Source organism: Siminovitchia terrae (genome assembly GCF_003605405.2).
GTDB lineage: Bacteria > Bacillota > Bacilli > Bacillales > Bacillaceae_C > Siminovitchia > Siminovitchia terrae.
This window is the reverse complement of record NZ_QYTW02000006.1, coordinates 115724-171802: the sequence shown is the minus strand read 5'-3', so window position 1 is coordinate 171802 and position 56079 is coordinate 115724. Positions and strand designations below refer to the sequence as shown.

The following is a 56079-nucleotide window of genomic DNA, read 5'->3' as shown; positions in this document are numbered from 1 at the left end:
ATTGTTTATTTTCGTCTTTATAAGAAATCAGAAAGGGAAGGTGTGTTTATTATGAGTGAAAGGCTAATTGTGCTCTACCTGATTGCATTTGCATTTATGGTGTTTGCTGGATTTCTAATTTATGACGGAATAAAGGCGAAACATGAAGAACAAATAGCTTTAGAAACAGGAGTTGAAACAGAAGCCTTTGTCATTGATAAAAAGAAAATATCTCAATCGTTCGGTCAAATTTCTTATTTTGTTCAGTTGTATGCACTAAAAAACGAGTACGAAATATTGGTCAGTAAAGAACTGTATGACCAAGTGGAGCAGGGGGATTACTTAGCCTCGAAGGTGTATAAGGATCGGATTGTATTATTGAATGTTGAAGCTGTAGAGAGAGGAAAGGAGTTATAAGATATGACTCCTTTGGAACAATACAATTCAGAAAATAAAAAATTGAAGAGGATGATATATTTATTTTCTGTTTGCTTTTTGGTTCTCCTGTTAATAGTCATCTTGAAATTGAACGGAGTTATAGGTGAATTAATGTTTTGGATTCTTGTGAACACAACTGTGGGCATATATATTTGGTTCTTATCTAAACGGGTGACTCTATTAAATCATGTTTATGAAAATCTAAAGTCTTTTCAAATGATTTTAGTACAAACGGAAATGGAGAAATATACCAACAGTCAAAGCACCTTCCTCCTACGAACCACAGAAATGAAGAATTTTAGAAAGTATAAATTCTTTGATAATGAAGCAGAAATGTTTTACGAAGTTTGGTTGGATTTGCGAGATAATTCCTTTGCACAGATCATTCGATATAAAGGGCAAATTCTTGAATTAAGCAAGGAGGAACAAGTCTCGTGAATATAAGAAAGTTGTTAGGATTCCAAGAATATCAAGTGGAAATCCGTTGGGAGAAATCCGGTGAGAAACAAGTCGTATTTATCAAGGCAAGAAATGATGTTCACGCTATTATAAAAATAAGTAAAAAATACGATGTTGTTGGTAAAGCCAGGATGGTTGTAAAGGAAATGAAAACTAAAAGGAGCAAAAATATATGAACCTGAAAAACAACTTTGATTTGTATGAAATCAAATGGAGAGGGAATTTGATTAGATATTTAGGGATGCAATTTCTTTGTCTTTTAGTCATAGCGTTTATAGTAGTCGTATGGGCGTTCGAGGGGGTAGTAACCTCTAAATCTTTTAATATCTATGTTGTGCTTGCTTCTGTTTTTATCTTTGGCGGTTTGTTCATCTACCTCGAACACCAAAAAGAAAAAAGGAATAAAGCTCTAAAGGAAACTTTTCTCGAAGAGATACAGGATGCTGTAAAAATGGAGATTGTAAGTTTGTATGAAGAAGATAGAGAGTTCTTGGAAAATGTTTTGTCGTTGGATTCGCTGCCGGAAACTCTTCATATGGTAAGTCATAAAACAAATTCAATGTACATCTGCTTTATTAAAAGGGATTCAGGTGACGTCACAATAAGGAAGGTAGCTACTTTCATATCCCCTGCATAACATGAAGACATCGGAGGGTAAACAATAACAACCAGCCCCTTCCTAAAACTCTTGTAATTTCTATGCCCATTTGTTACACTCTATGTATATAATTATTTGAAAGCTACACAATTAGTAGAAGTCGTCATACCTTGGTATTTCTTTTCTAAGGAGATTCGGCATAAATTCCGTACCCTGACATTTTCGTTTGAGAAAAGCAGGATTGACGTTCATCGTCAAAGTTTGCATGTTTGCACAATACCTAAGTTGTTATTTGCGCCTTTGTGCTCAAATAGATAAAAAGTCGATTGTTCTTTCACTCGCCAGAACAGTCGGCTTTTTTGTGTTTAAAAATTAACAGGAAAGGTTGTGATGAAATGACTAGAATGGAAGATTTCTTCTATTCAACAACAGGAAGATTCGCAGTATCGTTAGCACTTATCGCGTTTGTGTTCGTCGTTATCTTCGCGTGGTGGGGTATGTTCGGCGAAAGAGCTTCTGTAACGTTCGATATGCTTTTACGGCGTAGCTTCGGCAACGATCCGATCATAATGAAAATCGAAAGAATGATGTCCGATTTCAAATAAAAATAAAAAGGAGTGGTTCATTATGCCAACTATAAAAAGAAATGCGTTTCAAACGCTAACAGAGGATCGTTCCTATCTTTGTCTAAAAACGCCTGTCACCAACAAGCGTTTTTTTGTTGCTATCGAAAGCGGTACGTTTTACCGTATTGACGGTAATTCGTTGGTCATGACCGCAATTTCCCATCAGCAGTTCTTGCATCTATGCGTAGGAATTGCGAATGGCATGTACAAAGTCGAAGGCACGGGGCAATACGGAGAGTCCATTTTTAATAATAAAAAACAGAAAGAGGTTATTTAACATGGAAGCAGTAAACATCACAAACCAACAGACAATGACATTAGAGGAAGCTGTAAAACTTGCAAATGAAATTGAGCGCATCGAAGCAGCAGCAAAGCAAATGAAAGCTGATCTGCGCAAATACGTTGAGCAAAATGGTCCAGTTGAAACAGCAGACACAATCTGGAATGTTAACGAAGCGGTGTCATACAAGTTTGATGCGAGACAACTAAAAGAGGTCGCACAACACATCGCCCTTGGTGGGGACAATCCCTGGGACTATCTTGGGATCGCTGCTTCCAATCTAAAAAAACTCGAATGGGATGAAGCGTTTCTTGCCAAACTCGGCCAGAAGACCGTTACGAAACGGTTCGTTTCTCGGAAAAAATGATGGGAGTGATTCCAATGTTTGTGAATCAAAAAATCCAAAAAACGCCTATCTATTTAGTGGATAAGGAAAAGAAGGAGAGTAACGGGCATTTTGTCCAACCTCTCCTTTTGATTGAAATGAGCGGCATTGCCGGCTTATACAATCCGGTATCCAAATATATTGGAGTTGTCTGTACTACAAGGAAAGAGTTGGAGCAACGCCTTTTGAGCAAAAATCTGCACATCAAAGCCATTCCTGAAGAACAATATCGGTTCTGTAACTCGTGTAGTGAGTTCATGCAGGAAGGATACTATTTCGAAACAGATGACAGTACCTATTGCTCACGCGATTGCGTAGATAAGAAAGTCGGTTGGAAGAAATACTTGCACTTGTACAATTCGGGTTTAGCTTTTTGGACGACTTGGTACAATGCGTGATTTCTATATAAAAATCAAAAGGGAGAGAATGAAATGAGCATTATCGAAATGAAACAAAAACAATTGAAAGAAGTAAGAGAGCTTTATCACGATTGGCAATATGCGTTGCTTGATCCGTCCTATCAAGAGGAATTTAATGAAAATCCAAGCGAAACGCCTTGCCTTCATGCATTGGAAGCTGCCTATGCGGTGAAAGTAGCAACGTTGCTTGATTTGCAGTTTGTCACTAAGGAAGAAATTGCAAATATTGAAATGAAGGTTGACGAGGGATTTAAAAAGAATATTGAAACTTATCGCCTGCAACAATTCTTGATCGAAGTAAAAGGTGAAGATGAAGAAGCAGAACAATACAAAATCATCCGGTTTGACGAACCATATGTTAATGATCATGAAGCTGTTAATGAAGCAGTTCAAAACTTTATCGAAAAGAAATACATTCATAACGGCAAATTTATTCAAGGCATGATCGCGTCTGGAAGAAGACAAGCCGTTGAGGAAGTATCTGTTCGCGTAGTGGAGGTTCAGCGTATTAAGCCGATGGAAACAAAATAAAAAATGAACGGAGAGCGTCGTGCGTTTAGCAGGCGTTCTTTTTCTATCTATATGAAATCCAAATAAAAATAAGAAAGAGGTTTCGTTATGTCTACTTATGCATGTTCCGATATTCACGGGCAATTCGATGCGTGGTTGGATGCACTTGTGAAAAGTAATATTGATTTATCGTCAGGTGATGAATTGATAATCCTCGGTGATTTGATTGATAGGGGAGAAGATAGTTTAGCTTGTGTCGAAATGGCTTTTGAACTGATGGATCGCTATCCACGTCAAGTTACTTACCTTATGGGGAATCATGAGAAGATGTTTTTGGACTTCGTAACAACTAATCCTGAATCTCCCAATGGTTATATCGACATGATGATAACCGGTTCGCATTGGTTTCAAAACGGAGGCTTTGCAACGGCATCTTCTTTTCTAAATGAAGTAGGATTGGAACGCGATAATTTTTACGCTGTTCGTTCTTCATTAATAGAAAAACAACCTGATTTAATCAAACGTTTGATCAAGCTCCCTTATTACAAAGTAGACGAAGAACTTAACTGTGTCTATGTTCATGCAGGTTTTCGTTCTAATAGACGATTAGAAGATCAATATAAAGAAGATATGCTATGGATTCGGGAAGCCTTTTTTAAATCGTTTATACCTGTAAAAGGTGATGTTTTGGAAGGAAAACTTATTGTACACGGCCACACGCCTGTTCAGTACATGCCTGATTATCAAGGTGAAGGTTTCTATCAAGGAAAACACCATATCGGTATAGACGGCGGTGCTGCGGCCGGAAACAGCGTCTTGGTTGTCAAAATGGATGATCTTTCTTATGTGGAAGAGAAAATAGAAATGAAAGAGGTTTTGTAAATGCGGACAGTTGCTAGTTATGAGTCTATAAATAAAGAAAAAGTCAAAAATAAAGAGAACCGATTATTTGAAGGCTTATATCCGCAACTTGCGGTCTTGTTCGTTTCAATCGCCCTTGTTGCATTCGTCGTACTTCGTTTGTTTCGTTGGGGATTGTACAACTTCCTTCATTTGATCGGTGTTGTTCAATAAGCCTAAAAGAGTGAACGCCTTCCTTTCTCATTGAGAATAGGAGGGCTTTTCTTGTGCATAGAACTTTTTTAGAAAATGATAGAAAGCAGGGGAACCTATTCTATTGACCGGCGTTCCTATTAGTGAATCAAGCAATCTAAAAAAAGTTTGCTAAGATTGGGAACCTCTTTCTGTATCAGGCGTTCCTATTATCGATTCTAATTAATTAGGGGGTAAGGTTCTTGGAAACTATGAATTAGATTTTGTTCGGATTGCTGCTTTTGCCACGGACAGAACAAAAAACATATCACAAGGGAGAATGAAAACATGACAAAGAAAAAAATGATCCTTTCCAAACAAATGATGACAGCAATTACGGCGACAGCTGCTATTCCGGCTATCGCGATCGGAGCGACAGTTGCAAATGCAGATGAACTTGAGGATGTGGTGGATGATACGCCAGTAGTGGATGAAACAGGTGACGTAGAACAAACGCCTGAAATCGGAGAAACAGGCGAAAGTGAAACTGAACAAACGCCGGGGGCGGAAGAGGTTAATGACGGTGGAGAAAATGATGAAACAGATCACAGTGATAACGACAAGGAAAATGTCGAATCTGGCGATGATGACCTTGAATTGCCTTCCTTTCCCGAAAAACCTGAAGACTATGACAAACTTCTAAATGAAGCTGTTAACGCTTTTAACGATGCTGTGAACAATCCAACACCAGAAAACATTCAAGCAGCGCGGGATGCTCATAACAAATTAAAGGAAATCGGCGTTACATTGCCGGAATTTGACAATATGCTCGATGATTTAGAGAAAGATCCGGGTCAACTTGAACCATCCGAACCCGACGAAGAAATGCAATTTCTGATTGACGATGTAGTGGATAAAATGAATGCAACTCATCAAAATCCAACAAAAGAAAATATCCGTTCTGCACGGGAAGCGATTGAAGAATTACGAGCAGCCGGATTCCCTGAAGGCAATCTTCAAGATTTGATTGATCAACTTGATCAATACGAAAGGAATTTGGAGCCGGAACAACCATCTGAACCGGAACAACCTACAATGCCTGGCGACGGGGAAGGCGACGGCGATGATGCGGATGAAAAGGAAAATCCAACTACACCGGAGCAACCGAATGAGCCTGAACAGCCGACAAACCCACCTTCTAATGGTGATGGGGATGACGATGACGGTAAAGGTGAAGAAGGAGACAATGACAATACCGATGGTGAAACTCCATCCGAAGGTGAAGAACCAACAGAACCGGAAGAACCGGAAAAACCAACAGAACCAGAAGAGCCAACAGAGCCAGATCAACCAACGACTCCACCTTCAAATGGTAATGAAGATGGCAATGGAAACGAAGATGACGACAATGTGAACGATGGCGAAGACACTTGGATTCCAACGCCTGACAAGCCTTCTACAGAAGAGAAACCATCCGAGCCGGAAAAGGAACCGTCCACGGATAACGAACCAACTGACGAAACAGAATTGGACAAGGACGATACAACAGATGAAAGTAACATTTTCCTAACGGAAGACAAAATCGAAATCACAAGTTCTTCTGCTGTTAGTGTCAAGCCAACCAAGAATGGAACGATTGTTGTAACATTCGATGAAGTGACGAACGACAATATGGCGACAATTGCACTGCCACTTGATGTTCTTGGTGACGGAAAGGTCATCAAACTCAAAACAGAAAAAGGTATTGAAGCCGTGCCATATACCATCTTAGACGGAAGGATCATCTTGACGCTTCACAAGAGCGGGGAATTGATTTTCGTCGATCCGATTGTCAATATCAAGGACATTGAAGGCAACCAATACAAGGACTACATCCAGAAACTTGCAGAACGCGGCATTGTTGATGGGGAACAAGATTCCTTTAAGCCGAATGCCAAGTTAAATCGCTTGGAGTTTGCAACGATGGTCGGGAAATCTCTCGGCATTAACGAATCGACAAACAATCAATTCTCTGACGTTGCAGACGGATACGTGAACGCCCTTACGGAACTTGGTGTACTACAAGGAAAGGGTGACGGCTCGTTCGATGCAGACGGCTCCCTGACACGCCAACAGGCATTCACAATGATGGGTCGCTTGCTTGAATCGAAAGGATTCGAAGTAGATGCTAACCAAACCAACCTATCGAAATTTAAAGATGCTAATGGTGTTTCCGATTACGCGAAACCATACATCGATTTGCTAATCTCATTAGACATCATTGGCGGTGACAATGGCAACATTAAAGGAAATGAAGCCATCACAAAAGGTCAAATGGCAAAAATCCTTAGCCGCACGCTTGAACGTTTAAGCCTGCTATAAGAATTACAAAAACCCGGTAAGCGAAAAAAACTGCTTGCCGGTTTTTTGTTGGTTGAATGATTAAAAAATGTGTTAAACATTCTCTTAACAAAAGTATTAATTGTTTGTACTAATTGATTTCTTTGTCCTTCTTATCTCTTTTTATAGATGAAAGGCGACATCGCGAAATAAAGTTGTTGCCTTCAAATCATATTAAAAAGGAGAGACTACAATGGGTGTATTTGAACGTGCTTTAGAAGGAAAGGACTTAGATTTATTGGTCCAAGAATTTATGGAACGTCCTGATTTTAACAAAGCGATCAATCAGGTGAAAGAGGACAGGAGAATTAACCCGAGTAAATTTGTTGAGTCAAAGGGTTTTGAAGTAATCACGAAGGTTGATTCGGAGCAGGAAGAAGTAACAATTCAGGAACTCACTCTTTATTTAAAGTATGAGGAAGATGTGCTAATCCGAATGACACAACTCAAAGTATCAAATGAAGTTGACGATCAAAAGGAAGGTAACTTTTTCTCGGTTAACGTTGAAGTCAAAAAGGATACAGGTAATAAAGAATTAATTGAAAAGTTTTCAATTGATAATGGGGAATTCACTTTTGCTGATACAATCGAAGCAGGAAACGTGGACAATTTCGTAATCCCGATGTACCTTGAAATCCCGCACGATTCTGACGAAGTTTCACCTATGGCTTCACCTGTTCCTTGTTTCAATTGGGATGGTTCGGGAACGTGTTGTAAGTTCCGATACAAGGCATTGCCGACGAATCCGCTTGTAACATATAAATGGTGCGGTGCGAACTGCGGGAATGGTTGCGGTAGCACACCTACCCCTGTAAATGCATTGGACCGTTGCTGTAAGTCGCACGACTGCTGCTATGTGAATAACAAATCATATCCTGCACGTTGTTCATGCGATAGAACCCTTATCAATTGTGCTCGTGGGACCGATAACGCCGGAAGCGACCGGGTAGTCGTAGCATTCCAAGCGAAAATGTTAGCTTTCAGATGTTAAAAAAGTAGGGCATGACAATTCATGCCCTACTTTTCTTTTCTGGTTGTGAATTGATTCAATTAAGGGTTGTCATTCAACATGAAACCTATCCCCATTAGAATAGGAACTAATACAGCAAACAAAATAATAATCACTGGCAATAATATACCGATGTATTTTTTTATGCCTTCCTCTTTTTTTCTTATAGCCAAAGTGCTTGTTACAACCCCCAAACCCAAAAGGACGATTGCTGATAGTAACATGATTTGTAAGCCAATCACGATCATTCCTTGAGGTTCATTTGGAGAAATCAGGTATGAAGCAACAAGAAGTAAAGAACCTGCAACACTGAACAATATAGACCAATATCCGTATGATTTATTTGAAGTCATCTTTTTCCCTCCATTATCCTACATAAAAGAATAGCGTTCCAACAACAATAATAATTGATAGTACGTTGAGTAAGATTCCGATAATCGGTGTACTATCCGTTCCCTTCTTCATGTACAACACAACGCTGCATAACAACATCGCAAGCAATCCCAAAGAAATATTCACTAAAAAATATGCAGGTTTTCCGATTAATACATTTAGATTCATGTAAAACAAATTGATGATAAGTAATCCGTAAGCGATCCAATGGATAAGACTACTTGTTTTTATTTTTCTTCCGTTTGCCAATTCCATAGTTTCTCACCTCCTATATATACATTTGAGATATTTCCATCTTGCTCTTTTATAAATGAGAGGATTTCTTGACTTGGGCCTGTGACAGATAATCCAACGATTGAAATTCCGTTTTTCTTTATATAATTCAATTTTTCCTTTGCCGAATGTATCTTATTGTTTGAAATGGATCTTGCCAATTTTTCGTGTTTGCTCAAAAAGGCTAAAGAACTTTTAAATTCTTCTTCTGCCGAAGTTGCTCCTTTTTCACGCAAAAGGTGAAAGTTTTCTGGATAACCGATAAAACGTTCATCTTCATGTTCATTGTCATCGGTTTTAACAGCCCGCCATAGAATGTCCATATCATATTTATTTGCTAAAGTATCAACCTGATTAGACTCTTGGGGTTCATTAAAGACGATAAAGAGTTCCACGACAATCTCTTCATTTAACTTGCTTAACCTAGTTATTGTTGCTTTTTGATCTAATGGAGGATTAGCACTCATCATGGTAGGTACATTCCTCCGTTCCCTTGTTGCATGGTTTAACACAAGTGTAATGTTATCTGACGCGATGAATGTTCTTTCTTTTCCAATCCTTTTATAAAGATCAATTGAGTATTTTGCTTTTAGAAAACTTCTTGTTTTTTGAGGGTTTTCAAGTTCTACATTCGGATTTGTTATTGGGATGACTGTTTCTGTTATTTCTTGAAGCACATTCATCTTGCTGGACTCACCCCCTGCATTATAATAAACACTTGTAAATAGGTTTAGAGTCGGAAGAATGAGTAAAACACTAATTAAGGTGGATAACCCAATCCGAAGATAAGCAAATAATTGGCTGCGTTTCAAAATCCTTTTTTCAAGGTTAGGATCATATTCATTTTTAGTGACTTCTATCTTCATCTCTGTTTCGAGAAAGTTTTGATATTCGTCGAGTTTTTCTAATTCGTTTTCAAACTGTTCTTCCTCTTCTGGTGTCAAGCTTCCTTGTTGATATTGTTCGAGTTTTCTTTTGAATTCATCACTCTTCAAGCGGCTCACCCTTTCTTTCTAAAGAACGTTTCAGGCTTTTCTTAGCACGGAATAATATACTTTTGAAATTTGATTCAGTAACATTCATTTCTGTAGCTGCTTCTTTGTAATTTAACTCTTTCAGGTAAAAACAGATAATTGCATCCCTATAATTTTCTTTCAGATTCATAATTTCTTCATAAAGTTGTTGAAGCTTTTCTTTCTGAAATAAAGCATCTTCTGGGGATATATTTGTATCGGGTATTGTCGAATAATCATAATCTATATCTGCGATATTTTTGTTTTTCCTTATATGGTCGTAATAGATGTTGCGCGATACTGTAAAAAGCCATGCTTTGTTCGGTTGGTTACGAAAACTGTCTAAATTTAAATAAGCACGGGTAAATGTTTCTTGAACAATATCTTCGGTTAATGCGCTGTTTTTCGTTAAGGATAGAACGAAATGGTAAACATCTTTAAAATATTGGGCATATAAATCTTCAATATTCATTCAAGAAACATCCTTTCACTTAACTAACGTATTAACAGATGATTTGTTGCACTTAATAAACAAATATTAAAAAAAAACCAAATATTGTTCGCTGTAAGAACGTTAAATATCAGAGGATTGTTTGTATTTATTAATTTGCATCTGTAATTTATGCTTACGAACTGACTTCCTACCAAAGTCAAATACTAGCACAATACATATGGACCAACAATGAATCGTAAGGCAATTTAAAAAAGTAAAATTAATATTCACCTATTTTTAATGTTGTAATTTTTAAGGAGAAATGTTACACTTTACGTATAATATTTATTTTAAAGCTACACATTATGTAGAGGTCGTCAAACCTTTTTTCTAAAGGAGATTCGACGCAAATTCATTGCCTTTGAATTCTTCTATGAAGAAAAGTTAGGCAGGCTGCAATTAGTCAGAATTGCTTTTTAGCATGTATTTAAGATTGATATTTTCACAACTTAGTTGTGTCAATATATATAAAGTCGATGGTTACGCTATTGCGTGCTGTCGGCTTTTTTGTGTTTAAAAACATTATTAAAGGAGAGGTTTTGATGAAGAAAGGCATTGCTAATTATGGAGTAGGAGAGAATTTTCAAGGGTTTCTATTGGTGAAAAAAGTTCAAAAGGGGATTGCTCGGAATAACAACGAATTCCTAACACTCACTCTTGGCGACAAATCCGGTGACATTGAATCCAAAGTTTGGGATAACGTAGAACAGGCATTAGCCTATTATCCAGTTGAGAGCATAGTTGAGGTGCAAGGGGTTATTACAGAGTTTCAAGGTAAAAAGCAACTTAACTCTAACTTCATGAGAGGTGTGACGGAAAATGAACATGTAACGGTTGCAGACCTTTTACAGTCAGCCCCCGTTTCAGGTAATGATTTATTGAAGAAAGTCTATGAAGTTATTAATCATGACATTCATAATGACAAAATTAAAGCCATTACAAAAGCAGTTATTCAAAAATTCGAAGAGGATTTTAAAGTTTATCCTGCTGCCTCCAAAAATCATCACGCTTATGTATCTGGACTTGCTTATCATACTGTAGGAATGTTGCGGATTGCGGAAAACTTTTGCGCTCTATACCCGGAACTAAACAAAGACCTTTTGTTTGCAGGTGTGATTCTTCATGATGTTGGAAAGATCAGAGAGTATGAAGGGATTGTTAATACCGAATATTCCTTTGAAGGCAAGCTGCTTGGTCATATTTCAATGATAAGTGAAGAAATCGGAATGGCAGCACAATCACTCGGTATTGAAGGTGAAGAAGTTACTTTGCTAAAACACCTTGTATTAAGTCATCATGGCAAATTAGAGTGGGGAAGTCCTGTACAACCTATCATCATGGAAGCAGAAATACTTCATTTGATTGATATGGTGGATGCAAAGATGGATACGTTGCGAACGGTATTGGGTGATGTACAGCCGGGAGCATTTACTGAACGTTTGTATTCTATGGGCAATCGTTCGTTTTATAAACCCTTGATTTAATCTTTGTTTTGGATTTGACAGATAAAACGCATTAAGAGAGGAGAATGAAAATGCCAAATTGGGCAGAGGGTGTTCTAAAAGTTAGAGGAACAAAACAAGACATTAGAAAGTTTTTGATTGAAGGATTAGAAGCACTACCAAGTATGAGTGGAGAAATGGCACGAATGATGGGAAAGGAAGTTGAAATTCCAAACGTAAAAATTGAAGAGGATGAATGGGAATTCAATATGTATTCTCCTTATGGTCTTTACGTTAAGGGAACAAGACGGGCTTTTATTGACGGTCATATCCAGTGGTACTTTAACGATAGTCATTTAGAGGTACTTACGATTGATTCATTTAAACAAGCTTGGGGCGTGGATGCTACTGAATTTGCTGAAATATCTAAGCGGTACAAACTTGATATAAAAATTTATGCATTCGAACGAGGTATGGAATTTAATCAAGACATTGAAATCCACAAGGGTGAAATCATCAAAGATAATGAAATTCAATTTGATGACTACGAATGGGAATGCTTAATGCCACAATTAGGCGGTTGATGCACATTCCGAATAAAATGGGACGTCGATTTTGACAGAAAAAGTGACGTAAAAAGGAGACGAAGAAAAGTGAAACGATACAGAATACACTACAAGCAAAAATTCAACGGAGAGATTTTGGAAGATTCCTATATAAGAACTGTTAGAGATGAAAGAGATTTAATAAAAATCGAAGAAGATCTATACAGTGATCCTCATGTTTTCTCAGTGTTTGCAGAAGAAATTGATAGTGAGAAATAGTACGCATTCCGAATCTAATGTGCAAATTAATTAGTGTTTTTTAAAAAAAGAACGTTCAGTGTTAATTCACTGCGTTCTTTTTTGCTTATTGTGAACCATTTTTTGTTCAAATCGTCCTTTTAGTAAAGCGGAAGTCCCCGCTGATTCCCTAGTTAAGCGGGATCTGCCTTTTTGAAAACTATTTGAATTGCCTGACTGATTTTCGAAGAGTAGAAAAGTGAAGGAGTGAAATGGAATGGATTTAATTATTTATGTGGTTAGAGAAGGTTATGAAATTAAAACGTGGCTATATAATGTGCCAAAAAATGCATCAGATGAAGAAATTAAAAAATTAGCAAGAGCTGAATATAAACGTGTAGGCGTAGAGCTAAGCGAAAATGAAACTTTCAGTTGGGAACGGTTTTAATCGAACCAAACTTAACAAGCAATAAAATATAATATGATAGGTTGCGATGAAAATGAAGTTTGATTTAAAAACTCCTTGCAAGGATTGTCCTTTTATAAAAGGTAGTTCAACCAATACAACATTGGCAGAGGGGAGATTGGAAGAGATTGTAGAGGGTATCAGAGCGGATATGTCTTTCACATGTCATAAGACTTTGCATATGCCTTCTTCTGATCAACAACATTGTGCAGGTGCGATGATATTTCTTGAAAAGGAAGATCGGCCAAATCAGATGATGCGGATTGCTGAAAGAATTGGTATGTATGATCGACGTAAGCTAAATATGAATGTCGATATAGTAGATGAGTATTAATAAATGAAAGGCGTTTTGCTTATATGCAGAACGCTTTTTTTAATAGCGAGAAATCCTGGTAATGGTAAGGAACTATTATTTTGCATTAGCGTCCTTATACAAAGAATAGATTATTGGGAGGGATACAGTTGACCAGTCGAAACGAGTCAATTATCCAGAAAATCAAGGGTTTATTAGCCATTGCAAACGATCATAAAAACGATGAAGAATGTCAAACAGCTTTCGTTATGGCTCAAAAACTTATGATAAAGTATGAAATCTCTTCATCCGAAATACTGGATCAAAAAAGCAATGAAACTGTCTCAAAAGGCCAAGTGACAGCCCATAAAACTCTATTCTGGTGGGAACGTCAATTGGCAAATGTTATAGCGGATAATTTTCGAGTTACATGGTACTACAATAGCAAAACGGTTGAAGGTGAGAGCAAGAAAAAGAGGGCTATCATTTTTTTGGGATATGAAAATGATATTGCGTTAGCGAAAGAAATGTATATATTGGCGTATGAGGTTTTAAGTTTTTATGTATCTCAATTCGTAGATGAATATTACAAAGTGAATTTTTTGCAAAGGGAGCGGAGCTTAACTACGGAATTAAAAAACTCTTATATTAGAGGTTTTTTAAGTGGTTTAAATGAAAAGTTTGAAAAACAAGTTAAAGAGATGGAACAAGAATATGGGTTAATGGTATTGCTGCCTACAGAAGTAAAACAAGCATACCATGAAATGTTTGAAGGGAAAAAGGGATTGTCTTTTAAACTCCCGCCTATTGAAGAAGTAGAAGCTTATCAGAAAGGCTTCCATGATGGCAATAGAGTTGATTATACTAAATCTACTTTAGATGAATAAATAAATACAAAGCGTTGCTGCTATTACCAATAACGCTTTTTTATTGTTTTAATACGCAGGGAACCCAAACCGAATAGATACGTCCTATTTTTAAAAAGCAGGGAGGAAATGCCGTGAAAACTAAATACACAGACGTTAAATTGAAGAAAGATGTAGTTGAAATTGCTTTGAGCTTCTTTTTATTAGTGTCATTAATTTATTTTTTGTATTTTATAGCTTGTAGGTTGTTCTTTGGAATTTCAGAGATTAAATTTTTCTGTTATCTAATTATAGGAATCTCAGTCATTGCTATTGTGGCATTCTTTATCTATTTAACAATGTTATCAGAACAAGAACATTCACGAAATGGATTATACTTTTGTACTTGTTGTAACCATTATGTAAGGGAATACCAATTCGACTTTTTTAAAAAAGGGGTATGTCCTAATTGTGGTTCTGATTTTAAAAAGATGCAGAAGATACCCCCGGAAGAAGAAATGGATTGGATGAAAAAATATCCTGATTTCAATAAAAGGAATTTCAAAGATTGCGTGTACCGTGTTTTTAAATACGAATTTCAAATAAAAAAGAACGTTAAGAAGATCAAGAAACAAGCACAAGCAGTAGCCGGGACAAAGTCATTCATGGAATATACTAAAATGGATGAAAAGATGTCAGACATACAAAAACAAGTATTAGAAGATACCAAACAATTGGAAGCTGAATTGATTAAAAAGGTAGAGAAGTTGATTGAAATAGTACCATTGTATGCTGTGGAAAGATTGGTGAAAATATTAGAAATATTGGAACCGTCTCGTGGATAATAGGATGAAAAATAAAAGAGGGGAAACGCCCCTCTTTATTCGTGATTACTCATATGGTTTTTTATCTTCTTTATCATTCGAGCAGCATCCTCTGATAATTCTCCGTACAATGTTTTCTCTTCTTCATTACAACATTCATAGCATTTTGAGCAAATTGATAGTGTTTGGTGAACTTGGACTAAGCAATTAAGCATTTGTTTATAGTTATCCTCCATGAATTTCACTCCTTATCCAAATGGGGCTATATATTGGAAAGTGATGCGCTCGCTAAAATTATCAATCAAATATTTTATTGAATGATTGATTTCCTTGTTTGATCTCTCTCTTTAATATATGAAAAGGGCAACATAGCCAAAAAGGAAAGGCAAAGGTCTGCAAAACCTTGATTCCCGGTTCGAATCCGGGTGTTGCCTCCAAACTAATAAATTATTGATATTTTGAGGGGGATTAAGATGGAAAAGGAAATCACTCTATACGGTAGTAATAGCTGTATTTATTGTTCTAGAGCAAAAGAATGGTTAGAAAAACACAAATTAAAATTTATTTATAAAGATATTGCTGATGAAACGAACAGAAAAGAATTTGAAGGCTACAATGTATTTGGAGTGCCATTAGCAGTGGTTGTGAATAAAGAAACAAACGACAAAACAACGGTGAACGGTTTCTCACCAGATATATACGAAAAAGAATTTCTTTAATAGGTAAACGCCCTCAACTATTTATGAGGGCGTTTTTTTAAGTTAATTGGATCAGTCCATTACCGACTTGGCTTATTGGGTAATCCAGCTTTTTGACACGATCCACCAAATATTGATAAATAAGGTATGGGATCATAGCTGGTTGAGAACGATCAATTAGATTCAAAACTAATGCAACTCCACCTGAAACGTATGGTGCTGCCATCGAAGTTCCGGTTAGTTCTACAAATTTGTTGTTTAGATGGGTTGAAATTACATTTTCCCCTGGAGCCACAAAATCAAGATTTACATTCGTATTTGAAAATACGGATGGCTTTAAATTTTGTGTTACTGAACCAATTTGAATAACTTCCTTGTAATATCCTGGGTATGAGCGTTCAAAAGATTGATGGTTTCCATCACCATGATTCCCTGCGGCTGAAACCAGAACGATGCCTTTTTCCCTTGCTTGTTTGATTGCTTTGTATAAGTCTTCGTTATGGGCCGATCCTCCAAGAGACATATTTATTACATCTACCTTTTCCCCGTTTGGCCCTGTCCAATTAATCGCGTAACGCAAAGCATTGACTAAGTTTTCATAACTTCCAACCCCGTTTCGATCTATCGCCTTTAAAATTAATAGCTTGCTTTTTGGTGCAACACCAACGATTCCCTCGTTATTCTCACATTCACATGCAGCCACTATTCCAGCCACATGGGTCCCATGTCCACGGTAATCCCGAAATATCTCCGGGTTGCCACCATCATCATCTGTGAAATTATAACCACCAATAATATTGCTTACTAAGTTAGGGTGTTCTTTTTCCACGCCAGTATCTATAATAGCAACAGTGTTACCCTTACCACGATCCGACTTCTCCCATATTTCTTTAGCTTTGATAACATCGAGATTTTTAGGGATAGTGGATAATGCTTCAAAAACAGAAATGATTTGTGTTGGTCTTAATATCAGTTTTTCTTTCATTTTTGTTTCCCCCTTTTATTATTAAAGTGAACAGGGGGAGCAAAATAGCAATATAATAATACGATTCGTTCCTTAATAGTTTGTGTTTTAGAAACATATTATTGTTTAATAGCGACCATTTTCACTTATTAAGAATTTTTAATTATTTTAAGTTGATAATTCATACACCTGTTACACTATCTAATAAGGGGGGGTAGAATGAGAGAAAAAGACAAAGTGGAAAAGTTTTATGAAACGTATGAAAAAACTCTTAATAATAGTTTGGTTAAAAGTTTTCTCCAAATAAAAGAGAACCAACAATTGTTAGAGAAAGCCATATGGGAGCCAACAGAGGAAAATACTAAAGCTTTAGATAATAAGTTTCGTGAGTTTTATTTAAAAATTAGGTTAATCAAATACGTAAGTAACTTGATATACTTTTATACTATTGACTTTGACAAGCGGATCAACAAACGCAACCAACGTTATAATTTAATATTAGATGGTAATGCAAACGATTCCAACGAAAATTCAACGATATTAATTAATAACTATGCTTCATCTAACTCTACGGAACAAGACTATTTCAATAAAGACACTCAACCCTTTAATGAATTAATAGAAAACGAAAAACTCTATGAGATTTACAACCAATTAACAGACAAACAAAAACAGATTTTAGAAATGATTTATGTAAGGGGTTTCACTAATAAGGAGGTTGCTGATTATTTTGAGGAATCACCGCAAAATATATCTAATCTGCATAAACGAGCATTGCAACGGATTAAAGAATACTTACTTGAAAAAGGTAGGTGATTTGGTTGTGTAGAATTTATTCTACTGAAAAATTAGATAGTATCTATGATGATAAGAATTGGGAAGAACTTTTGATGGATTTTCAACCTAAGATTAATTACAACTTACTAAAAGTGCCTGTTCATGAGCGGGATGATTTAGAGCAAGAAATAAAACTAAAGATAATTGAAAAAGTTAATATGTTGATCGAAGATGAAAATACACCGGGTTTTTGGGAATTTCTTGCAAAGCAACAAAATTTAAAAACAAATGAAATAGACGGTACGTATTCCATTTAAGAATGATCTGATGGAATTTTATTAGGTGTATTGTTACACGATTCGTTAACTTTTTGTAATATTATTCCCTTTTAGAGTATAAAAGAAATATTACCGTTTATAATCTACCTATTTTTTTCTCCTTATACAATAGGAACTACAGTGTTCCCTAATAAAACAAGGAGGATTAAATATGGAAAATGAAGTTTGGGATGTTGGTGTAACAACGTTTCGGGAGTCGTCTGTTCACGATTTAACATGGTTGAAAAAAGATGAGCTTGATGTTGTCAATCGTTTATTTGAATATCAAGAAATATCCCATCTACTAAAAGAACCAATCGAGGAACAAAGTGCTGCTGAATTGACTATGGGGATTGGAACAGAGTCAGAAAGTGTAGTTACAATGCAGGCGTTAAAATTTAACAAATATACAAAACTTGAAATCGTTACTGGATTAGAATTTCCGGTTTTCGCCAGATTGTATCAATTGAAAAAGCAACAAAATGGAGATTTTATAGTTCACCTTACTGTACACCATGACGGAGATATTATTTTGGATGACCAAGAACTTACAGAAGCAGATCAATTAGATATAGAGAACATTGTTGAATTTATGGAAGCTTCAAGCTCCACGGTAGAAAATGATGAAGTATCAACGCAGGCTTGGTATGATAAAGTTCCCTGCATGGGAAATGGTTGCTGTGTATTTAATGAACGCATTTTCCCTGGAGGTCCATATTTACCAAGGAAATATAATTGGTGCGGAGCAAAATGTGGTGGTGGATGCAAAAATACACCTTCAACAATTAATGCTTTGGATGCTTGCTGTAAATCACATGACTGCTGTTACGTCCGTAACAAATCCTATCCTGGTCGTTGTAGTTGTGATCGAAATCTAATAAAATGTGCAGCCGGAAAGTCTGGCTATGGTGCTGCTGCAATAGTTACGGCGTTTACAATTAAAATGAGGAATAAGAAATGCTAATATCAATCTAACGGAATATTGTAGAGATACTCAATTTACATTTGATGTATAATTAACCTGAACTGCTTAAAATGGCGTTCAGGTTTTTATTTACATAGTGCTTTGTTTGCAACTTATTTTGTTTTAGGGGGAGACAAATGTGAAGAAGGTTATTTTTACAGTTCTATCAACTTTATTTTCCTTAATGACGATCGGGCTTTTTATGATAAATATTCCATTTAAAGTTTGGAATGATTTCATTGAGTACCTGTGGAACATGAGTTTATATATTCCTTTTGTGTTTAGTGGATTAGGAATCATTACAGCATGTTTTGGTGTTAAAGGCATTTACAGAACAATCCTCATATTATTAAACAGTATAATCATTATTTTTCTGATTATCTCCTTTATAATGGGGTTGTATGGCTTTAACGAGCCTTAAAAAGCTGGACTATTTAAGGAAATGTCAACTGCTTTAAAAGTAATGTTACACAATATGAATAAAGTATAATATTATTACCCGATACGTTGATATTCTTCTTTTTTTTTGATATACTAAATACATAATATTTATTTTAAAGTCACTGTTCCAGTGAAAGCCGTCAAACCTTTCTTCTTATAAAGACAAAGGAGATTCGGCATAAAATTATTCAACCTTCGTATTCCTGTTTTATAGGAACGGTTGGGACGACGTATTCCGTCTGAAATTGCAGTAAGCATACTAAATCAGTTTAATATTTCACGCCTTAATGCGTTGAATATATAAAGAGTCGATTGCTTCTTTGGAGCTAATCGGCTTTTTTGTGTTTAAAAATAAAAAATGGAAGGAGTTTTGAAGTTGGCAAGAAAACAGATCGCGATTGCTTATTATGAAAAAACGGATGAACAGAAAAGGCGGCACATTAACTACGTGCGAAACAAAATTCGTAAAGGGAACGATCCAATACTTCAATCCATGATGGAAGTGGTAGAAAGGCATCTAAAAAAACACCATGCAGATTTTTATGTGCATGATGTTTCCTTGTATCGGAATACAGAAGGCGCACCATTCCTTTGGATAGTCCGGGAATACGGAACACACTTTGTTGATTTGTATTCAGAAAAGTTTTTGGACAACGAAGTATGGGATGCAAAGGCACACTTTGAAGCGATTCTGTTCAATTCGAGGAAAGAAATTAAAGGTATTTACCTGATTGAAAATGGCAAGATGCAAAGGCTGTCCGAACAGTCAGCCCTTGCGACATTAGCCATTAAGGAAAGCATTGTTCGCAAAAATTTGGAATGCGATATAAAAAAACAGTGTGAAAGAGGTTGATGAATAATGGAAATGACAGAGTGGCACGAAGATCGCAATATGTTTGAGGATAACCCGATTGTCTATATTACAGGCGGGCGAGTACCGAAGGAGAAACGCAACCCGAACCTTTGTTGGTATTCCGTTCGACATTCCGATTGCGGTTTCGATCCTGCACAAATTGAAAAAGCGGTCTGGGTCAATCATATGTTTGACTTGGCTACTGAAAAACCGCTTCAATTCACTCCTGAAACGAATTTCTTCACGGAACACGAAGAAGAAGCAATTTGGATGGCAGAGCAAACAAGCACCCGATTGAAGCATTCAGATGATGCAGTCATAGCATGACAGCCATAAAGGGATTATTGCATTAATAAAAAGGGAGTTGGAGAAAGTGGAAACAATTAAAAACAAGTATGTAGAAAGTTATCGTCTTTATCAAGAAGAAAGGAATGCTTTGGACGAGAAAATCGCAAAACGTCATGAGGACATTGCGAGGGCAGAACGTTCCATCGAACGCTTGAACAAAAAGAAGTTAGAATTGGAACATCCATCTTGGGTGGAAATGTTGGTAAAACCGATTGCGGAAAAGTTTTCCGAGGCATTCGGTTTGTCATATGACATCTATGGTCCTTTCGGAATTCGGGCGTATGTGACAATCTACTGGATGGAAAATAAGGAAATTTCCATAGTGGAACAGCCTACAAAATCGCTAACTCTTGAACCCTTTGATTTGGAAAAAGGGCAATTGTATTATGAAACAGGAAAGAAACGTGAGGGTGTCTGTTACCATCCTAATTCGATTGGTGCGATGAATGGAATGGATAGAGAGGTTCTTCCACTTCCTGATTCATTCGATGAAATCAAAGCGCTGATTCGTTAGTCGAGCGAGTAATTCATGATAGTTTTTGTTATAAAAAAGTCGTTTAGTTTACCCATTATGGGTACGTGGCGGCTTTTTTTATTTTTAAAAAATAAATGTGAAAGAGGTTGTTCCATATGAAAACCAACAATGTTGAACGTAACATTTTTAAAGAAAGACCGATTTTGTTAGTATCATCTTCCCGTATTCCTGAAAAGGAAAAACAAGAGGGTTTGTACTATTATTCTGTTCGTCATTCTGATGACTGTGCTTTTACTCCCGCTACTGTAGAAAAGCGTGTTCGAGTGCACCACATGTTCGACATAGCAACAGAACAACCCCTTGATCTGCCAGGTGGAGATTTGGAACTAACAAAAGGAGAGCAGAAGGAAATATTCCTTGCTATGGTCTACGGTCCATTCATTTGCCGTTAAAAATCAAACTTGGAATTTCACAGTTTTCAGAGATCGTCTTTTTAAAAATATTTTAAGAGAGAGGTAGTCTGCAATGACAAACTATAAAATCAATATCTGGGTTGGTAATCTTGGAAAATACAATGAAGGTAAACTTGTTGGAGATTGGTTTACTCTTCCTCATGACGTTTCGGACATCATGCAAACAATTGGTGTCGCTGACGGTACAGAGTACGAGGAATGGGAGATTTTCGATTATGAGAAACATCCATTCGTTAATATTGGCCGTTATTCCAGCATAGGAACGTTGAACGAACTGGCCGAACTCATTCAAGACTTAAGCGAAGAACAGTTGGAAATCGTGAGGGTCTTGATGGAGCAGAATGTCCTTGGCAGCGATACGGCTGAACATGTTAAAGAAGCCATTGAGGTTGTCAAAAGCGGTGAGGGTACAGTTTACAGCGTTATCCGCGGATACAACTCCTACAAGGAACTTGCCGAGATGATCGCTGTAGAAAGCGGTTTGATCACGGAAGACAATCCACTGTACGGATATATTGATTTCGAATTGTATGCGAATAAACATTTGTTTTTGCATACTACTCACTATCCTGTAAAGGATGGCGTATATGTCGAATGGCTGCACGGTTGATCTGACTTTCACTGAATGAATAAAAACTAAAATAAGCCTTCCACAAAGGCAAGTGACATTGTGGCACATGAAACAGGGTGCTGCAATGCACCGTTTCTTGTGGAAAGGAGAACATAATGAAAAACAGGAAATATATCGAAGTAGCACGTGAATCCGTGTCTATGTATCCAATGACGGGGAGCGATCTTTCAACAGTCGAGTTACAGGAATTACTTGCAGTCTTACTTGGAAGGCAGGCAACTCCTGAACTCACTGGAAATCTTGCTTCAATGGGGATTCGCACTTTGATTGAAATGAGTGTTCAAGAATTAAAGAACGAAGGACTAACCGAATTGAAAGCTCTTGAATTACACTCGGCATTTCTGCTTGCTAAGAAATTCCGGTCTATAGGCAAAGCGGATTCTCGTTATACGATCCGTAGTCCTGAAGATGCGGCGAATTTCTTAATGGATGAAATGAAGGACTTAATGCAGGAGCACTTCGTTGCTTTATTACTCAATACAAGGAATGAAGTTATTGCTAAGAAAACGATCTTCATTGGAAGTCTAAATGCAAGTATCGTTCATCCACGGGAAGTCTACAAAGAAGCTATCAAACATTCTGCTGCTTCAATAATTGTAAGTCACAACCATCCGAGTGGAAACCCGAGTCCGAGCCCGGAAGACATCGATGTGACAGAACGACTTTCCGAAGCCGGAAAAGTTATGGGTGTAGAACTCCTCGATCACATCATTATTGGGGACCACCAGTTTATTTCTTTAAAAGAAAAAGGGTACATCTAATTCTTAGATTGCTATAAGCAAAAGACATTCTGATTAGATTAGGAATGTCTTTTGTTCTATTCGAAATAAAAAAAGGAGATGGTTTATATGGTCCTTTTCAATATTGAAAATGATGATAGGTTAGTTGAATGCAAGGGATGCGGCGGGCAGACTTTTTTGAACCTCGCGCTATACGATAGTCGGCATAAGAATCATTTTTGTGATGAAGTTTGCTTTAAGGAATGGGCGTTCGAAAATGTGGAATTGATTGTTGAGTTTTATCAAAGAATGAATGTTTCGTAAGGAGGACTTTTCCAATGGCTAAACGGAAACATCCTCGCAACCGAAAAATCCAAAAAGAGTTGCAAGAAACGGCTGACTATATTATTGCCCGATTGAAGAAAAAAGGGATTGTCATTCAACGCTATGATAGCTACAGTACGAACAGTATTTACTTAAAACTGGATTATGGCGTTTCAAATAGCATTCGGATAAGCGACCATAAGGGCAAAAAACACCTGTCTTATCGCTACAATATCCTGACGTGCTGCCCGTATCCGGTATCATCAAAAGATCATAAAGGATTCATTCGCTTTTATGTACCAATAGATGAACGAGATATATTAATTAAAAAGATTCTTTTTGACCGCGCTGCCAAGATGGATATGTACGGATGGAATAACTACTGTATGTATATGCGAAGAAATAGGCGTGTAGGCAAAACTAAGAAAGGCTTTTGGGAGCAAGCGGTACTTGTTTAAGAATAATAATGAAAGAGGTTTTGATTATGAAAAATATGATGAGTTGGGAGCCTTCCGGTTCAATCAATTACGGGGGATTGACTGATAAGGAGCAGATGGGAATAGGGTTTCTTGTTTCGAAAGGTTATACAAACGGTTCGATTGATGGGCTTCACTGGAAATTAGATTGCCAGTCTGCATTGGATGACAGCGGCTTGGAAATGGTTGCGGAGTTGCTCGATCAGGGGTATACGAGCGGCCATTATCCAACGTGGCAGTTGACGTTCAACCGCCAAAGCGGATTGGATCATGAAATCGAAAAAGTGATGCGAAATCATGTTGCGAAAGCAAATCTTGATTTAAGTGAAGAGCAATTTAAGAGTGCACTGACCGGTGTTTTGTTCCAGCTGAACATAACACTAAATGAAGCGATTGCCGATGCACTATCGGCTTCAAAGTAAAATGAGACAAAATCGGATGGTTAATATAGACCGTCCGATTTGTTTTTGGAAGGAGAAATTTTAATGGATGAATTTGCACAATCGTTCAAAGGAAAATCAGAAAGAGCAAAACAATACAAACAGTATGTAGAACTGTATCGTTTCGTTACAACCTTTTATCATCACATGTTGATTAATACACAAGAAGGGGAACGAGCTTTTAAATACTTGTTGGGCCGCGGGTTCACAAAAGAAACGATCATTCGATTCAATCTTGGTTGGTCGCACCAAAGCGACATGCTGCGAAAGTTGTTGCTCGCGCACGGCCATGATAAGGATCAATGTGAAGCATTTGGTTTGTTGAAGCCGGACAAGCGTCGGAATGGAATGCGTACTGGACTTCTCCATAATCGTATTGTATTCCCTATAACAAACGGAATAGGTGAGGTCGTCGCCTTTTCAGGACGGGTCCTGCCGGGAGATACGCACCCTGCAAAATACCTTAATACGCCGGACACGCCGTTTTTCCAAAAAGGAGAAATCCTGTTCAATATGAATGCGGCATTAGCTTCAATTAAAAGCCACGGCTATGCTATCCTGTTCGAGGGCTATCTTGATACAATGGCGGCAGTGCAGGGAAAATTGGAAAACACCACATCCGTCATGGGTACATCCCTAACGATCGATCAAATTGAAAAATTAAGCGAATGCACGGATCGAGTTGTTGTCTGTTATGACGGCGATGAAGCAGGGATGGAATCTGCAAGAAGGATCGGAGAAACCTTGATAGAGCATGGAATCGACGTTCGGTTATCACTGCTGCCGAAAGGTATTGATCCTCATGAGTACATTACAGAAAAAGGGATAGAATCTTTCCGTAAGGACATTATCGCGAAATCCGTTTCTTTCCTTGCCTTTTGTAAGGAATACGCAAAACGTTCGACCGATTTTGCTTCGGAACCGGGCAAACTTCGCTATGCAAATAACGTGCTCGATGAATTTACTGTGGGAAAGTTGGCAGGGAATGACAAACGTCTTCTTTACGAACTTGCTTCGGAAGTAGGCGTGTCAATGGATGTCGTTCGGGAACTATACAGGAAGTCATAAAATAAAAATTGGAAGGAAGATGGATTTGACACTTTTAAAAGAAGAAATGACAACTGGTGAAATGACGGATGCTTTGGTTCAAAAAGGACTACTGGATTTGAATGTCGATGAGTTGGAGGATGTTTTTGATTTCGAACGCCAATTCGCGGCTGTTGATCAGTACGCCGGAACGTTAGGATACCATTACGATGAGCAAAATAACATATATGTCCGTAATGATGAGGAATGAAATAAAACGATCTATCCTTTTTGGGGTAGGTCGTTTTTTATTCGTTGAAATTAAAATGAAACACATTTTGAATATAGTTATCTATATGTTACACATTATGTTGATAAAGGAGGGGGTCTTTGCTATACTACAGGTATACTATTTTGTTTTTGAGTCGCCTTTCTATCCTCATTATTTTTTATGAGTTTATGGCGGAAGCTGTCAGATCCGTGCGTTGCATGGAAGATTCGGCACAAATTGAAACGCCTTTGGATTCTTTATTTAGAAACGCTAGGCAGACTATTTAAGTCAAAAATTGCAATTGCATATTAATTACGTTTGGTATTTACGCCTATGTGCGTTAAATATATTTAAAAGCTGATTGGTTCCTTTGGGATAATCGGCTTTTTTGTTGTTTAAAAGTACTTATAGAAAAGGAGTTGGTTTTCATGCTGCGGCAGGAAACAGTAAGTAAACAAGAAACGGTAAATAAAAAAGGAGAGTGTGCTACTATGAAAGTTTTTCAGCATGTTTCTTTGGAGGAACTTAAAGCAAATGGGCTTCCGACATTCAATCTGGGCGAACACTATGTCTTCCGGCCAGACACGAAGCAGAACGAGACAATTGTTATTGATCTCGGGAACGGGAAGTATATGACCGTTTGTATCATGCCTGGGGCAGATAACATTGATGTTAAGTTTCACGGAAAGCATAAATGTGTGATACATGAAATGCCAAATAATGAGTCTGGAATCCATGCGTTTTATGATTGGAAATAACAACAGATTGTTTTCTTAAAAAGATCAGTTTCAGCGGGTATCACCGTTGTTCTGGTCTTTTTCTTTTTAAAATTTATCTGAAAAAGGAGATTGGTTTAAATGAGTTCAAAAAAAGAGTTCTATCTTTTGGTTGAAGCGGTGAGAGGTTCGGAAGGCAAGCGGTTCTTGGAGGTCAATACAAAAATCGTTTTGTTTGAAGGCGGAGGAATGGAAGAGAAATTGTCGTTCTTCTATAACGCCATTGATTGTCGCACATTCGACATCATTCAATACAACCCGGTTCTTGACCTTGTCGTAGACGATGAAGGCTTATTCGTGAGCGGTAACCCCGTATTTGAATTTAAAAACGGCATTCAAATAGTCGGTTCTTTCCTTGTCGGTCGTCAAGTCATGACAAAGGAAGGGCTTGAGACTGTCGGTTTCCCAAGCGAAAAAGGCTTTGTATGAACAACTCCGAAAAGATCAACTTGTGTTCAAGGTGATCGGTGTTACATCATAAAGTTTCTCTTTAGTGGCTCTTGTATCTGTGCAGCAGGATATACGAAAGGGGCATATAAAATGGGCAGCAATAAAGGATACGATTTAGTTGGAAAAACATTCGAACGACTAACTGTTCTAAAAGATACGGGTAAAAGACATCCAAAGCAAGGAAAAGTATGGCTTTGCCGCTGTAAGTGTACAAGCCTCACGGAAGCAACAACAACCCATTTGAAATGGGGGAATAAAAAAAGTTGCGGATGCTTGGCAAAAGAAACCGTACGAAAGAATGCTATGAAAAGAAGGGCTATTCGAAAGGAAAAGAAACCTGTTTTTAAAGTTTCTAAACCTAAAAGAGGACAGGCTAAACAAAAACAGATTTCGGATCAAGCTACTTTTGTTATCCCGGATGAATTGAGGGATGTTCCTTATCAAATGGTCGAAGATGGTCTGTTTCAGGTTTTCGAGAATGGAAGAATCTTTCGTCATACACCACGTCAGAGTTCTGAATGTATAGTACATGATTCGAACGGATACAAAGTGGTTTCAGCGAGTGTAGATGGTACACAAAAGCATTTTTATGTTCATCGTTTATTAGCACAAGCTTTTATCCCGAACCCTGAACAAAAACCAGTTGTTTCATTCAAAGACGAAAATAGGGGAAACATTTCACTCGATAACCTCATCTGGGAAACTCATGAGGAACGTGCTATAAAAATGTACAAAACAGGAAAGTTTGATCCTCGAAGACACTTGGAAACCTGCAAACAATGTGGCAGTGGAACTCGTAACAAAAGCGGTATATGTAGTAAATGTGAATACGATAACCTTTCGAAGGAAAAACGCAAAGAACGGATTTCTGAAAGGATTTCCAGCTATTCCGACATTCCGATTGACCTTTGCACACCAAGTCAGCAAAGAGTCATCCTCCTATTACGGGAAGGATTGAACGGGGCAGAAGTCGCAAAAAAGTTAGGCGTATCAAGGCAAGCTGTAGATAGTGCCGTTAAAACCGCGAGAAGAAGAGTTCAACGCCTTTCCCGATTGGAAATAGAAAAAAAGGATCGTAAGAAAAATTTAAATCAAAAACCAGATGATATGAGCAAAATAAAATGGTTACGGAAGTTAAACGGTTTAACGCAACAGGATATGGCGGAATTGCTTGATATAACATCCTCTTCCTATTCTCAAAAGGAACGAGAAATTACACCGTTCTCCGTATCCGAAGCGATAATACTTGCTGACTTTTTCGATGAGACAGTCGAGAGTTTATTTAACTAAAATTTGGAGGGGTTTAACTTGAAATCTATAATTAGTTATCCAGAACGTGGACATTGGGGCAATTCTGCCTATCGGGGGAATTGTAGTGGTCACGTTATTAAAGATTTGTTGCAACAATTCTTTCCTAACACAATACCAAAAAGGTTCGTAGAAGTCTTTTCAGGCGGGGGAACAGGGCAGGACGTTGCAAAGGAATTAGGCATAACGAATAGTGTTCATTTGGATTTGAATACAGGATGGAATGCTTTGAAAGATGAGATTCCATTTGGTTCGGATTTTGTCTTTTCACATCCACCGTATTGGAGCATCATACAATATGAATTTCAACGGGGTTCCTATGATCCTGACGATCTATCAAACGTCATGAGTTATGAGGAATTTATTGAGAAATTGGACAAGGTGAATGCTAAAATCTATCAATCCTTGATGAATGGAGGTCGCCATGCTTTTTTGGTCGGGGATGTCCGGCGAAAAGGGCGTTACTACTCCATCATTAAGGATATGACATGGTTCGGTAGTTTGGAGTCGCATATCATCAAGGCACAACACAATTGCCTATCAGATTCCAAGCAATATGCCAATAACAACTTTGTACCAATCGTCCATGAGCACCTTCTTGTTTTCAAGAAAAACCATGTATGGATGGTACAAATGAAAAACACTGTCACCAAAACATTCGACTTACGACAGTTCAATAACATTACATGGCGTGATTTGGTACAAGGAGCTGTGGAATGGTTGGGCGGTCAAGCGAAGTTGGAGCAGATTTACAAAGTGATTGAGGGTAGCAAGAAAACTGTAAAGAACAAGCACTGGAAGGAAAAAATCCGTCAGACATTGCAGATGCATGATGATTTCGTTTCTATCGAGCGTGGTGTTTGGGGATTGAATTATTGAAAAGGAGAGATTTATTATGAAAAAACATACACTCGAAAATGAACATATTAAAAGTGTTTTATTTGTTATTCAGATGTTACAAGAAAAGAAAATGTTCCGAAAGGATGTTGTTTGGTCGGACGAAATAAATAATTTGATAGTTTGTATGGGATTGGCTGATTTATGGCGAAATCAGAAAGGCATTCTTAATGAAGAAGAAAAAAACGATATTGAAATTTTTGCGGAACGGTTTTTGTTGGATCGTTATGGTCATGATTTATATTTTTGGCTTGCAGAAAATGAGGATGAAGAAGTTCAAGTCAAAATCAGCAAAATTCGAAGTGTGTGCGATTCGACGAATTTCATTTTGATCCGTTCTGACTTAAATGATAAACAAAATGAAATGGAAATTGAAGTAGTCATTTTGGTAGATGAGGATAAAAATAAACCGGATCGAATTATGTATAGGGTCTTGTTTAATAACATTCTTCAAGGTTCCTACGATAATCTTAACGATGCTTATAATCTTTATCGTAAAAAAATCCGTGAGTTAAGCGGAATTAAAGAGTGATAAATAAAAAGGATTGTTGCAAAGATTGTTCTGTGCTGCGGTCTTTTTTTCTAGTTAAACAAACTAGTATAAAAAAATGAGGTGCTGCGAAGTGGATCAATTACAGTTTTTTTCCGATGAAGAGTTTATGACCAAAGAAGAATTGGAAATAAAAAGTGCCAAAAAGTATGTTGCCCGTACCATCTATAGATCATCCGGTCGGAAGGGGTTTATAAACACACATCTATCCGATGGAGATATGGAAGGAGCATATAAGGAATTCGATGAAGCGTTCAGGACTTTCGGTTTTTTACATCCCAAAAGTTACAGTTTCACGTCCTATCGTAACATTGGCAACATCCGGTATTATTCAGATGGTGTCCAGATGGAGATACAAGCCAACAGCAAAGAACTCTTTGAGATTTTGCTTGAATGCTTAAAGGAATAATAAAAACAATAAAAGGTTTCGTATAAAAAAGGACGTTTTTTAAAAAAGCGTCCTTTTTCTCTTAAAAATAAAAATAAAGGATGTGTTTCAAGTGGAAATGACGTTGTTTGATTTTGACTTCACGGAAGAAGCCAAGACGGACGAAGAGTTGGAAAAATCCTTCCGTGAGTTACAAGAATGGCATAAGGAAAGAAAACTTCCTTATAACCTTCGAATTAAAGATGTACCCATCCATTTACGGATGGATATAGAACGATTTAAAGAAAAGGGATGGATTGTATTTAATCCCCATTACAATGAATCTACTTTTGAAATAGCGGAAGAAAAACTCTTACATTATACCGTGGAAGAATTGGTTAGTGAGTATCGTAAGAATATGGAATCACTTCTGCAACGGGAAGACGTGTGTTGGTACAATTCTATCCTTAATTTACGGAATTTTCATGGTCCGATTCGATATAAAGACAAGGAAACAAAAGATGAATATTATCGTCAAAAGAATCGGATTACAAAGGAAGCAGCATTGCGTTTAGGGTTAGAACATTTTAGGAACGTTCCTTCTTCCAGAGGAAGTAAAATGCGGTCTCTTGATTCAAAGTGGCAGCGAGAACACGTTATCCCTTTGATTGCTAAGCATGTCATCCCGATGACGGATATGGATGAAATCGAAGAGTTTTTCCGTTCCCATGAGTTCTTCTGTGGAAGATGGGATTGGAATTCGAAAGGTGTGCCGCCACGTGTTGATATTAAAGGCTTTACGCCATCCGAATTTGATTTAGCTTGCTTATGCCAAGCTACAGATGAAAAAACAGTAAAAGAGATATTTGATTACATGGGATGTTCAATGGGTTCAGGTGTAAGGGAAGGAAAAACGCTACTTTTTCCGGAAGGGTGGTCGATGGAAAAGTATGAAGAATCTCTAACCGATGAAGATAGAGAGTTATTAAAAGCTGATCAAGAACGATTAGAACGTCTGCATGGTAGAAAAATTGAATGCTTTTAATAAAAAAGGATGCCTTTATAGGTGTCCTTTCTCTGTTCTTAAAAATAAAAAGATAGAAGGGTTTTGATTACATGTTCAATTTTGTAAAAAACAAAATAGCAAAAAGAAGCAAAACAAGGGGTGGCATTACATTTTCGGACAAAGAGCTTTTTGAAGTAAGCGCCAAATTCAAATATGTAGTCGATTCGAAAAACAACAAAGTGATCCTACTTCAGACGGAAAAAGCTAACGGTGAACCTTTGGATTGGAAGTCCAAAGCAAAGAAGTTGAAATTAGACTTAGAAAATTCACTGATCCGTTCAGGTACGGTATCCCGAAAAGGAAAAAATCAAATACCACTAGTTGATATACGGAATCAAATTGCTAATGGTGTATTCGGTGATGCTGATTATCTTCAAGTTAATATCTATGAAGATACTGTAATCGTAGAAGGCTTTGAAACCCAAAATGATAAATTACCAGAGGAAAAAAGTTCCGGGAAAGCTAAAAAACAAAACAGGATTCGTTCGAATGGCAGAACAAAAAAGGCTAGTGTATTCGACATTTCGCAATTTGCTAAAACGAAAAAGAAATTTGAAGTTTCGTTTTCAAAAGAAGAATTGCGCCAAGTAGCAGGTCAATCCCATTCTTTTCATATAGAATCGATCCTTTCATACAGTGAAGGTGTATTTGAAGAAATCAAAGAGTCTTTGGAGAATGTCTATATCCCTCTACAAGTTGCAAGTTTTTTCAGTGGAGCAGGATTAATGGATCAAGGGTTTAGAGAAGCAGGATTCGACATCGTGTTTGCACTTGAAAAAGATGAACAAGCAGCAGAAACGTATCGACATAATAACGGAGATTGCATAGTTGTTGATGATATTCAACGCTTTGATTTTTCTTTGATGAAAGATGCACCGGTTATTGTAGGCGGCCCTCCTTGCCAAGGGTTCTCTGCCGCTAATCGAAAAACGAATTTCTTAGATAATCCGAATAATGCTCTTGTGAAAAGATATGTTCAAGCTATAAAGGAAAGTTCGAAATGCAAAGTCTTTGTATTGGAAAACGTTCCTCAAATTCTTACGGCAGGAGAGGGAAAATTTAAAGACGAAATCATTCAGACATTAAGTGATTTTGACATCACATACGGAGTGTTAAATTCAGCGGATTATGGTTGTCCCCAAGAACGCTCACGAGCGATTTTTATTGGTTCGAAGATCGGTCGAATTGAATTGCCAAAACCAATTTATCAACCTCATGAATATGTAACGGTTGGTCAGGCATTTATGGGATTACATGAGAACATACCAAACCAAACTGATTATTCGAAGCCTAATCCAGATACAGAAAAAAGAATGCGATACATTGGTCAAGGCGAAAATTGGAAATCAATACCGGATAATCTTAAAACTCCAAAAATGCTAAAGGGAAACACGCATAGTTCAATTTATAGAAGGTTGGAAGAAGATAAGCCGAGTATTACGATCACAAATGTTCGTAAAAGCAATATCTTGCATCCTACCGAAAACAGAGTGTTATCAATACGTGAATGTGCAAGGCTATTTGGTTTGAGAGACAGTTTTGAGTTTGTAGGTAATCTGTCATCAAAACAACAACAAATAGCGAATGGCGTACCTGTACAGTTAGCAAAAGCTGTGGGGAATGTGATTAAGAAAGCCATTTCCATGTTCAATGTTAGAAATAAAACAGAATCGTTTGTACTGGTTTAAAGAAAGGGTGATTCTATGGGAAATAACTATTGTTTCCTGGAATTGAACTTGATTTCTACCGATTGGGGCGAAGCCAATCTGAATCCAATGGTTCGCTGCTATGGTCTAAAGAAGGATAGAAAAGCGAAATGCAAAAGCTGTTTGTTCTATACGAAGGATACCTGTAAGTTTGGGTATCCTTCTGAACATTCAGGGGAGTATAGGGCTTGCTTACGATATAAAAATAAAGCACGGAAGGATGAACTTTTAAATGATCGAATTTGATTATTCAGCTCATAAAGAACACGCCTACTAATTTATTAAAAAAATTGCGTTGAACAGGAGGAATAATTTTCATGTTATTCAATTTGCTTACGATGAATATGAGGATTGGAAAGAGGATATTAGCGTCAACCATATAAGTTGGCTTGACTATTATTATTTAAAGGAAGCCTTCCAGCATATTTCTTCTGAAGAAATGGAATGGAATGAAGTGATTTCGATTACTTTTGATGTATACTCACCATCTGACATTTCATCTTTTCGTTTAGAAATGGTGGAAGTGGCGGGAGCGGAGATTAGCGGAACTCATTCGGTAAAGGTTAATCACTATCGTAGTGACTGTGATACCTATGGACCTTATTATTATTCTGCTTATTTTCTCTATCAACCAGATATTCAAAAGTACATTGTGATCGAGGAAAAGAATTATGCTTGTTAATCTTTACTTTTAATATAGGGTAATGAAAGGCATACCACGTACACGCCTTATAAAATTGAGATACGCCATTCATATCGAGTGGCGTGTTCTTCTATGTTCATTGTTCATATGAAACAAACTGATTTTCGCAACGTCCTGTAAGGTAAGAAGGAATATTTCAATTCACAAAAATCGAAAGTTGCTTGTACAAAAAACACATGAGGAAGTTGATAAAAATGAAGAGGGATCGTTTATTGTATGATGGTTATTTGAAAATCGAAGAAACAAAAGATGTCATCAAAGGAAAAGTAGTCAAAAGGGAACGGTTGATTGCTGCGGATGCAGTGGCGGCCATCCTGATAGACGAGAGCGGTAGGTTCGGGTTGGTGAAGCAATATCGTCCGACTGTTGACCGATACACCTATGAATTGGTTGCTGGAACGTGCGACAAAGAGATGAGCGATGCAGACATTCTATTAGAGGAAATATATGAGGAATGTGAAATCAGCCCCGAAGATGTCTTGGAATTAAAATCAATACATCAATATTATGTGATGATCGGCATTTCGAATACAAAACTGAATTTGTTTGCTGCGTCTGTTCGAAACCAAACAGACAAACAAGTTTCAGATGCCGATGTCGAAGAGGTCATATGGGTGACGATGGGTGAGTTTGCCCGCATGGTTGAGCAAGGGGATATTCAAGATTCGAAAACCCTTCTTGGCTATTACTACGCTTTAGCGATGGGTCTATAAAATAAAGGGAGGAAAATAAAATGAAAATCTATTTGGTGGGTGGAACATTTGATGAAAAAAGAGGGAAGGCTTCCGGTTTAATTGCGAAAATCTATTGGGCGTTGAAAGAACAGGCGCAGGTGGCAGATGTTCAATTGTATAATGGTGGACACATTGAAACATTGCGGAAACTACATGACGAAAATCTTATGGAAGATGCCGATGCTATCATGTGGTTTGCAAATGTTCCGAATGAATTTGAGAAGTACCGGGACATCAAGAAGCATTATCCGAGAAAACTGTTAGTCACTTCCAAACGAAATCATGATGAGTACAAATTCAATTATCTTGTCAATCATGCGTTGGGTCTGAAAGCTAATCTTGTAATTGAATTTTCAAGAGGGGAAGAAGGCAGATTTCAGACTCGATTGTTTGATCCATTAGGTGCTGTTTGGGTAGATCGGACATATGATATTCAAGTGTTAGTAGAGGGCTTGGTTGAGCGTTTAGCCTATCTCAAAACAGTGAAGCGAATCGGTACTCGTTACAAGGAAGGGGTTATTGCCATTCCGAATGAAAGTGAGTTTGTTAGCCTTGTAAAACAATTGTCAGATAGATTCCATGATTTAATCCATCCAGCAGAAGGAGTTACCCGTTTCTTAGGAAATGCTTCATTCCGATGCAGGCATGGTTTTCCGAGTTTCCGCCACGGAGATAAAATCTTTGTTTCCAGAAGAAATATCGATAAGCGAAACCTGGGATTGGATGGTTTTGTTCCCGTTCAAAAAGGAAAAGACGGTAAAATCTACTACTATGGTGAGTATAAACCGAGTGTGGATACGCCTATTCAATTAGCGTTATATGAGAGTTACCAGAACGTGAACTATATGGTTCATTCTCATGTCTATATCGAGGATGCGCCATTTACAGAAGTGGCAGTTCCGTGCGGGGGTTTACAGGAAGTAAAAGAAATTCAGAAGATATTCCCAGATCGAACAACCACAAACGTTGCCATCAATCTGATTGGTCACGGAAGTTTGATTCTTGCGAATTCAGTGCAAGACATTGAAGGATTTTTGGACCGTTATATTTCAAGACCCATTCCAGAAGTAATGAATTCAATGGTTATGAAGTGCTGAAATGATAGATAGTAACTCTATAAGTATAAGTGAGCACGTCGCTGAATCTGGTGACGTGTTTTTTTCTTTTGGGAACCTCATGAATTCCAGTACGTTCCTATATATAACAATTTAAAAGGAGTGGAATTATGAAGGGAAATATTGATTATATCGGTTATGAAGAAGCAATGGAAGCTGTAAAAGAGGGGAAAATTGTGTTTTTCTATTATCGGGGAATGTCGGTCGAAATCAAACCAAATTGTGATTTAGAATATTTGAGAGGTAAATTGATGGCGCATCTATCGTTGACTATTAATGATGTGATCAAAGGAAAATATTCTGCACACCTACTTCATGAATTGAAAATTCTTCCTGGATACTTTGAAGAGGTTGAAAAAGGAATCAAAACATTCGAAATCCGTAAGAATGATCGAGATTATCAAGTCAGTGATTTCTTGCTACTGAAAGAGTTTGATCCAAAAACAAAAACTTATACAGGGAAAGAAATCAGAAAAAGAATCAGTTATATGACGGACTTTAATCAAAAGGAAAATTATGTTGTGATGGCAATTGTATAAATGAAATGTTGAACACGTCACTCATTTTAGGGTGGCGTGTTTTTTTATTTCTGGAACTTTTCAATTTAATATTCGTCCTATGAAGCAAAAGAACGGAAATATTATTTTGTCTTGCTACAGGGGGATGTGAGATGAATGAACAGATTATGAAGCAAGAAAAAGCAAAAAGGATACAGTTATTACATGAACTTGATATTTTAAAAAGCCAGCTGTGTGAATCTTGTAAAAAACCTAGCTCATCAGCAAGAAGCAAACATGAAACTTGTTGCGCAGCGTCCGTTCGCATGAGGGAGATAGGAGAAGAACTATTGAAACTAAGTAAGAATCGGAGATATAAAAAAGAAAAAACAAAGGAAGTGAAAAGCTTGTCTACCAAGAAACACTCAATTGAAATTACCGAAGATGCTGTCAATCAAATGAGGGAAAAAGGGATGACGTATACTGCTATTGCAAATCACTTCGGTGTAAGTCTTCAGACGCTTACAAATCGTCGTCAAAATTGGGAGTTAGCAAGAGTAAGAGGAAACCGCGATCAGATGAATCCGCAGAAAGGAAATTCAAATGCAAGTCCAAAAAATGATGTTTCCAAGCCAATTCACTCTGAACAAACAGCTACTTATACAGAAGAAATTTCCAACCTTAAATCAGCAATCATCAATAAAGATAGTGTTATCAGGGAGCAAAAAGCATTGATTGATCAACTTACAGCGACCGTAAACGAATTAGAATCCTATGTTGTTGAGTTGGAAAGTGATCAGGAAGCGATGTCAGAAGAAAGAAGAATGCTGGCTATTTTACTTCATCGGGAAGCCAAAAGGATGAGTAGTCTAGTTGAGAAGGAGTTGACTCACTAATGGTGTTTACACGACGCACTAATGATGTCGTGTTTTCGAAGGAACCTCTTTAAGATTGTATCGTCCTATCCTAATAAGCAATCATAATATCAAGGGGGATTAATATGGTACTTATAACTTTTTTAATCGTATTTGTTTTTTTATGTGTGGCAGTTCTTTATCTTCTCTTAATTCTATCCTATAATGACTTTGATTTTGATCGTATGTATAACGAATACCGAAGGACAAAAAAATGCAAAAAGTTATTAGGAAAAAGTTATGTAGAGATTTTAGACCTGATGAATTCATACGCTCATAAATTTCAATACTATAGTGATATTAAATTAATCAACGATAACGGAAAGAAAATCGATACTATTATAAACCTATTTGAAAAAGATATGGATGTATTTCATCCATTGATGGATAAATACGAACATACCTTTAGAACACTTTGTGACGTATTGCAACAAGCAGAGAAAAAAGAACTCATCTTTCACGAAATCATTCATTTGGAGATAAAAGAGCTTCTTCAGGAAGCGTTTATTGATTTTATGAAAATGGATGCTCTGCTTGAACAAAATAAAAAACTGGAAGAAAACATGGAAATAGAAATATTAACTAAATCACTGAAAGAGGAAACAAAGATGCTTAAAGATATGAAAAAGTTTAAAGAAGGAAAACTCTAATTGCGCTTTGCTGACAATAAATAAAGGAGAAACAACAGAAGATTAGCAAAAGAAATCGCCAAGCCTATTTGGATGGCGATTTTTTATTGTTTTTAACTTTTCCTTCGTGCTGGCCGTGTCCTTTTTAAATAAAGAGATCTAACCTGTTTATGTAACTCGTCTTCCTTCTGCGGCGTAGTCATTAGGAATTCTTTCACAAGATCAGGAGTTAACGGTTCAGCATCTGCATGAATGCCCCGTCTGTTAAGGTTATCAGCTACCTTTTGTAAATTCCCCTGCAACGCATATTCGAATACAACATATTGTGTCAGGGTCTTGGGTTGGTAATGTTCAATTAGGTTGATATAGTCTTGTAATTTATCTCTATCTTTTTCCGCTTGTGCAAGTGTACGAAAAGTCCTCATTGTCATACCCCCTTGTAATAATTGACATTCAATTCAAACAATACTCTAAATTGCAGAAGTAATCAAATGAAACCTGTTTTGAAAAGTGTGATAACTAATTAATTATAGGTTACGATATTGCTCTGTTATCGTAACCTATATGATAAAATGGAGAATGAGAGAAAAGAACATAAATATTTTGAAAAGGAGTGGTTCAGTGATAAAAAACGGCAATGTCGTCTTTACGAGAGATTTTGAGAATCGGAAACGTCATGCTGAACAAGAACAAAAATTAAAAGAAGTTGAAAAAAGGATTCCACCGGGCTATCGAAGTGAAATCCGTATGTACCAAAAATACTGTAAAGAAACTAGACAATTAGAAACAATTGAATCGTTAATGGATTTTTTGTTTGTGTCGATCACCGAAGAAGCTGTGAAAAAGAACACGTGGGAAAAACGGGTGGTCGCCCTACGAAAATACTTTAGCGTTACATACGATATCTCGTTCGATGAAGAAATAAGAAAAACGGTCGCTAACATCCGTAAATTGTATCAAGAAGACGACCGGAAACGGTTAAAGAAGGAAACAGGGAAGCTGCCAGTTGATTTAGACGAACTGCTAAATATCATCGACATATTGGATACAAGAGCAAAGGCGATTTGCCTTGTCAATCTGGATACCGCCAACCGTCCAAATGAAATGGTTAACTTAAAAATACAGGACTTTCAATTGGATGGCCGCATCGTGAACGTCTTTTTACAGAAACAAGATAAATGGCATAATAAGCGACTGCAACCGGGAACGGTACGAGCTGTTCAAGAATACATCAAAGAGTATGGCTTGCAGCCCCAGGATTACTTTATTGGAAGGCGAAGCAAAGGTGGAAATTTTGAAGGGGTCAAGATATCAGAAACTGCTTATCGTAAACAGTTGAAAAAATGGACGGGCTATACGCCCTATAATTTTCGTAAAACGATGGTTGCCTTTATGCACTCCGCGGGGGCTGACCTGTCTACCATTGCTAAACAGACTGGACACCGTTCGCTTGAAACCTTGGATAAACATTATCTTAACGTAGCGGATGCTACAGTCGATAAATTTATGGATTATAAAAAGTGACTATATAATAGAAGGAACTCGAATTTTCGGGCCATATATAATAGTAGAAAGTCAAAGAGAGGTAGCTGTATGAGCACAAATTTATCAAAACAAAAAAGGGAAGATTTTTTACAAAAGATTACTCAAATCAAGTCTTTTGTCGAAAATCATTCCACTGATGACGAGACAAGAAAGTTATTACGTTATATCGGAGAGTTAGAGAAGGATCTATATGGAAAGAAATTCGGGCTGGTGTTTGAAGAGCATAAGGAAACAATTGATGACATATTGGAGAAAAACACGCCCGTCTTGAAAGAAGATACAGAGTTATTGATTAAGAACCAGGGAAACATGAATTTTTTGCTTGAAGGAGATAATCTTGCGGCTTTAGAATTGCTGACAAAAACACACAGAGAAAAGATTGATTTGATATATATTGATCCTCCCTACAATACGGGAAACAAGGATTTTGTATATGATGATACATTTGTCGATTTGGAAGATGGCTTCCGGCATAGTAAATGGCTGTCATTTATGGAACGTCGTTTGAAGTTGGCAAGCAAACTACTGACAGCAAAAGGTATCCTTGCGATTAGTATTGGTTATCAAGAGGTTCATAATCTGGTCTTGCTATGCGAAGAATTATTCCTAAATCGACAAGTTGTGTGCATTACTGTTCAAACGTCTGGTGGAAAACCTTCCGGTGGATTTGATTATTTACATGAATATGTAGTTTTCGTTACTCCCCATGATTTCAAGCCAAACAGAATGACTTTTGTAGGCGGAGTTACAAGAAGCCCGTTTGAAGGTTTGACGTTAAGTACGTTTGACAAAACGCAACGACCAAACCAAACATATCCAATCTTCATTGATAAGAAAACGCATCATATAGTAGGAACCGGACCTTCTTTAGCGGATCGGGTCAAAGACGGAACCTATACAGGAGAATTGTCGGACTTTGTTTTCGATTATGACGAAGCACCAGAAGGAACGGTAGCGGTATTTCCAGTTAGCAGCAGGAGGGCAGATTGCGTTTGGCGTTTAATTGCAACTCGTTTAATGAGTGATTGGGAAAAAGGCTATATCAAGGTGAGCGAAAACAGAGTGAAAAACCATCCAAATAAATTCAGCATTCAATATCTCCCATCAGGTGTGATAAAGAAGATTGAAGATGGCACGTTGGAAGTGAAGGGAAGTGAAAAAGACGCTCCTACCTTGGTTTTTGGAGAAAATACGACGGTGGGTTCGGAAATTCCTACTATCTGGACGGAAAAGGCGTTCTATACCACAAAAGGCACATCTGCGTTGAAAAAGATATTCGATACCAAAAAATTCCCCTATCCGAAACCGATAGACTTAATTTCGGAAATCATAAGAGCGACCACGGATTCCGATAGCATTGTTTTGGACTTTTTCGCAGGGTCCGGCACAACGGGACATGCGGTGATGAAACTGAATCAAGAAGAAGGCGAAAACAGGAAATTTATTCTTTGCACCAATAATCAAAACAAAATCTGTCGTGACGTTACATACGAGCGGATCAAGCGGGTTATAGAATTGGATAATTATGAGGAAAGCCTGAAATACTTTAAAGTCGATTTCATACCTATTGAAAACCGATTCTATTACGAATATGCGGATGACCTGCTTTGCCATGTAAGAGAGTTGGTAGAGTTGGAGAATGCGATTGATTTCTCTGAAACGGAAGAAATTACAATCGTGTTGACAGATGAAGAGTTAGAAGAGTTTGTACAGAACACAAAGGACAATCCTGTTTGTAAAACCGTCTATCTTGGTCATGATGTGCTGTTAAGCGGAGAGCAGCAAGAGTTATTCAAAAAGCATAGCATTCAAGTAAATGTAATACCAGATTACTATTATAACGAGTTGAGGGGTTAATGATATGATACAGTTGGCTGATTTTCAGTTGCAGACAATCGGGAAACTAATCGAAAGCATGGAGGATGATAAGCGGGAGGTTATTCTCAAAAGCCCTACTGGATCGGGAAAGACCATCATCCTCACTCATTTCATAGACGAGTATGGAAAAGGGCAGTTTGATAATGTCTTTGTTTGGCTAACACCCGGCAAGGGTGATTTAGAAGAGCAAAGTAAGGAAAAGATGGACAGGTATATTCATAACAGTCAGACGAAACTATTACCGGACGTGATGGCCGAAGGCTTTAAGGAAAACGATGCTTGCTTTATCAATTGGGAGAAATTGACCAAAAAGGGTAACAACGCATTAAAAGAAAGCGAGAAAACTAATTTTCAAGAGCATATCACCCAAGCACATAATAACGGTTTATCATTCATCATCATTGTGGATGAATCCCATCAGAACGATACCGTAAAGGCGGATGACATCATTCAGTTGTTCAAACCGAAAAAGATAATACGCACTTCTGCAACGCCTAAGAAATTGGTGAATGCCACATTGATTGAAGTTGATGAAGTGGATGTGATTGCAGAAGGGCTTATAAAAAAAATGTTAATTATAAATGAGGATTTCGGTCGTTCTATCACGGTAGATAATCAGGTAGGCTACTTGTTAGATAAAGCATTAGAAAAACAGGCAGAACTCAAAAAGGTTTATAAGGAACACGATTCGATCACGAACCCTTTAATTATCATCCAATTGCCGAATAATAGCGATGTCTTGCAGAACGAAGTGGAACTCTATTTGGCGAGTAAAGATGTGACGTATGAAAACGGGCTACTTGCTGTTTGGCTGAATAATAAGAAACAGAACCTAGAAGAAATAGAAAATCTTGATGCAAAGCCAATCGCTGTGATTATTAAACAAGCGGTCGCTACGGGGTGGGATTGTCCAAGAGCCCAAATACTTGTCAAACTGCGTGAAAATACAAGCGAGACATTTGAAATCCAGACAATAGGACGTATCAGACGGATGCCCGAAGCCAAACATTACGAAAATGATCTGTTGGATTCCTGCTATCTGTACACGTTCGATGAAAAATTCACCGAAGGGGTTAAGCTACACCTACGAAAAGGGGCATTGGATGCGGTAAAGTTATTTTTGAAGCAGAAACACAGGAATGTGACTTTGATCAGTGAACAAAAATCGTCATTATCCATATCAAAAGATGCGATACAAGCATTAAAATCACTGTTGGGATTCTATCAAATGGAATACGGAGTCACTACCAAAACTGGAGAAAACAAAACACGTTTAGAAGCAAAAGGGTATATATTCTCGGAGGAAATTGTAAAGAAAATCTATACGGGTGAAGTTCGCACATTGACTTCCGATGAATTTAAGAACCTTCAAAGTGTTCAGTTGGTCGAACCCTTGAATACCCATAAACATGGGCGTGAATATCACAATAGGATAAGTGCTTTAGGGTTGAGCCTGAATTTACAATATGAACAAATGAACACGATCATCCGACGTTTGTTCGATAAAAATGTGCGATACGATCAAAAGATTCTGCGTCTCCAAACAAGAGAAGTATACGCCTTCGTCATTAACAACTTCTACAAACTAAAAGAAGATATTCAGTCAGCCATGTCAAGCATGGACATCCAAGAGACGCTTTCACTCAACGGGATAATCGAAACGCCATTTCATTTGCCGAAAGAGTACCTGTTCACATATGACGGGGAGAATAGAGTCCAGAGAGAATACGATAGGAATGTTTATTCTGGCTATCTATCATCAGCAGAAGTTCGATCCGATTCCGAAAAATCCTTCGAGAAATATTGCGAGGAAGCAGAAAGTATAGAGTGGTTATACAAAAACGGAGATAAAGGCAGTGAGTATTTTTCAATTGTCTACCAAGATAATTTCGGCAAACAAAAGTCCTTTTACCCGGATTATGTTCTGTCGAAAGACGGCGAAATTTGGATTATAGAAACCAAGGGCGGGTTCAGCAGGACAGGAGAAAGTGAGGACATTGACAAATTTTCTCCAAAGAAGTTTGAGGTTCTAAAGAGGTATCTGAACAAACATAATCTCAAAGGTGGTTTTGTCCGTAAAGATAAGAGCAATAATGAGTTGTTCATTTGTATGGATGAATACAATGACGACATTAAAGGTTCGAGTTGGATTTTACTAAGTGAGGTACTATCGTAACACTTAATACTGCTGGACTTATGCAAAAGTATCCAAATGAAAACCGCCTGAAAATAATCGGGCGGTTTTTTATATTTACAGATTTATATTAAGTGGTATTTTTTATGGGCAAAACCAACTATATATTGTGGGGACTTATATTCTGTGATACTATATATGGTATAATAAAATGGTAACATTAACCAATATGAAGGGGGAAATGTAAATGTCGATAGTAGCGGACAGAAAAAGTGTGTTGGAAGAAATGATTGAACAACTAGATTTGCCCGATTATGTTATAGAAAAAACAGTTAATAGATATAAGTCGTTGGGAGATTGGTTCGGTCGAGAAAAAAGTTCTCTTAAAGACGTCGATATAGATATATTTCCACAAGGCTCATTTGCATTAGGTACTACAATTAAACCTATAACCGATAAAGAAGAATATGATTTAGACATGGGTTGTAAGATTAACGTTCCGAATTTTAAATCACTATATACACAAAAACAATTAAAAGAAATGGTTGGTGTTGAACTTGAAAGTTATCGAGTTGCAAAAGGAATTCAGCAAAAGTTAGAAGAAAAACATCGCTGTTGGAGATTGGAGTATATGGATGATATTAAATTCCATTTAGACATAGTTCCTTGCATTCCATTAAATAGCGATAAGCAGGCGGACTACAAACAAAAGTTGCATGATGCCTATAATTATAATGAGTTATTAAATACTTCCATGGTTGATGCTGCTATCAACATTACTGATGATCGTCTTGAAAATTACACTATCATATCAGAAGACTGGAATATTAGTAACCCAGAGGGATATATAAAATGGTTTGAAAGCCGGATGACAACAGGTGAATATGGAATATACAATCGTTCCTCAATAGCTCCCGTTCCTACGTATAGTCGAAAAACTATACTTCAAAGATGTATTCAATTGTTAAAAAGACATCGGGACAATATGTTTGGAGAGAATGATAGTAAGCCAATTTCTATTATTATAACAACATTGGCAGCAAGGGCTTATAATGGGGAATTAAATCTCGAAACCGCCATGTTAAATCTCTTGGAAAATATGCCGAGATATATTAACTCAAGTTTCCCAAGAGTTCCTAATCCCGTAAACCCCAATGAGGATTTTACAGATCGTTGGGAAACGCCAGAAGGCAAAGAATTAGATTTAGAAGGCAATTTCAAAAACTGGTTGTTGCAAGCAAAAGTTGATTTTAACAACCTATTGAAAACAACAGATTATGAAGTAGCAAGTGTAATTTTGGATAAAAAGTTCTCTTTGAAAATAGATCAAAGTTTATTAAACAAGAAATACAAATCAAACAATGACAAGCAGCGGGTTGCAACAAGTTTACCTAAAAATCCACCAAAGCCTTGGGGTGATACATATTAAGATTAAAGAATTAGAAGAGTTCTTAGAAAATAACCCTCAAATGTCATTGGCTCCTTCAAATCCCAACGAATATGTTGTGAATGGTATTTTATCATTAGATATTAAGAATGACACTTATGGGAATATAAAGGACAAGTTCTTAATAAGAATTGTCATTCCAAAGAGTTTTCCAAAAGAAATACCTACTGTCTATGAAGTAGGAAACAGATTTCCCAAAACTTTGGATTTCCATACTTTTTCCGATTCATCCCTTTGTTTAGGATCACCATTGAGTTTAAGAAAACAAATTAAGGATAACCCCACGTTGGATGGATTTATTTGCTCATGTGTCATTCCATATTTTTATGCAATCGCACTTAAACTTCAAGGCAAAGGGAGCTTTGTATTTGGCGAGTTATATCACGGGGTAGAAGGACTAATTCAAGATTACTTGGAGGTTTTTGATCTCAAATATATTAATCAAGTCATTGAGTTACTAGATATATTAAGCCAAAAACCAAACAGGGGAAATAAAAAGAAATGTCCATGTGGTTGTAACCGCATAGTAGCAAAATGTTCATTGCATAAAAAAATTGTTGAATATAGAGATGTTATGACAAGGAAGGAATATGCAACTGATAAAGAAATTTTTACTCTTATTTATGATAAGTGGAAAGAGAATCAAATGAAGAAGCGGAGAAAATTAATACCTCGTGTATAATGAATAAAATATTTCAGGTAAGGGAGTATGGATAGTGAATAAGGTTCTGTTTCAATGTTTTTTAATTTTGTCGCCGGCAATTGTAGGAATCTTTTATCCACTTCAGGAGATAGCGTATGCTGTTTTTTCTCTCTGGGGTGCGGATGTATCAAAGTTTGATGAATCGATAAAAAGCATCATTAAAAATGAAACAGTTATTTCCATTGTATGTGGTGCGATTTTATCCATAATTATTTATATCTTGATAAGAAGAATTAATAAAAATAAAGTGTTTAACACAGGAGATAAGTATAATGATCATCCATTATGGGTCTATTGGCTAGCTAGCAAAATACTTGGTTATGGAAAAGTTAGTTTAGTCAGAGTGCCAATATATCTACAATACAAATTGCTTTTGAATGATATATTTCCAGAGTCTATCGTAGATAGTGCGGTCAAGGAAGTAGACCAATCGGTTGTTGTCACCGAAAGAAATATGGAATATCCCTCCAATGAATTGAATTTGGTGTTGATTGATACCTATGAAATCGCAAATAGTCAGATTCCATTAAATAAATATCATCTGCCTACACTTTCTATAAGAAGCGGGAATGAGACTGACAACAATCGCTCGCTTAATCCCGAATTCATAAAAGAGATAAGAAAAAAGACTAATGACCACAGTAAGAGCTATAAGCAATTAAATGTTTTTTCTACCACAAATACTAATCACAACCAATTAATCGTATATAAGTGTTTCAAGAATGGCAATAGAACAGGATTTAAAAGCATTTTTGTTTACCAAGCTTCCAGAGGAAATTTTGTGTTTAATAGAGGATATAAGGTTTTGTAATATCAGGAATAATTACTATGAAAATAAAAACTAGAGTAGGAGGAACTGGCATTTAAGCAATGTATTAACACGGCTGTTTGCGATAAGCGGTTTCAGAAATTTTCACACCATCAAATTTCCCATCTTTCCTTCGCTTTCCTGCAAAATAATCTTGGGGCTGCAACCTATATTCTTTGATATATTTTTGTACTGCCTTTATAGTTCCTGGTTGCAGTCGTTTATTGTGCCATTTGTCTTTTTTAAGATGAACACTTACCATACGACCGTCCAACTGGAAATCCTGTACTTTAAATATTCTAACGGGTTCGGTACACTGAAAACGTTGAAAGGAACAAGGAATTTTGTGCTAAATTAGATTATAAGATGACGGCTTATTCAACAAACGGGCCATATTGTGAAGGGAATAAGAGAGATTTTTGAGGGGGATTAGGGTGGAGATTAGGCTTTATAATCCAAACGATGAAGTTGGCTGGATCCGATGCAGGGTACTTGCGTTTTTAGACACTGCATATTTTGATAATGTTTTAATTAAAAAGGAAAAATATCAAAATCCTGCAATTGAACTGGTTGCAATACATAATGACCAGGTTGTTGGTTTATTGGATATTGAGTATGAAAAAGAAGAAAAAACAGTATGCACAAAGGGGAACGGGCTTGGTGGAATGATATGGCATATAGCTACACATCCAGATTACCAGAGAATGGGCATTGGCAGTAAACTACTAGAAAAAGCTGAAAAGATTGCTGAAGAAGAAGGTTTAGATTATTTAGAGGCTTGGACTAGAGATGACCAATGGGTTAATAAGTGGTATGAAAAGAATGGCTTTGATAAGGCTTATTCTTATTTGCACGTGTATCTTGAAGGGGGCAATGAACTTGAAAAAGTAATGAGACCAAATAATGAGTCAGAATTCCAAATCATACAAGCCTTTGCTCACTATTCGGGATCTGAACAGGGATATGTTAAGTCAAAATTTAATCGGGTACACGAATGTAATTGTTATGAGAAAAACTTGAAATGAATGTTCCGCAATAGGGCGCGTTTGCGGAACAATGGATAGGACAAGAAAAAAATGCACAGGCATAATAACCCTGGGCATTTTTTTCTTGCTTTTTCTTTTTTTAATTTGGGTGCGAATCATACGCTAATTGGGGAGAAGAATTTATTACCAATCAAAACTATCTTGATTAGAAAACGTACGTTTGGGTATAATGAGTACAAACAAATGTTCGGAGGAAAATAGTAATGAATGGGTTACTTAGGCGATCTATGATTTTAAAAACTCCTTTAGCTATTATATACATCAATAACTCAAATCAGATATCACAGCGTATTATAAGAGTGCTCAAGGTCGAGGATTCGTTAATCAAAGCTTACTGTTACACAAAGAAACAATTTCGCACTTTTAGACTCGATAACATACTATCCGTAGATATATTACGCAAAAGGATGGGAGCGTGATGCAAGATAAGATAATATTCTTGGTCGACATGCAGAGCTTTTATGCTTCGGTAGAAAAAGTTAGAGATGCAACCTTACAGGATAAGCCTGTGATTGTGGCAGGAGATCCTGAACGAAGGAGTGGGATTGTTCTAGCTGCGTGTCCATTAGCAAAAAAATATGGATGCTGCTCAGTACAGGAGAACAAGTTTCGGTTGCCCTGTTGTCGATGGCGCTGCACGCCCTGGGCGAACAAGCGGTCTCTTTAACCGGCTGGCAAGCCGGCATTCGTACAGAAGCCAACCACGGGAAGGCACGGATTATCGACATTCAGGCAGATCGAATAATGAATGCGCTAAATCAGGGGCGCATTGTCATTATCTCTCCTCATACCGAAAACCGGGCGATTCAAGACCCGGCAGTGGATCCGCTTCTTGCACGTGTAACATGCTTGCCACTCTCCCTAAATGTTTTTTTGGGTACGACAAAAAGCCCGAAGAGCAGAGAAACGAAGCTCTCGGGCAGTCTGTTGTCAGTCCATCAGACAAACGCAGCTCGGATACGGTTCTCTCTCAATGCGCTTACGAGGTTAGCTGTCGGGTTAGGGCTTGAGAGTACCCTTTCCAAGTGCCAAGCAGACAAGGAATTCACCCCGTGAAACCATTTAATGGCTTCTGTTGGTTCCCCCGTTTCCCCTTAGGGAATTCAGCGATTCAAATGAATTTGAAGTTGTTGATAGAGATCATACGCTTTTTGCAAGACAATGTAAAAGCCGAATCCAACGCCTATTTTTGATTTTTAGCCTTTTCTCGTGCACGAAAACGGATGCATCGGACAAAAACTTACGGAGACGGCAATATTTCTACACGAAGGTCCCGTTCTTACGTTTTTGAACGGAGGATGGACGTAGCCGAGGTAAGCGACTCTGTTACTCCCTGGACAGGAAGCGATAGCCGATCCCCGGCTCCGTCAGAATGAACTTGGGCCGAGTCGAGTCTTCCTCGAGTTTTTTGCGTAGATGTCCGATGTACACCCGCAAATAATGGCTGTCGGTCTCATTGTGGTGGCTGCCCCATACTTGTTGGAGCAGCTGACGCTTCGTGACTACTTTCCCGGCGTTGGAGGCGAGAATTTTCAACAGATCGTATTCTGTTGGGGTCAACTTGATCCGTTCTCCCTTCAACTCCACGCTTCGCTGTGCCAGGTCGATGGTCAGCTCGCCGATCTGGAGGATGGGCTCATTCGACGATTTGGCTACGTGCCGCAGCGCAACACGCATTCGAGCGACGAGCTCTCCCATCCCGAACGGCTTGGTTACATAATCATCGGCGCCGCTGTCGAGCGCGACGATTTTATCTTCCTCCCTGTCTTTTGCCGTCAGCACAATGATCGGCGAATTTGACCATTCCCGGATGCGGCCGAGCACTTCCATGCCGGATATGCCCGGCAACCCGAGATCAAGTATGATCAAGTCCGGCAACATCAAGGATGCCTGTTGGAGGCCCTCCTCTCCTGTCGAGGCTTCGTAGATGGCATATTGATGGGCTTGCAGGGTTACCTTCAGAAGCTTTCGAATTTGGGGTTCATCATCGATGATCAAAATGCGAGCCCCATGTTCATTCATGGTCATGATTCGTGGTTCCCCTTTCTTCAGCTGCTGCAAGCAAGTCGTCTTGCTTGTTTAAGGGAAGGGTTATCGTTACAATGGTCCCTCGCGGTTCCTTCGGCTGCGCCGATATCGTTCCTTCATGAAGCTCGACGATTCCTTTGCATATGGCAAGTCCCAATCCCGTACCGGTTATTTGCTTCGCAGCGGTTGAACGGTAAAACTTTTCGAATATCCGATCGTATTCGTCCTCGTTCAGTCCAATCCCCGTATCGGAGACCGAGATGACAACGCCTGCTTCCCCGGTTTTCACTGACAGGACGATTTCACTATAATCCGGACTGTATTTGATCGCATTGCTCACGACATTGACCAACATTTGCTCTAGCAATACTTCGTCACCCAGGACCATAATGGGCCCGTCATCCGGCAACTCGGTGCGCAGCTTTCGATGTTGTTGAAAGTCTTTGACCTGAGATAACGTGACGCCGATCAAGTCCTCCACATCGCACCAGTTTTTCCTGAGGCGCAGCATCCCGCTCTCCAGCTGCACCATGCTGAGCAGATTCGTCACTAGGCGATTCATACGAAGGGCGTCGTCACGAATCGTGACAAGAAGCTCCATTCGATCCTCTGCAGAGAAAATATGCCCGCCCTCGATCAGACCGGTTGCCGAGCCGATGATGGTTGCCAAAGGGGTGCGTAGTTCATGGGAGACCGAATCCAAAATTGCAGTACGAAGGCGTTCCGACTCTGCTGTTAGATGAGCAATTCGGGCTTCCTCCGCCAGCCTGAGGCGAGCGATTGCGCTGGCCGCCAAGCCTCCGAGAGCCTCGAAGAGCCGCTTTTGCTCGGTTGTGATCCCGGTTCGCGCTTCATTCGGATAGAGCGCGATGATACCATATGTGCGGTCTTCGGTCCGAAGCGGAATAAAATAACCCGGAGATTCGTTCAAACGCGAAATTTCCATTCCGGCCGTCTCGACGTGCTCAAACACTCGCTTTGCGATAGACATTTCCGTATTCTCTTGCCTGCAGTCAGGAAGATCGGCAGACTCATGGGCAAGTTTCAGGGTATTCTGGTCATCCGCCAAATAGATCGCGATTTCTGTGTCAAGGGTCTGCGAAACTTGTCGGGAAAAATTGTCCAGCATGGAATGGATGTCCGCGATCGCGCTCATCTGCTTGCTAAGCGCGTACAACGCAGCTGTGTGAGCTTCCCTTTGCTTGGAAAAGAGGACCTGCTGCTTCAGCTTGGCCGCTAGGCTGGCCGTTAATGCTGCCACCGCCAAATAGACGCCAAATGAAACCAGATAGCGCAAGTCTGATACGGTAAAGCTCAGTACAGGAGGCACGAAGAAGAAATCAAAGGCTAAGACACCCAGGATCGCCGCGTAGAAAGCAGGACGCAGTCCCCCGAAGACGGCATTGAAAAGAACCGGGAGTAAATAGATAAGAGCAATATTGACCAAGTCAAAAGCAAGACCAAACGGTTTTAATACCATGGTCATGAGAGCGATCAGCAAAGTCGTGCTTACGTACGATCGCAACGAAATCCATACCGCATTCCATTTATGCATAGCAAAACACATCCTTCTCTTTTTTGTGTCTCTCCTCTCTAGGTTACTGTAAAAAAAGAGTAAAATAAACCGGTACTGGGCTTAAAAATTTCGTAAAAATGATTGAAAAACCTCAAAATAATGAGTAAAATAAGTCCATGAATTGAGTTGTTTTTCATTTACAGTTGCTTAATTGTGACTCAGGAACAAGAGGGAACCAACTACGGATCAGTGCTTGTGTGAGAGCAAGTCAACCGGATCCGTAAGGGATGAATTCCCCCGCTTATACGAAGCTTAGGCAGGGGCAGGGCGACTCTCACCGCCCGAATCCATAAGCAAAACTCGTAAATGCGGAAGCAGCTCTTTTCAAAAGTGTGGCCCTTGTAGAGAGAGGATGATGAAGCTTGTGATCGTAAGTTTCGACCACAGTGCTTATGCCTCTGTGGTGTTTCGTGAACATGATAATCATCGTTTCAATCGCTGAATTCTTCAATTAACACGAAGGAGCGGGGGAACCAATCGAAGCCGGTCTTGTCGGCTTCATGGGGTGAATCGCCGGTAAATCCGGCGTAGGGCGACTCTTACGCCCGAATCCGACAGCTAACCTCGTAAGCGTCTTTAAGAGAGGCAACAATTGTCGTGATTAGACATGGTGTTTTTTCGTGCCTAAGAAGCTGACGAAGAGTTCCTCTGCCGAAAGCTTCTTTTTTGTTGCCTGTACCAGGATGGAGGAGATTGGCTATGGAAGCTCAAGATGAGTTTGTACTCGTCTCTGCGCCCAACAAAACCGGGGAGCAGTTTATTAAAGCGTTGCGAATCAAAGGAATACCTTATGCAGCGATTACCAATAATGAAACAGAGAAGTCGAGATTGACACATTTGGGCGTCAAGCACATCTTAATGGTCGATACTGTAGACCGGGAAACCTGGCTCATTCCAGAGTTACCGGTAGGGAAGGTGTACTTGTTTGAGTCAAGTTTGCCCTTGATTTGCCGATACATTCAGATCTGCCGATCCTGGACAGGCAAGCCGATCTATATCATCACCGGCAGCAACAATGCAAGACTCATCTACAAAGGACTTGGCGCTAGCTATGTCATTTACACCCGCAGCGATGATGTTTCGTTTCTGCTTGATAACGAAAGCTGAATCCATATCAGGCAAACGTACCGGGTACATGCTTGAAGGGAGGGATGATCATTCATGATGGATATCGCAATGATTTTAACACTAGGTGGCGTATATGGATTGTTTTGCTTATTTTTAGCTTGGTGCGGACGAGTTGCAGGTGAATCGGGGGGAGAACGCTCATGGTAATAGTTGCTGTTTTTACGGTTTTGATTTTTTTATATCTCGTTTTTGCTTTGGTGAATCCCGAAAAATTTTAATATGATCTGTATATGTTTGAGGAGGGCATGAAATGGCCATTTTGCAACTGGTAGCGGTCATTGTGATTTTAGTTTTTTTGGTCAAACCTTTGGGGGCATACATCTTTCATGTATTTTCCAATGAACCCAACCGGACCGACAAAATATTCGGACCGATTGAAAGGTTGATCTACGGACTGACCGGTTTGAAAAACCGCGCTGAAATGAGCTGGAAACGATACACGCTCAGCTTGATATTGACCAACGTTATTTTGGTGGCGGTCAGTTATTTGATTTTACGCATCCAGAAATGGCTGCCGATCAACCCGAACGGCATCGATAACATGGAGTCAACGCTTTCTTTCAATACGGTCATCAGCTTCATGACGAATACGAACTTGCAGCACTATAGCGGCGAAACGGGTCTGTCCTATTTTTCGCAAATGGCTGTTATTATGATGATGATGTTTACATCAGCGGCATCCGGCATCGTCGTAGCGATCGCGTTCATTCGCGGTTTGACAAGCAAAGGGAAAACGCTCGGCAACTTCTTCACCGATTTTGTCAAAGCGCACACCCGTTTGCTTATCCCGATGGCGATCATCGTGACATTGGCACTAGTTGCGTTGAAAGTGCCGCAAACGCTTAGTCCGACCGTTCAAGCGACTACGCTTGAAGGCGGGACGCAGCAAATCGCGATCGGTCCGGTAGCTTCCCTCGTATCGATCAAGCACTTGGGAACGAACGGGGGGGGATTTATGGGCGTCAATTCATCGCACCCGTTTGAGAATCCGAATCCGCTAACCAATGTTATCGAGATGTTGTCCATGTGGTGCATTCCGGCCGCGCTGACGTATACGTTCGGCAGATTCGCGCGAAATCAAAAACAGGGCTGGGTGATCTTCAGCGCGATGCTCATCTTGTTTGTCTCCTTCCTGTCCATCGTTTATACATCGGAACTGCGAGGGAACCCAGCGCTGAATGCGCTCGGAATCGACGCTTCGCAAGGCAACATGGAGGGCAAGGAAGTTCGGTTCGGTATAGCGCAGTCGGCTTTGTTTACAACGGTTACGACTGCGGCTACAACAGGTTCGGTCAATAACATGCACGATACGTTGACGCCGCTGGGCGGTCTCGTCCCGCTGGCGCAAATGATGCTGAACTGTGTGTTTGGTGGCGACGGCGTCGGTTTGGTCAACATGCTTATGTACGCAATATTGGGTGTCTTCCTTTGCGGATTGATGGTCGGCCGCACGCCGGAATTTATGGGGCGCAAAATTGAAGCTCGAGAAATGAAACTGGTTGCCATCGCGATTCTCGCTCACCCGCTTATTATTCTTGCGCCTACGGCCATTGCCTTTTTGACGGACTTGGGGAAAGGGGCCATCAGCAATCCCGGCTTCCACGGCATATCGCAGGTGCTTTATGAGTATACGTCTTCCGCCGCGAACAACGGTTCCGGCTTCGAAGGTTTGGCTGACAACACAACGTTCTGGAACGTTTCTACGGGACTTGTCATGCTGTTCGGACGGTACGTTTCCATTGTGGCATTGCTCGGCGTAGCCGGTTCTCTGGCGGCGAAACAATGGGTTCCGGAAACGATCGGAACGTTCCGCACGGACACCAAATTGTTTACGGGTATTCTCGTCGGTATCGTACTGATTATCGGAGCTTTGACCTTTTTGCCCGCCCTTGTTCTCGGTCCGATCGCAGAACATTTGACGCTCCTGAAATAGAAGAGGTGAGATCATGAATACGAAACGAAGAAGCATGTTGTCCGGAGAGATTGTCAAAAAGGCGATCTTGGACAGCTTTATCAAATTAAATCCGGTTGTCATGATGAAAAATCCGGTCATGTTTGTCGTCGAAGCAGGAACGTTCGTCGTGTTGTTAATGACGTTGTTTCCGGGCTACTTCGGTACCGAAGGACGAGTTGGATTTAATCTGGCGGTTTTTCTAATTTTGCTATTTACCGTGCTGTTCGCCAACTTCGCCGAGGCATTGGCTGAGGGCAGAGGAAAAGCGCAGGCCGACACTCTCAAGAAGACGAAAAAAGAAATCATGGCCAATAAAGTGACCGGCAACAGCGTGAAGGTGGTTCCGTCCACGGAACTGCGCAAAGGCGATGTTGTAATTGTCTCGCAAGGGGAGATGATTCCGGGTGACGGGGAGGTCATTGATGGGCTCGCTTCCGTGGACGAGTCAGCCATTACCGGCGAATCCGCTCCTGTCATCAAAGAAGCAGGCGGCGATTTCAGTTCGGTAACCGGCGGCACGCGGGTCGTTAGCGACCGGATAACCGTACGGATTACAAGCGACCCTGGCGAATCGTTCATCGATCGGATGATCGCATTGGTCGAAGGCGCAAAGAGACAAAAAACGCCAAACGAAATCGCGCTGAATACCCTGCTTGTCAGCCTGACCCTGATTTTCCTGATCGTTGTGGTGACATTGGCGCCGATGGCCGATTATCTTGGAATCAAATTGGAGATTCCCGTTCTGATTTCGCTGCTGGTATGTCTCATTCCAACAACGATCGGCGGTTTATTATCCGCAATCGGTATTGCCGGGATGGACCGAGTAACCCGTTTCAATGTACTGGCCATGTCAGGGAAAGCGGTGGAAGCGGCAGGCGACATCGATACGATGATTTTGGACAAAACAGGTACAATCACGTTTGGGAACCGGATGGCCAGCGAGTTCATCGCGGTTGGGGATACGACCGTAGAGACGGTAGCCGAATGGGCAGCCGTCAGTTCAGTGAAGGATGAAACACCCGAAGGCCGATCCGTACTCGAACTCATGAAAAAAGAAGGGTATACGTATCCAACGAATGCGGCTGAAGGTGCGGAATTCATAGAATTTAAAGCGGAAACTCGCATGAGCGGTATCGATTTGCCGAATGGACGAAAAGTTCGCAAAGGCGCGGTTGACGCAGTCAAGGCTTGGGTCAGTGCACAAGGAGGGGTTATTCCCACCGATTTGGAACAAAAAGGGAACGCGATCGCATCGGAGGGCGGAACGCCGCTCGCCGTTGCCGTCGACAATCGAATTTACGGACTCATTTATTTGAAGGATACGGTGAAGCCCGGCATGCGGGAGCGTTTCGATCAGTTGCGAAAGATGGGAATCAAAACGATCATGTGTACAGGAGACAACCCGTTGACAGCAGCGACAATCGCACGAGAGGCCGGGGTGGATGACTTTATCGCCGAGTGCAAGCCGGAAGACAAAATTGCCGTGATCAAGCGGGAACAGGCGGCCGGTAAGCTGGTAGCCATGACCGGAGATGGAACGAACGATGCCCCGGCACTCGCGCAGGCGGATGTAGGACTTGCGATGAACAGCGGCACGACGGCAGCCAAGGAAGCGGCCAACATGGTCGATCTTGACTCCGATCCGTCGAAGATCATTGAAGTCGTAGCGATCGGCAAGCAACTGCTAATGACGCGCGGCGCTCTGACCACCTTCAGCGTGGCGAACGACATCGCCAAATATTTTGCCATTATCCCGGCCATGTTCATGCAGGCGATTCCGGAAATGAACGTATTGAATGTAATGGGACTCGGATCACCAATGTCGGCCATTTTGTCGGCGCTTGTGTTTAATGCGATCATTATCCCGTTGCTTATTCCGTTGGCCATGAAGGGCGTTGCCTACAAACCGATGAGTTCCGCCCAATTGCTCAGCCGGAACCTGCTTATTTATGGATTGGGCGGTGTCATCGCGCCGTTCGTCGGGATTAAATTGATCGACATGGTCGTTCACTTATGGGTGTAGTTGAAACGGAATACAGAGAGGATTGAAATGGAATGAATCATTCAGAGCAGCATGTTCAGGGACTTTCCCGCGGATCTTACTTGTTTTCCATGATTCGGCTCAGTTTGTTGTTCATATTGCTATGCGGAATTGTGTATCCGCTCGTTTGCACCGGCATCGCGCAACTTTTGATGTCAGATCAGGCTAACGGCAGTTTGATCAAAAGCAGCAGCGGAGAAATCATCGGTTCCGAATTAATCGGGCAAAACTTTACCGATCCAAAATATTTTCAAGGCCGGGTCTCCAGCATTGAATACAAAGCGGAAGCCTCCGGTTCCAACAATTACGGGCCATCGAACCCGGACTTGCTGAAAAGGACGGAAGAATCCGTTGAAGCGTGGAAGGCAAACAATCCGGACGTTCCTGTTAGCCAATTGCCGATTGCCTTAATCACGAACTCCGGTTCAGGGCTGGATCCCCATATTACGCCAGAATCCGCCAACGTGCAAATTCCGCGTATCAGCAAGTCGACCGGTTTGTCTTCGAGCGAGCTCGAGAAACTGGTACAAGAACATACCGAAGGACGGGATTTGGGGATTTTCGGGGATCCAAGAGTCAATGTGTTGAAATTGAACATCGCGCTGCGCGAACTTATGAAATAGTTAAATATCATCTGCGAGCCCTGCCTATGGCCAAATAGGCGGGGTTATCGCATTTTAGTAAAGAGCTTGCGCAAGGGGGGAACAAGAGTGGGAAGTTTTCGCAGGAAGACGCCGGAAGAAATCCTGTACTCCATTTCCAAGCTACACCGTGGTCGGCTCAAAATCTATATCGGCGCGGTCAGCGGTTCGGGTAAAACGTACCACATGCTTCAGGAAGGTCAGCATTTGAAGCAGCAGGGAATCGATGTCGTCATTTGTGCGGTTTCGACAAGACAGCGGCCGGAAACGGTGGAGCAACTCGGAGACTTGGAACGTGTACCCA

Annotated in this window: 72 protein-coding genes, 1 tRNA gene, 2 pseudogenes and 2 riboswitches (1 of these 77 running past the window's edge); of the genes and pseudogenes, 66 read left to right on the top strand and 9 right to left on the bottom strand. The window is 39.3% G+C overall.

Annotated elements, in window-relative coordinates; translation table 11 throughout:
* The first annotated feature begins 51 nt into the window (after nt 1–51).
* The 13 genes from D5F11_RS08995 to D5F11_RS08935 all read left to right on the top strand — a co-directional run bounded on the left by D5F11_RS08995 (nt 52) and on the right by D5F11_RS08935 (nt 8096).
* The gene (locus D5F11_RS08995; RefSeq protein WP_120117175.1) at nt 52–396 is read left to right on the top strand and encodes a hypothetical protein; all 345 of its coding nucleotides are present in this window, start codon (nt 52–54) and stop codon (nt 394–396) included.
* Nucleotides 397–399: 3 nt separating this feature from the next.
* Complete coding sequence (locus tag D5F11_RS08990; RefSeq protein ID WP_120117176.1) at nt 400–855, top strand: hypothetical protein; 456 nt, start codon at nt 400–402, stop codon at nt 853–855.
* Nucleotides 852–1052 carry a hypothetical protein gene (locus D5F11_RS08985; protein ID WP_120117177.1) on the top strand — a complete coding sequence of 67 codons (201 nt, stop codon included), beginning with the start codon at nt 852–854 and terminating at the stop codon, nt 1050–1052. The genes D5F11_RS08990 and D5F11_RS08985 overlap by 4 nt, the downstream gene beginning before the upstream one ends.
* Entirely contained in the window at nt 1049–1513 is a 465-nt protein-coding gene (locus D5F11_RS08980) for a hypothetical protein (RefSeq protein ID WP_120117178.1), read from the top strand. Before D5F11_RS08985 ends, D5F11_RS08980 begins: the two co-directional genes overlap by 4 nt.
* Before the next feature lie 356 nt (nt 1514–1869).
* On the top strand, nt 1870–2079 hold the full coding sequence (locus tag D5F11_RS08975) for a hypothetical protein (protein ID WP_120117179.1): 210 nt from the start codon (nt 1870–1872) through the stop codon (nt 2077–2079).
* Between the two features lie 22 nt (nt 2080–2101).
* Nucleotides 2102–2377 (top strand): hypothetical protein, encoded by a 276-nt coding sequence (locus tag D5F11_RS08970; protein WP_120117180.1) that lies wholly within the window; start codon nt 2102–2104, stop codon nt 2375–2377.
* Between the two features lies 1 nt (nt 2378).
* Nucleotides 2379–2747 (top strand): hypothetical protein, encoded by a 369-nt coding sequence (locus D5F11_RS08965; protein WP_120117181.1) that lies wholly within the window; start codon nt 2379–2381, stop codon nt 2745–2747.
* Nucleotides 2748–2761: 14 nt separating this feature from the next.
* Nucleotides 2762–3163: a hypothetical protein gene (locus D5F11_RS08960; protein WP_120117182.1), complete on the top strand. Its 402-nt coding sequence runs from the start codon at nt 2762–2764 to the stop codon at nt 3161–3163.
* Between the two features lie 33 nt (nt 3164–3196).
* The gene (locus tag D5F11_RS08955) at nt 3197–3715 is read left to right on the top strand and encodes a hypothetical protein (RefSeq protein WP_120117183.1); all 519 of its coding nucleotides are present in this window, start codon (nt 3197–3199) and stop codon (nt 3713–3715) included.
* An 87-nt stretch (nt 3716–3802) separates the two neighbouring features.
* Nucleotides 3803–4576: a metallophosphoesterase family protein gene (locus D5F11_RS08950; protein ID WP_120117184.1), complete on the top strand. Its 774-nt coding sequence runs from the start codon at nt 3803–3805 to the stop codon at nt 4574–4576.
* Nucleotides 4577–4768 (top strand): hypothetical protein, encoded by a 192-nt coding sequence (locus D5F11_RS08945; protein WP_120117185.1) that lies wholly within the window; start codon nt 4577–4579, stop codon nt 4766–4768.
* A 306-nt stretch (nt 4769–5074) separates the two neighbouring features.
* Nucleotides 5075–7087: an S-layer homology domain-containing protein gene (locus D5F11_RS08940; protein WP_120117186.1), complete on the top strand. Its 2013-nt coding sequence runs from the start codon at nt 5075–5077 to the stop codon at nt 7085–7087.
* Between the two features lie 211 nt (nt 7088–7298).
* Nucleotides 7299–8096 (top strand): phospholipase A2 family protein, encoded by a 798-nt coding sequence (locus D5F11_RS08935; RefSeq protein WP_120117187.1) that lies wholly within the window; start codon nt 7299–7301, stop codon nt 8094–8096.
* 59 nt (nt 8097–8155) lie between these two features.
* Here D5F11_RS08935 and D5F11_RS08930 read toward each other — a convergent pair whose 3' ends face one another.
* From D5F11_RS08930 to D5F11_RS08915, 4 genes are read right to left on the bottom strand one after another with little or no spacing between them, the layout of a single operon-like run.
* A complete protein-coding gene (locus D5F11_RS08930; protein ID WP_120117188.1) occupies nt 8156–8467 on the bottom strand; it encodes a hypothetical protein in 312 nt (103 codons plus the stop codon).
* Nucleotides 8468–8480: 13 nt separating this feature from the next.
* Nucleotides 8481–8762, bottom strand: a complete 282-nt coding sequence (locus tag D5F11_RS08925) for a hypothetical protein (RefSeq protein WP_120117189.1) — start codon at nt 8760–8762, stop codon at nt 8481–8483.
* Nucleotides 8735–9775 carry an anti sigma factor C-terminal domain-containing protein gene (locus tag D5F11_RS08920; RefSeq protein WP_120117190.1) on the bottom strand — a complete coding sequence of 347 codons (1041 nt, stop codon included), beginning with the start codon at nt 9773–9775 and terminating at the stop codon, nt 8735–8737. Before D5F11_RS08920 ends, D5F11_RS08925 begins: the two co-directional genes overlap by 28 nt.
* Complete coding sequence (locus tag D5F11_RS08915; protein WP_120117191.1) at nt 9765–10265, bottom strand: RNA polymerase sigma factor; 501 nt, start codon at nt 10263–10265, stop codon at nt 9765–9767. Before D5F11_RS08915 ends, D5F11_RS08920 begins: the two co-directional genes overlap by 11 nt.
* A gap of 563 nt (nt 10266–10828) precedes the next feature.
* Here D5F11_RS08915 and D5F11_RS08910 point away from each other — a divergent pair.
* The 9 genes from D5F11_RS08910 (at nt 10829) to D5F11_RS08880 (ending at nt 15656) form a co-directional block, all read left to right on the top strand.
* Entirely contained in the window at nt 10829–11770 is a 942-nt protein-coding gene (locus tag D5F11_RS08910) for an HD domain-containing protein (RefSeq protein ID WP_120117192.1), read from the top strand.
* A 50-nt stretch (nt 11771–11820) separates the two neighbouring features.
* Complete coding sequence (locus D5F11_RS08905; RefSeq protein ID WP_120117193.1) at nt 11821–12312, top strand: hypothetical protein; 492 nt, start codon at nt 11821–11823, stop codon at nt 12310–12312.
* A 69-nt stretch (nt 12313–12381) separates the two neighbouring features.
* Complete coding sequence (locus tag D5F11_RS26225; RefSeq protein WP_185830593.1) at nt 12382–12552, top strand: hypothetical protein; 171 nt, start codon at nt 12382–12384, stop codon at nt 12550–12552.
* Nucleotides 12553–12787: 235 nt separating this feature from the next.
* Entirely contained in the window at nt 12788–12958 is a 171-nt protein-coding gene (locus D5F11_RS26220) for a hypothetical protein (RefSeq protein WP_170226634.1), read from the top strand.
* A gap of 52 nt (nt 12959–13010) precedes the next feature.
* Nucleotides 13011–13310 carry a hypothetical protein gene (locus D5F11_RS08900; RefSeq protein WP_120117194.1) on the top strand — a complete coding sequence of 100 codons (300 nt, stop codon included), beginning with the start codon at nt 13011–13013 and terminating at the stop codon, nt 13308–13310.
* 113 nt (nt 13311–13423) lie between these two features.
* Nucleotides 13424–14155: a DUF2786 domain-containing protein gene (locus D5F11_RS08895; protein ID WP_120117195.1), complete on the top strand. Its 732-nt coding sequence runs from the start codon at nt 13424–13426 to the stop codon at nt 14153–14155.
* A gap of 113 nt (nt 14156–14268) precedes the next feature.
* Complete coding sequence (locus D5F11_RS08890) at nt 14269–14958, top strand: hypothetical protein (protein WP_120117196.1); 690 nt, start codon at nt 14269–14271, stop codon at nt 14956–14958.
* Between the two features lie 341 nt (nt 14959–15299).
* A tRNA-Cys gene (locus D5F11_RS08885) sits at nt 15300–15374 on the top strand.
* A 36-nt stretch (nt 15375–15410) separates the two neighbouring features.
* Nucleotides 15411–15656 (top strand): glutaredoxin family protein, encoded by a 246-nt coding sequence (locus tag D5F11_RS08880; RefSeq protein WP_120117198.1) that lies wholly within the window; start codon nt 15411–15413, stop codon nt 15654–15656.
* Between the two features lie 37 nt (nt 15657–15693).
* Here the strand turns inward: D5F11_RS08880 and D5F11_RS08875 are convergent, their stop codons facing one another.
* Complete coding sequence (locus D5F11_RS08875) at nt 15694–16620, bottom strand: S8 family peptidase (protein WP_120117199.1); 927 nt, start codon at nt 16618–16620, stop codon at nt 15694–15696.
* 198 nt (nt 16621–16818) lie between these two features.
* Here D5F11_RS08875 and D5F11_RS08870 point away from each other — a divergent pair, with 198 nt between their 5' ends.
* From D5F11_RS08870 to D5F11_RS08730, 29 genes are all read left to right on the top strand, one after another.
* Complete coding sequence (locus D5F11_RS08870) at nt 16819–17415, top strand: sigma-70 family RNA polymerase sigma factor (RefSeq protein WP_120117200.1); 597 nt, start codon at nt 16819–16821, stop codon at nt 17413–17415.
* Nucleotides 17416–17489: 74 nt separating this feature from the next.
* A complete protein-coding gene (locus D5F11_RS08865) occupies nt 17490–17693 on the top strand; it encodes a hypothetical protein (protein ID WP_120117278.1) in 204 nt (67 codons plus the stop codon).
* Nucleotides 17694–17865: 172 nt separating this feature from the next.
* The gene (locus D5F11_RS08860) at nt 17866–18657 is read left to right on the top strand and encodes a phospholipase A2 family protein (protein WP_120117201.1); all 792 of its coding nucleotides are present in this window, start codon (nt 17866–17868) and stop codon (nt 18655–18657) included.
* 139 nt (nt 18658–18796) lie between these two features.
* On the top strand, nt 18797–19078 hold the full coding sequence (locus tag D5F11_RS08855; protein ID WP_120117202.1) for a hypothetical protein: 282 nt from the start codon (nt 18797–18799) through the stop codon (nt 19076–19078).
* A 396-nt stretch (nt 19079–19474) separates the two neighbouring features.
* Nucleotides 19475–19951 carry a hypothetical protein gene (locus tag D5F11_RS08850; RefSeq protein ID WP_120117203.1) on the top strand — a complete coding sequence of 159 codons (477 nt, stop codon included), beginning with the start codon at nt 19475–19477 and terminating at the stop codon, nt 19949–19951.
* 6 nt (nt 19952–19957) lie between these two features.
* The gene (locus D5F11_RS08845) at nt 19958–20278 is read left to right on the top strand and encodes an LPD28 domain-containing protein (protein ID WP_120117204.1); all 321 of its coding nucleotides are present in this window, start codon (nt 19958–19960) and stop codon (nt 20276–20278) included.
* A gap of 46 nt (nt 20279–20324) precedes the next feature.
* Nucleotides 20325–20813 carry a hypothetical protein gene (locus tag D5F11_RS08840; RefSeq protein WP_120117205.1) on the top strand — a complete coding sequence of 163 codons (489 nt, stop codon included), beginning with the start codon at nt 20325–20327 and terminating at the stop codon, nt 20811–20813.
* 116 nt (nt 20814–20929) lie between these two features.
* On the top strand, nt 20930–21226 hold the full coding sequence (locus D5F11_RS08835) for an LPD28 domain-containing protein (protein WP_120117206.1): 297 nt from the start codon (nt 20930–20932) through the stop codon (nt 21224–21226).
* A 73-nt stretch (nt 21227–21299) separates the two neighbouring features.
* Nucleotides 21300–21857, top strand: a complete 558-nt coding sequence (locus tag D5F11_RS08830) for an antirestriction protein ArdA (RefSeq protein WP_120117207.1) — start codon at nt 21300–21302, stop codon at nt 21855–21857.
* A gap of 116 nt (nt 21858–21973) precedes the next feature.
* Nucleotides 21974–22639, top strand: coding sequence for a RadC family protein (gene radC, locus D5F11_RS08825; protein WP_120117208.1), 666 nt, complete (start codon nt 21974–21976; stop codon nt 22637–22639).
* 87 nt (nt 22640–22726) lie between these two features.
* On the top strand, nt 22727–22921 hold the full coding sequence (locus tag D5F11_RS08820) for a hypothetical protein (RefSeq protein ID WP_120117209.1): 195 nt from the start codon (nt 22727–22729) through the stop codon (nt 22919–22921).
* Between the two features lie 14 nt (nt 22922–22935).
* Nucleotides 22936–23379, top strand: a complete 444-nt coding sequence (locus D5F11_RS26215) for a hypothetical protein (protein WP_185830592.1) — start codon at nt 22936–22938, stop codon at nt 23377–23379.
* Between the two features lie 26 nt (nt 23380–23405).
* Nucleotides 23406–23819 (top strand): hypothetical protein, encoded by a 414-nt coding sequence (locus D5F11_RS08810; protein WP_120117210.1) that lies wholly within the window; start codon nt 23406–23408, stop codon nt 23817–23819.
* Between the two features lie 63 nt (nt 23820–23882).
* Nucleotides 23883–24905 carry a DNA primase gene (locus D5F11_RS08805; RefSeq protein WP_120117211.1) on the top strand — a complete coding sequence of 341 codons (1023 nt, stop codon included), beginning with the start codon at nt 23883–23885 and terminating at the stop codon, nt 24903–24905.
* A gap of 25 nt (nt 24906–24930) precedes the next feature.
* Nucleotides 24931–25134, top strand: a complete 204-nt coding sequence (locus D5F11_RS08800; RefSeq protein ID WP_144515834.1) for a hypothetical protein — start codon at nt 24931–24933, stop codon at nt 25132–25134.
* A 428-nt stretch (nt 25135–25562) separates the two neighbouring features.
* Nucleotides 25563–25892: a hypothetical protein gene (locus tag D5F11_RS08795; protein ID WP_120117213.1), complete on the top strand. Its 330-nt coding sequence runs from the start codon at nt 25563–25565 to the stop codon at nt 25890–25892.
* A 99-nt stretch (nt 25893–25991) separates the two neighbouring features.
* Nucleotides 25992–26339 (top strand): hypothetical protein, encoded by a 348-nt coding sequence (locus D5F11_RS08790; RefSeq protein WP_120117214.1) that lies wholly within the window; start codon nt 25992–25994, stop codon nt 26337–26339.
* A 111-nt stretch (nt 26340–26450) separates the two neighbouring features.
* The gene (locus tag D5F11_RS08785; RefSeq protein WP_120117215.1) at nt 26451–27650 is read left to right on the top strand and encodes a helix-turn-helix domain-containing protein; all 1200 of its coding nucleotides are present in this window, start codon (nt 26451–26453) and stop codon (nt 27648–27650) included.
* A gap of 18 nt (nt 27651–27668) precedes the next feature.
* Nucleotides 27669–28547, top strand: coding sequence for a hypothetical protein (locus D5F11_RS08780; protein ID WP_120117216.1), 879 nt, complete (start codon nt 27669–27671; stop codon nt 28545–28547).
* Between the two features lie 16 nt (nt 28548–28563).
* Nucleotides 28564–29097 (top strand): hypothetical protein, encoded by a 534-nt coding sequence (locus D5F11_RS08775; RefSeq protein WP_120117217.1) that lies wholly within the window; start codon nt 28564–28566, stop codon nt 29095–29097.
* A 91-nt stretch (nt 29098–29188) separates the two neighbouring features.
* A complete protein-coding gene (locus tag D5F11_RS08770) occupies nt 29189–29524 on the top strand; it encodes a hypothetical protein (protein WP_120117218.1) in 336 nt (111 codons plus the stop codon).
* 91 nt (nt 29525–29615) lie between these two features.
* Nucleotides 29616–30527: a hypothetical protein gene (locus D5F11_RS08765; RefSeq protein WP_120117219.1), complete on the top strand. Its 912-nt coding sequence runs from the start codon at nt 29616–29618 to the stop codon at nt 30525–30527.
* Between the two features lie 266 nt (nt 30528–30793).
* Nucleotides 30794–32236, top strand: a complete 1443-nt coding sequence (locus D5F11_RS08760) for a DNA cytosine methyltransferase (RefSeq protein ID WP_245998156.1) — start codon at nt 30794–30796, stop codon at nt 32234–32236.
* Nucleotides 32237–32549: 313 nt separating this feature from the next.
* Entirely contained in the window at nt 32550–32936 is a 387-nt protein-coding gene (locus D5F11_RS08755; RefSeq protein ID WP_120117222.1) for a hypothetical protein, read from the top strand.
* 215 nt (nt 32937–33151) lie between these two features.
* Nucleotides 33152–33670: an NUDIX hydrolase gene (locus D5F11_RS08750; RefSeq protein WP_120117223.1), complete on the top strand. Its 519-nt coding sequence runs from the start codon at nt 33152–33154 to the stop codon at nt 33668–33670.
* Nucleotides 33671–33690: 20 nt separating this feature from the next.
* Nucleotides 33691–34788 carry a class II aldolase/adducin family protein gene (locus D5F11_RS08745; RefSeq protein WP_120117224.1) on the top strand — a complete coding sequence of 366 codons (1098 nt, stop codon included), beginning with the start codon at nt 33691–33693 and terminating at the stop codon, nt 34786–34788.
* A gap of 128 nt (nt 34789–34916) precedes the next feature.
* Nucleotides 34917–35345, top strand: coding sequence for an ASCH/PUA domain-containing protein (locus tag D5F11_RS08740; protein WP_318282546.1), 429 nt, complete (start codon nt 34917–34919; stop codon nt 35343–35345).
* A gap of 131 nt (nt 35346–35476) precedes the next feature.
* The gene (locus D5F11_RS08735) at nt 35477–36199 is read left to right on the top strand and encodes a hypothetical protein (protein ID WP_120117225.1); all 723 of its coding nucleotides are present in this window, start codon (nt 35477–35479) and stop codon (nt 36197–36199) included.
* 104 nt (nt 36200–36303) lie between these two features.
* Nucleotides 36304–36867, top strand: a complete 564-nt coding sequence (locus D5F11_RS08730) for a hypothetical protein (protein ID WP_120117226.1) — start codon at nt 36304–36306, stop codon at nt 36865–36867.
* Between the two features lie 92 nt (nt 36868–36959).
* Here the strand turns inward: D5F11_RS08730 and D5F11_RS08725 are convergent, their stop codons facing one another.
* Nucleotides 36960–37271: a hypothetical protein gene (locus D5F11_RS08725; RefSeq protein WP_120117227.1), complete on the bottom strand. Its 312-nt coding sequence runs from the start codon at nt 37269–37271 to the stop codon at nt 36960–36962.
* A 196-nt stretch (nt 37272–37467) separates the two neighbouring features.
* Here D5F11_RS08725 and D5F11_RS08720 point away from each other — a divergent pair, with 196 nt between their 5' ends.
* From D5F11_RS08720 to D5F11_RS08695, 6 genes are all read left to right on the top strand, one after another.
* Nucleotides 37468–38370, top strand: a complete 903-nt coding sequence (locus D5F11_RS08720; protein WP_245998153.1) for a tyrosine-type recombinase/integrase — start codon at nt 37468–37470, stop codon at nt 38368–38370.
* A gap of 69 nt (nt 38371–38439) precedes the next feature.
* Entirely contained in the window at nt 38440–40248 is a 1809-nt protein-coding gene (locus D5F11_RS08715; protein WP_185830591.1) for a site-specific DNA-methyltransferase, read from the top strand.
* 4 nt (nt 40249–40252) lie between these two features.
* On the top strand, nt 40253–42445 hold the full coding sequence (locus D5F11_RS08710; RefSeq protein WP_120117229.1) for a DEAD/DEAH box helicase: 2193 nt from the start codon (nt 40253–40255) through the stop codon (nt 42443–42445).
* A 205-nt stretch (nt 42446–42650) separates the two neighbouring features.
* Nucleotides 42651–43832 (top strand): nucleotidyltransferase domain-containing protein, encoded by a 1182-nt coding sequence (locus D5F11_RS08705; RefSeq protein ID WP_120117230.1) that lies wholly within the window; start codon nt 42651–42653, stop codon nt 43830–43832.
* A complete protein-coding gene (locus tag D5F11_RS08700; protein WP_126646536.1) occupies nt 43780–44532 on the top strand; it encodes a hypothetical protein in 753 nt (250 codons plus the stop codon). Before D5F11_RS08705 ends, D5F11_RS08700 begins: the two co-directional genes overlap by 53 nt.
* A gap of 34 nt (nt 44533–44566) precedes the next feature.
* Nucleotides 44567–45364 carry a hypothetical protein gene (locus D5F11_RS08695; protein WP_120117232.1) on the top strand — a complete coding sequence of 266 codons (798 nt, stop codon included), beginning with the start codon at nt 44567–44569 and terminating at the stop codon, nt 45362–45364.
* 64 nt (nt 45365–45428) lie between these two features.
* On the opposite strand, the gene D5F11_RS08690 is transcribed toward D5F11_RS08695, so the two are convergent.
* Nucleotides 45429–45635: a hypothetical protein gene (locus D5F11_RS08690; protein ID WP_120117233.1), complete on the bottom strand. Its 207-nt coding sequence runs from the start codon at nt 45633–45635 to the stop codon at nt 45429–45431.
* A 154-nt stretch (nt 45636–45789) separates the two neighbouring features.
* Here D5F11_RS08690 and D5F11_RS08685 point away from each other — a divergent pair, with 154 nt between their 5' ends.
* The 3 genes and pseudogenes from D5F11_RS08685 to D5F11_RS27335 form a co-directional block, all read left to right on the top strand.
* Complete coding sequence (locus D5F11_RS08685) at nt 45790–46386, top strand: GNAT family N-acetyltransferase (protein WP_120117281.1); 597 nt, start codon at nt 45790–45792, stop codon at nt 46384–46386.
* 439 nt (nt 46387–46825) lie between these two features.
* Nucleotides 46826–46990: pseudogene (locus tag D5F11_RS26210) on the top strand (Y-family DNA polymerase); the annotation flags it as partial.
* Nucleotides 46987–47190: pseudogene (locus D5F11_RS27335) on the top strand (aspartate kinase); the annotation flags it as partial. The pseudogenes D5F11_RS26210 and D5F11_RS27335, both read left to right, overlap by 4 nt.
* 177 nt (nt 47191–47367) lie before the next feature.
* Nucleotides 47368–47526, bottom strand: a riboswitch (cyclic di-AMP (ydaO/yuaA leader).
* Nucleotides 47527–47733: 207 nt separating this feature from the next.
* Here the strand turns inward: D5F11_RS27335 and D5F11_RS08670 are convergent.
* Both D5F11_RS08670 and D5F11_RS08665 read right to left on the bottom strand, forming a co-directional pair.
* Nucleotides 47734–48435 carry a response regulator gene (locus D5F11_RS08670; RefSeq protein WP_120117235.1) on the bottom strand — a complete coding sequence of 234 codons (702 nt, stop codon included), beginning with the start codon at nt 48433–48435 and terminating at the stop codon, nt 47734–47736.
* Entirely contained in the window at nt 48422–49990 is a 1569-nt protein-coding gene (locus tag D5F11_RS08665) for an ATP-binding protein (protein ID WP_120117236.1), read from the bottom strand. The genes D5F11_RS08670 and D5F11_RS08665 overlap by 14 nt, the downstream gene beginning before the upstream one ends.
* A gap of 447 nt (nt 49991–50437) precedes the next feature.
* Nucleotides 50438–50599, top strand: a riboswitch (cyclic di-AMP (ydaO/yuaA leader).
* A gap of 111 nt (nt 50600–50710) precedes the next feature.
* Here D5F11_RS08665 and D5F11_RS08660 point away from each other — a divergent pair.
* From D5F11_RS08660 to D5F11_RS08635, 6 genes are all read left to right on the top strand, one after another.
* Nucleotides 50711–51118 (top strand): hypothetical protein, encoded by a 408-nt coding sequence (locus tag D5F11_RS08660; RefSeq protein ID WP_120117237.1) that lies wholly within the window; start codon nt 50711–50713, stop codon nt 51116–51118.
* Nucleotides 51119–51279: 161 nt separating this feature from the next.
* On the top strand, nt 51280–51357 hold the full coding sequence (locus tag D5F11_RS28040) for a potassium-transporting ATPase subunit F (RefSeq protein WP_120117282.1): 78 nt from the start codon (nt 51280–51282) through the stop codon (nt 51355–51357).
* Nucleotides 51358–51389: 32 nt separating this feature from the next.
* Nucleotides 51390–53072, top strand: coding sequence for a potassium-transporting ATPase subunit KdpA (kdpA, locus tag D5F11_RS08650; RefSeq protein WP_120117238.1), 1683 nt, complete (start codon nt 51390–51392; stop codon nt 53070–53072).
* A 13-nt stretch (nt 53073–53085) separates the two neighbouring features.
* Nucleotides 53086–55116: a potassium-transporting ATPase subunit KdpB gene (gene kdpB / locus D5F11_RS08645; protein ID WP_120117239.1), complete on the top strand. Its 2031-nt coding sequence runs from the start codon at nt 53086–53088 to the stop codon at nt 55114–55116.
* Nucleotides 55117–55148: 32 nt separating this feature from the next.
* Nucleotides 55149–55757 (top strand): potassium-transporting ATPase subunit KdpC, encoded by a 609-nt coding sequence (gene kdpC, locus D5F11_RS08640; RefSeq protein ID WP_120117240.1) that lies wholly within the window; start codon nt 55149–55151, stop codon nt 55755–55757.
* Between the two features lie 87 nt (nt 55758–55844).
* Nucleotides 55845–56079, top strand: the beginning of a protein-coding gene (locus tag D5F11_RS08635) for a histidine kinase (protein ID WP_120117241.1). It continues 2102 nt past the right edge of the window; only the first 235 of its 2337 coding nucleotides appear in the window; the start codon lies at nt 55845–55847; its stop codon lies off the right edge, out of view.

Bases quoted from the DNA above. Each gene is read 5' to 3' on its own strand.
- D5F11_RS08830 (WP_120117207.1), top strand. From the start codon at position 21,300: ATGACAAACTATAAAATCAATATCTGGGTTGGTAATCTTGGAAAATAC.
- D5F11_RS08665 (WP_120117236.1), bottom strand. From the start codon at position 49,990: ATGCATAAATGGAATGCGGTATGGATTTCGTTGCGATCGTACGTAAGC.
- D5F11_RS08795 (WP_120117213.1), top strand. From the start codon at position 25,563: ATGCTGCGGCAGGAAACAGTAAGTAAACAAGAAACGGTAAATAAAAAA.
- D5F11_RS08995 (WP_120117175.1), top strand. From the start codon at position 52: ATGAGTGAAAGGCTAATTGTGCTCTACCTGATTGCATTTGCATTTATG.
- D5F11_RS08725 (WP_120117227.1), bottom strand. From the start codon at position 37,271: ATGAGGACTTTTCGTACACTTGCACAAGCGGAAAAAGATAGAGATAAA.
- D5F11_RS08955 (WP_120117183.1), top strand. From the start codon at position 3,197: ATGAGCATTATCGAAATGAAACAAAAACAATTGAAAGAAGTAAGAGAG.
- D5F11_RS08845 (WP_120117204.1), top strand. From the start codon at position 19,958: ATGGAAATGACAGAGTGGCACGAAGATCGCAATATGTTTGAGGATAAC.
- D5F11_RS08790 (WP_120117214.1), top strand. From the start codon at position 25,992: ATGAGTTCAAAAAAAGAGTTCTATCTTTTGGTTGAAGCGGTGAGAGGT.
- D5F11_RS08775 (WP_120117217.1), top strand. From the start codon at position 28,564: ATGAAAAAACATACACTCGAAAATGAACATATTAAAAGTGTTTTATTT.
- D5F11_RS28040 (WP_120117282.1), top strand. From the start codon at position 51,280: ATGGTAATAGTTGCTGTTTTTACGGTTTTGATTTTTTTATATCTCGTT.
- D5F11_RS08860 (WP_120117201.1), top strand. From the start codon at position 17,866: ATGGAAAATGAAGTTTGGGATGTTGGTGTAACAACGTTTCGGGAGTCG.
- D5F11_RS08670 (WP_120117235.1), bottom strand. From the start codon at position 48,435: ATGACCATGAATGAACATGGGGCTCGCATTTTGATCATCGATGATGAA.
- D5F11_RS08910 (WP_120117192.1), top strand. From the start codon at position 10,829: ATGAAGAAAGGCATTGCTAATTATGGAGTAGGAGAGAATTTTCAAGGG.
- D5F11_RS08735 (WP_120117225.1), top strand. From the start codon at position 35,477: ATGAATGAACAGATTATGAAGCAAGAAAAAGCAAAAAGGATACAGTTA.
- radC (WP_120117208.1), top strand. From the start codon at position 21,974: ATGAAAAACAGGAAATATATCGAAGTAGCACGTGAATCCGTGTCTATG.
- D5F11_RS08820 (WP_120117209.1), top strand. From the start codon at position 22,727: ATGGTCCTTTTCAATATTGAAAATGATGATAGGTTAGTTGAATGCAAG.
- D5F11_RS08715 (WP_185830591.1), top strand. From the start codon at position 38,440: ATGAGCACAAATTTATCAAAACAAAAAAGGGAAGATTTTTTACAAAAG.
- kdpB (WP_120117239.1), top strand. From the start codon at position 53,086: ATGAATACGAAACGAAGAAGCATGTTGTCCGGAGAGATTGTCAAAAAG.
- D5F11_RS08900 (WP_120117194.1), top strand. From the start codon at position 13,011: ATGAAGTTTGATTTAAAAACTCCTTGCAAGGATTGTCCTTTTATAAAA.
- kdpC (WP_120117240.1), top strand. From the start codon at position 55,149: ATGAATCATTCAGAGCAGCATGTTCAGGGACTTTCCCGCGGATCTTAC.
- D5F11_RS08990 (WP_120117176.1), top strand. From the start codon at position 400: ATGACTCCTTTGGAACAATACAATTCAGAAAATAAAAAATTGAAGAGG.
- D5F11_RS08750 (WP_120117223.1), top strand. From the start codon at position 33,152: ATGAAGAGGGATCGTTTATTGTATGATGGTTATTTGAAAATCGAAGAA.
- D5F11_RS08945 (WP_120117185.1), top strand. From the start codon at position 4,577: ATGCGGACAGTTGCTAGTTATGAGTCTATAAATAAAGAAAAAGTCAAA.
- D5F11_RS08705 (WP_120117230.1), top strand. From the start codon at position 42,651: ATGTCGATAGTAGCGGACAGAAAAAGTGTGTTGGAAGAAATGATTGAA.
- D5F11_RS26215 (WP_185830592.1), top strand. From the start codon at position 22,936: ATGGCTAAACGGAAACATCCTCGCAACCGAAAAATCCAAAAAGAGTTG.
- D5F11_RS08865 (WP_120117278.1), top strand. From the start codon at position 17,490: ATGGATTTTCAACCTAAGATTAATTACAACTTACTAAAAGTGCCTGTT.
- D5F11_RS08710 (WP_120117229.1), top strand. From the start codon at position 40,253: ATGATACAGTTGGCTGATTTTCAGTTGCAGACAATCGGGAAACTAATC.
- D5F11_RS08740 (WP_318282546.1), top strand. From the start codon at position 34,917: ATGAAGGGAAATATTGATTATATCGGTTATGAAGAAGCAATGGAAGCT.
- D5F11_RS08950 (WP_120117184.1), top strand. From the start codon at position 3,803: ATGTCTACTTATGCATGTTCCGATATTCACGGGCAATTCGATGCGTGG.
- D5F11_RS08980 (WP_120117178.1), top strand. From the start codon at position 1,049: ATGAACCTGAAAAACAACTTTGATTTGTATGAAATCAAATGGAGAGGG.
- D5F11_RS08880 (WP_120117198.1), top strand. From the start codon at position 15,411: ATGGAAAAGGAAATCACTCTATACGGTAGTAATAGCTGTATTTATTGT.
- D5F11_RS08960 (WP_120117182.1), top strand. From the start codon at position 2,762: ATGTTTGTGAATCAAAAAATCCAAAAAACGCCTATCTATTTAGTGGAT.
- D5F11_RS08870 (WP_120117200.1), top strand. From the start codon at position 16,819: ATGAGAGAAAAAGACAAAGTGGAAAAGTTTTATGAAACGTATGAAAAA.
- D5F11_RS08915 (WP_120117191.1), bottom strand. From the start codon at position 10,265: ATGAATATTGAAGATTTATATGCCCAATATTTTAAAGATGTTTACCAT.
- D5F11_RS08785 (WP_120117215.1), top strand. From the start codon at position 26,451: ATGGGCAGCAATAAAGGATACGATTTAGTTGGAAAAACATTCGAACGA.
- D5F11_RS26220 (WP_170226634.1), top strand. From the start codon at position 12,788: ATGGATTTAATTATTTATGTGGTTAGAGAAGGTTATGAAATTAAAACG.
- D5F11_RS08810 (WP_120117210.1), top strand. From the start codon at position 23,406: ATGAAAAATATGATGAGTTGGGAGCCTTCCGGTTCAATCAATTACGGG.
- D5F11_RS08730 (WP_120117226.1), top strand. From the start codon at position 36,304: ATGGTACTTATAACTTTTTTAATCGTATTTGTTTTTTTATGTGTGGCA.
- D5F11_RS08660 (WP_120117237.1), top strand. From the start codon at position 50,711: ATGGAAGCTCAAGATGAGTTTGTACTCGTCTCTGCGCCCAACAAAACC.
- D5F11_RS08925 (WP_120117189.1), bottom strand. From the start codon at position 8,762: ATGGAATTGGCAAACGGAAGAAAAATAAAAACAAGTAGTCTTATCCAT.
- D5F11_RS08835 (WP_120117206.1), top strand. From the start codon at position 20,930: ATGAAAACCAACAATGTTGAACGTAACATTTTTAAAGAAAGACCGATT.
- D5F11_RS08975 (WP_120117179.1), top strand. From the start codon at position 1,870: ATGACTAGAATGGAAGATTTCTTCTATTCAACAACAGGAAGATTCGCA.
- D5F11_RS08905 (WP_120117193.1), top strand. From the start codon at position 11,821: ATGCCAAATTGGGCAGAGGGTGTTCTAAAAGTTAGAGGAACAAAACAA.
- D5F11_RS08805 (WP_120117211.1), top strand. From the start codon at position 23,883: ATGGATGAATTTGCACAATCGTTCAAAGGAAAATCAGAAAGAGCAAAA.
- D5F11_RS08875 (WP_120117199.1), bottom strand. From the start codon at position 16,620: ATGAAAGAAAAACTGATATTAAGACCAACACAAATCATTTCTGTTTTT.
- D5F11_RS08940 (WP_120117186.1), top strand. From the start codon at position 5,075: ATGACAAAGAAAAAAATGATCCTTTCCAAACAAATGATGACAGCAATT.
- kdpA (WP_120117238.1), top strand. From the start codon at position 51,390: ATGGCCATTTTGCAACTGGTAGCGGTCATTGTGATTTTAGTTTTTTTG.
- D5F11_RS08970 (WP_120117180.1), top strand. From the start codon at position 2,102: ATGCCAACTATAAAAAGAAATGCGTTTCAAACGCTAACAGAGGATCGT.
- D5F11_RS08935 (WP_120117187.1), top strand. From the start codon at position 7,299: ATGGGTGTATTTGAACGTGCTTTAGAAGGAAAGGACTTAGATTTATTG.
- D5F11_RS08930 (WP_120117188.1), bottom strand. From the start codon at position 8,467: ATGACTTCAAATAAATCATACGGATATTGGTCTATATTGTTCAGTGTT.
- D5F11_RS08745 (WP_120117224.1), top strand. From the start codon at position 33,691: ATGAAAATCTATTTGGTGGGTGGAACATTTGATGAAAAAAGAGGGAAG.
- D5F11_RS08965 (WP_120117181.1), top strand. From the start codon at position 2,379: ATGGAAGCAGTAAACATCACAAACCAACAGACAATGACATTAGAGGAA.